The organism is Aeromonas rivuli (genome assembly GCF_000820045.1).
In the GTDB taxonomy this organism is placed as follows: Bacteria; Pseudomonadota; Gammaproteobacteria; order Enterobacterales; family Aeromonadaceae; genus Aeromonas; species Aeromonas rivuli.
Genome location: NZ_CDBJ01000027.1, coordinates 1 through 57,671, shown reverse-complemented (window position 1 = coordinate 57,671; position 57,671 = coordinate 1). Strand labels below are relative to the sequence as shown.

Annotated in this window: 48 protein-coding genes and 2 pseudogenes (1 of these 50 running past the window's edge); 37 read left to right on the top strand and 13 right to left on the bottom strand. The window is 57.4% G+C overall.

The window, feature by feature from the left end:
• The 5 genes and pseudogenes from BN1130_RS04510 to BN1130_RS04495 form a co-directional block, all read right to left on the bottom strand.
• On the bottom strand, nt 1-511 hold the start of the coding sequence (locus BN1130_RS04510; RefSeq protein ID WP_042040585.1) for a TolC family protein. 1,016 nt of this gene lie to the left of the window's left edge; the window shows 511 of its 1,527 coding nt (coding positions 1-511); its start codon is at nt 509-511; the stop codon falls past the left edge of the window.
• Between the two features lie 15 nt (nt 512-526).
• On the bottom strand, nt 527-6,334 hold the full coding sequence (locus BN1130_RS22585) for a cadherin-like domain-containing protein (protein WP_198135230.1): 5,808 nt from the start codon (nt 6,332-6,334) through the stop codon (nt 527-529).
• Nucleotides 6,292-11,658: pseudogene (locus tag BN1130_RS23100) on the bottom strand (DUF4347 domain-containing protein). Before BN1130_RS23100 ends, BN1130_RS22585 begins: the two are co-directional and overlap by 43 nt.
• Nucleotides 11,659-11,843: 185 nt before the next feature.
• A complete protein-coding gene (locus BN1130_RS04500; protein ID WP_042040584.1) occupies nt 11,844-13,205 on the bottom strand; it encodes an ATP-binding protein in 1,362 nt (453 codons plus the stop codon).
• 87 nt (nt 13,206-13,292) lie between these two features.
• Complete coding sequence (locus BN1130_RS04495; RefSeq protein WP_042040583.1) at nt 13,293-13,967, bottom strand: response regulator transcription factor; 675 nt, start codon at nt 13,965-13,967, stop codon at nt 13,293-13,295.
• A 548-nt stretch (nt 13,968-14,515) separates the two neighbouring features.
• Here BN1130_RS04495 and BN1130_RS04490 point away from each other — a divergent pair.
• The 5 genes from BN1130_RS04490 to BN1130_RS21515 all read left to right on the top strand — a co-directional run bounded on the left by BN1130_RS04490 (nt 14,516) and on the right by BN1130_RS21515 (nt 16,849).
• Nucleotides 14,516-15,055 carry an AAA family ATPase gene (locus BN1130_RS04490; RefSeq protein ID WP_042040582.1) on the top strand — a complete coding sequence of 180 codons (540 nt, stop codon included), beginning with the start codon at nt 14,516-14,518 and terminating at the stop codon, nt 15,053-15,055.
• 100 nt (nt 15,056-15,155) lie between these two features.
• The gene (locus BN1130_RS04485; RefSeq protein WP_042040581.1) at nt 15,156-15,374 is read left to right on the top strand and encodes a DUF6500 family protein; all 219 of its coding nucleotides are present in this window, start codon (nt 15,156-15,158) and stop codon (nt 15,372-15,374) included.
• Nucleotides 15,375-15,499: 125 nt separating this feature from the next.
• The gene (locus tag BN1130_RS04480) at nt 15,500-15,904 is read left to right on the top strand and encodes a DUF1801 domain-containing protein (protein ID WP_042040580.1); all 405 of its coding nucleotides are present in this window, start codon (nt 15,500-15,502) and stop codon (nt 15,902-15,904) included.
• Between the two features lie 48 nt (nt 15,905-15,952).
• Nucleotides 15,953-16,450: a DUF2867 domain-containing protein gene (locus tag BN1130_RS21520; protein ID WP_084218133.1), complete on the top strand. Its 498-nt coding sequence runs from the start codon at nt 15,953-15,955 to the stop codon at nt 16,448-16,450.
• Nucleotides 16,451-16,561: 111 nt separating this feature from the next.
• Nucleotides 16,562-16,849 (top strand): putative quinol monooxygenase, encoded by a 288-nt coding sequence (locus tag BN1130_RS21515; RefSeq protein ID WP_084218132.1) that lies wholly within the window; start codon nt 16,562-16,564, stop codon nt 16,847-16,849.
• A gap of 189 nt (nt 16,850-17,038) precedes the next feature.
• Here the strand turns inward: BN1130_RS21515 and rimO are convergent, their stop codons facing one another.
• Nucleotides 17,039-18,349: a 30S ribosomal protein S12 methylthiotransferase RimO gene (rimO, locus tag BN1130_RS04465; RefSeq protein ID WP_042040576.1), complete on the bottom strand. Its 1,311-nt coding sequence runs from the start codon at nt 18,347-18,349 to the stop codon at nt 17,039-17,041.
• A 43-nt stretch (nt 18,350-18,392) separates the two neighbouring features.
• On the opposite strand from rimO, the gene BN1130_RS04460 reads away from it, so the two are divergent.
• A complete protein-coding gene (locus BN1130_RS04460; protein WP_042040985.1) occupies nt 18,393-20,147 on the top strand; it encodes a recombinase family protein in 1,755 nt (584 codons plus the stop codon).
• Between the two features lie 641 nt (nt 20,148-20,788).
• On the opposite strand, the gene BN1130_RS04455 is transcribed toward BN1130_RS04460, so the two are convergent.
• Both BN1130_RS04455 and BN1130_RS04450 read right to left on the bottom strand, forming a co-directional pair.
• Nucleotides 20,789-22,333, bottom strand: a complete 1,545-nt coding sequence (locus tag BN1130_RS04455) for a hypothetical protein (RefSeq protein WP_042040574.1) — start codon at nt 22,331-22,333, stop codon at nt 20,789-20,791.
• Between the two features lie 502 nt (nt 22,334-22,835).
• On the bottom strand, nt 22,836-23,492 hold the full coding sequence (locus BN1130_RS04450; protein ID WP_052448195.1) for a DUF6988 family protein: 657 nt from the start codon (nt 23,490-23,492) through the stop codon (nt 22,836-22,838).
• 308 nt (nt 23,493-23,800) lie between these two features.
• Here BN1130_RS04450 and BN1130_RS04445 point away from each other — a divergent pair, with 308 nt between their 5' ends.
• Nucleotides 23,801-24,370 carry a recombinase family protein gene (locus tag BN1130_RS04445; RefSeq protein ID WP_042040983.1) on the top strand — a complete coding sequence of 190 codons (570 nt, stop codon included), beginning with the start codon at nt 23,801-23,803 and terminating at the stop codon, nt 24,368-24,370.
• A gap of 112 nt (nt 24,371-24,482) precedes the next feature.
• Here BN1130_RS04445 and BN1130_RS21510 read toward each other — a convergent pair whose 3' ends face one another.
• The 5 genes and pseudogenes from BN1130_RS21510 to BN1130_RS04430 all read right to left on the bottom strand — a co-directional run bounded on the left by BN1130_RS21510 (nt 24,483) and on the right by BN1130_RS04430 (nt 29,549).
• The gene (locus tag BN1130_RS21510; protein WP_198135227.1) at nt 24,483-25,463 is read right to left on the bottom strand and encodes a lysozyme inhibitor LprI family protein; all 981 of its coding nucleotides are present in this window, start codon (nt 25,461-25,463) and stop codon (nt 24,483-24,485) included.
• An 89-nt stretch (nt 25,464-25,552) separates the two neighbouring features.
• Nucleotides 25,553-26,578, bottom strand: a complete 1,026-nt coding sequence (locus BN1130_RS22115) for a hypothetical protein (protein WP_157013899.1) — start codon at nt 26,576-26,578, stop codon at nt 25,553-25,555.
• 41 nt (nt 26,579-26,619) lie between these two features.
• Nucleotides 26,620-26,703, bottom strand: a pseudogene (locus BN1130_RS23160) (hypothetical protein); the annotation flags it as partial.
• 500 nt (nt 26,704-27,203) lie between these two features.
• Nucleotides 27,204-28,049, bottom strand: coding sequence for a universal stress protein (locus BN1130_RS04435; protein WP_042040573.1), 846 nt, complete (start codon nt 28,047-28,049; stop codon nt 27,204-27,206).
• 9 nt (nt 28,050-28,058) lie between these two features.
• Nucleotides 28,059-29,549 carry a SulP family inorganic anion transporter gene (locus tag BN1130_RS04430; RefSeq protein WP_042040572.1) on the bottom strand — a complete coding sequence of 497 codons (1,491 nt, stop codon included), beginning with the start codon at nt 29,547-29,549 and terminating at the stop codon, nt 28,059-28,061.
• Nucleotides 29,550-29,817: 268 nt separating this feature from the next.
• On the opposite strand from BN1130_RS04430, the gene BN1130_RS04425 reads away from it, so the two are divergent.
• From BN1130_RS04425 to BN1130_RS04280, 30 genes are all read left to right on the top strand, one after another.
• Nucleotides 29,818-30,144 carry an ArsR/SmtB family transcription factor gene (locus BN1130_RS04425; protein ID WP_042040981.1) on the top strand — a complete coding sequence of 109 codons (327 nt, stop codon included), beginning with the start codon at nt 29,818-29,820 and terminating at the stop codon, nt 30,142-30,144.
• Nucleotides 30,145-30,304: 160 nt separating this feature from the next.
• Nucleotides 30,305-30,802, top strand: a complete 498-nt coding sequence (locus tag BN1130_RS04420; protein WP_232301925.1) for a phosphatase domain-containing protein — start codon at nt 30,305-30,307, stop codon at nt 30,800-30,802.
• 10 nt (nt 30,803-30,812) lie between these two features.
• Nucleotides 30,813-31,829: an ArsJ-associated glyceraldehyde-3-phosphate dehydrogenase gene (locus BN1130_RS04415; RefSeq protein ID WP_042040569.1), complete on the top strand. Its 1,017-nt coding sequence runs from the start codon at nt 30,813-30,815 to the stop codon at nt 31,827-31,829.
• A 7-nt stretch (nt 31,830-31,836) separates the two neighbouring features.
• Nucleotides 31,837-33,078, top strand: coding sequence for an organoarsenical effux MFS transporter ArsJ (gene arsJ / locus BN1130_RS04410; protein ID WP_042040568.1), 1,242 nt, complete (start codon nt 31,837-31,839; stop codon nt 33,076-33,078).
• On the top strand, nt 33,078-34,154 hold the full coding sequence (arsB, locus tag BN1130_RS04405) for an ACR3 family arsenite efflux transporter (RefSeq protein WP_042040566.1): 1,077 nt from the start codon (nt 33,078-33,080) through the stop codon (nt 34,152-34,154). Before arsJ ends, arsB begins: the two co-directional genes overlap by 1 nt.
• Nucleotides 34,151-34,591: a glutaredoxin-dependent arsenate reductase gene (gene arsC / locus BN1130_RS04400; protein ID WP_042040564.1), complete on the top strand. Its 441-nt coding sequence runs from the start codon at nt 34,151-34,153 to the stop codon at nt 34,589-34,591. Before arsB ends, arsC begins: the two co-directional genes overlap by 4 nt.
• A gap of 255 nt (nt 34,592-34,846) precedes the next feature.
• The gene (gene befA, locus BN1130_RS04395) at nt 34,847-35,623 is read left to right on the top strand and encodes a beta cell expansion factor BefA (protein ID WP_042040980.1); all 777 of its coding nucleotides are present in this window, start codon (nt 34,847-34,849) and stop codon (nt 35,621-35,623) included.
• 145 nt (nt 35,624-35,768) lie between these two features.
• The gene (locus BN1130_RS04390; protein ID WP_042040563.1) at nt 35,769-36,146 is read left to right on the top strand and encodes a hypothetical protein; all 378 of its coding nucleotides are present in this window, start codon (nt 35,769-35,771) and stop codon (nt 36,144-36,146) included.
• A 129-nt stretch (nt 36,147-36,275) separates the two neighbouring features.
• A complete protein-coding gene (gene fliE, locus BN1130_RS04385) occupies nt 36,276-36,593 on the top strand; it encodes a flagellar hook-basal body complex protein FliE (protein ID WP_042040562.1) in 318 nt (105 codons plus the stop codon).
• Between the two features lie 109 nt (nt 36,594-36,702).
• The gene (fliF, locus tag BN1130_RS04380) at nt 36,703-38,403 is read left to right on the top strand and encodes a flagellar basal-body MS-ring/collar protein FliF (RefSeq protein ID WP_042040561.1); all 1,701 of its coding nucleotides are present in this window, start codon (nt 36,703-36,705) and stop codon (nt 38,401-38,403) included.
• Complete coding sequence (gene fliG / locus BN1130_RS04375) at nt 38,396-39,457, top strand: flagellar motor switch protein FliG (RefSeq protein WP_005899616.1); 1,062 nt, start codon at nt 38,396-38,398, stop codon at nt 39,455-39,457. Before fliF ends, fliG begins: the two co-directional genes overlap by 8 nt.
• Nucleotides 39,458-39,519: 62 nt before the next feature.
• Entirely contained in the window at nt 39,520-40,314 is a 795-nt protein-coding gene (gene fliH / locus BN1130_RS04370; RefSeq protein ID WP_042040560.1) for a flagellar assembly protein FliH, read from the top strand.
• Nucleotides 40,315-40,357: 43 nt separating this feature from the next.
• Entirely contained in the window at nt 40,358-41,689 is a 1,332-nt protein-coding gene (fliI, locus tag BN1130_RS04365; RefSeq protein ID WP_042040559.1) for a flagellar protein export ATPase FliI, read from the top strand.
• A gap of 52 nt (nt 41,690-41,741) precedes the next feature.
• Nucleotides 41,742-42,182: a flagellar export protein FliJ gene (fliJ, locus tag BN1130_RS04360; RefSeq protein WP_042040558.1), complete on the top strand. Its 441-nt coding sequence runs from the start codon at nt 41,742-41,744 to the stop codon at nt 42,180-42,182.
• A gap of 84 nt (nt 42,183-42,266) precedes the next feature.
• Complete coding sequence (locus tag BN1130_RS04355; RefSeq protein ID WP_198135226.1) at nt 42,267-44,051, top strand: flagellar hook-length control protein FliK; 1,785 nt, start codon at nt 42,267-42,269, stop codon at nt 44,049-44,051.
• A gap of 57 nt (nt 44,052-44,108) precedes the next feature.
• The gene (gene fliL, locus BN1130_RS04350; protein ID WP_042040556.1) at nt 44,109-44,627 is read left to right on the top strand and encodes a flagellar basal body-associated protein FliL; all 519 of its coding nucleotides are present in this window, start codon (nt 44,109-44,111) and stop codon (nt 44,625-44,627) included.
• A 7-nt stretch (nt 44,628-44,634) separates the two neighbouring features.
• Nucleotides 44,635-45,705, top strand: coding sequence for a flagellar motor switch protein FliM (gene fliM / locus BN1130_RS04345; protein ID WP_042040555.1), 1,071 nt, complete (start codon nt 44,635-44,637; stop codon nt 45,703-45,705).
• Nucleotides 45,706-45,747: 42 nt separating this feature from the next.
• Entirely contained in the window at nt 45,748-46,143 is a 396-nt protein-coding gene (fliN, locus tag BN1130_RS04340) for a flagellar motor switch protein FliN (RefSeq protein WP_042040553.1), read from the top strand.
• Nucleotides 46,140-46,520: a flagellar biosynthetic protein FliO gene (gene fliO, locus BN1130_RS04335; RefSeq protein ID WP_370736599.1), complete on the top strand. Its 381-nt coding sequence runs from the start codon at nt 46,140-46,142 to the stop codon at nt 46,518-46,520. The genes fliN and fliO overlap by 4 nt, the downstream gene beginning before the upstream one ends.
• A complete protein-coding gene (gene fliP, locus BN1130_RS04330) occupies nt 46,507-47,286 on the top strand; it encodes a flagellar type III secretion system pore protein FliP (RefSeq protein WP_042040551.1) in 780 nt (259 codons plus the stop codon). Before fliO ends, fliP begins: the two co-directional genes overlap by 14 nt.
• Before the next feature lie 81 nt (nt 47,287-47,367).
• Complete coding sequence (gene fliQ, locus BN1130_RS04325; RefSeq protein ID WP_005899639.1) at nt 47,368-47,637, top strand: flagellar biosynthesis protein FliQ; 270 nt, start codon at nt 47,368-47,370, stop codon at nt 47,635-47,637.
• 25 nt (nt 47,638-47,662) lie between these two features.
• Nucleotides 47,663-48,460, top strand: coding sequence for a flagellar biosynthetic protein FliR (fliR, locus tag BN1130_RS04320; RefSeq protein WP_042040549.1), 798 nt, complete (start codon nt 47,663-47,665; stop codon nt 48,458-48,460).
• A gap of 56 nt (nt 48,461-48,516) precedes the next feature.
• Nucleotides 48,517-49,647, top strand: coding sequence for a flagellar biosynthesis protein FlhB (flhB, locus tag BN1130_RS04315; RefSeq protein ID WP_042040547.1), 1,131 nt, complete (start codon nt 48,517-48,519; stop codon nt 49,645-49,647).
• A gap of 183 nt (nt 49,648-49,830) precedes the next feature.
• Entirely contained in the window at nt 49,831-51,933 is a 2,103-nt protein-coding gene (flhA, locus tag BN1130_RS04310; protein ID WP_042040545.1) for a flagellar biosynthesis protein FlhA, read from the top strand.
• Nucleotides 51,934-51,949: 16 nt separating this feature from the next.
• Nucleotides 51,950-53,395: a flagellar biosynthesis GTPase FlhF gene (flhF, locus tag BN1130_RS04305; RefSeq protein ID WP_042040544.1), complete on the top strand. Its 1,446-nt coding sequence runs from the start codon at nt 51,950-51,952 to the stop codon at nt 53,393-53,395.
• Nucleotides 53,388-54,272, top strand: coding sequence for a MinD/ParA family protein (locus BN1130_RS04300; RefSeq protein ID WP_042040543.1), 885 nt, complete (start codon nt 53,388-53,390; stop codon nt 54,270-54,272). Before flhF ends, BN1130_RS04300 begins: the two co-directional genes overlap by 8 nt.
• Nucleotides 54,265-54,981 carry an RNA polymerase sigma factor FliA gene (locus BN1130_RS04295; RefSeq protein ID WP_042040542.1) on the top strand — a complete coding sequence of 239 codons (717 nt, stop codon included), beginning with the start codon at nt 54,265-54,267 and terminating at the stop codon, nt 54,979-54,981. The genes BN1130_RS04300 and BN1130_RS04295 overlap by 8 nt, the downstream gene beginning before the upstream one ends.
• Nucleotides 54,982-55,103: 122 nt before the next feature.
• On the top strand, nt 55,104-55,475 hold the full coding sequence (cheY, locus tag BN1130_RS04290) for a chemotaxis response regulator CheY (protein WP_436469337.1): 372 nt from the start codon (nt 55,104-55,106) through the stop codon (nt 55,473-55,475).
• 10 nt (nt 55,476-55,485) lie between these two features.
• The gene (locus BN1130_RS04285; protein ID WP_042040541.1) at nt 55,486-56,226 is read left to right on the top strand and encodes a protein phosphatase CheZ; all 741 of its coding nucleotides are present in this window, start codon (nt 55,486-55,488) and stop codon (nt 56,224-56,226) included.
• Between the two features lie 130 nt (nt 56,227-56,356).
• The coding region (locus BN1130_RS04280) for an Hpt domain-containing protein (protein WP_042040978.1) at nt 56,357-57,671 on the top strand (1,315 nt) is incomplete at its 3' end.

Here is a 57,671-nt window from a genome sequence, read left to right as displayed (position 1 = left end):
CCTTGCGACGACGCTCTTCGGCCATCATCACCTGATCCCCCTTCTGCTGACTGCGGTAGTAGGCCACGCCAAAATCGAGCAGGCTCCAGCTCAGCCCCAAACCACTCAGGTCGCGGTAGCGCTCCTGAGAGGTTGAGGCCCGCAGACTCTCTTCCCCGTCCTCGATGCCGATCGAGGTGCCGCCCGACTCATTGCTGCGGCTGGCGTAACCGGCCGAGGCGACCACTCGGGGCAGCATCTCATAGCTGGAGAGGTCATGGAGATCCGAGGCCAGCGCGCCTTCCATCAGCTTGAGGCGATAGTCCAGGTTGTATTTGAGCGCCCGGGCCGCCGCCTCGTAGAAGGTGATGGGATGAGTGACAGGTTCTTGCTGGCCATACATGAGTTTTCGGTCCAGGCGGATCCTGTCTTGTTTATCCTGCTGGGTATAAACCTCCGGCGGCAGGGCGCTACAAGCGCCCAGCAGCAGGGTGGAGGCGAGGGTAAGTGGTCGAAGAGCGTGTCTTGGCATCATCTGTCCTTAGAATCAAACGCCTGAATTGGTCACAAAGGGCTGATTGTCCCCTTTGGGCTGGGCGGAACGCCCGGCGGCTTCTTGTAGTTGTCTGGTAAAGCTGTTGGCTTTGGTCGGCCGCTCGCCCTGGGACGAGGGGGCCTTCATGTCTTGTGGCGTCAGGGCAAACACCGATTCGTCACTGAGCAAGCAATCGGCATTGAGATCGACCCGGCCATGGCGGCCGAGGAAGCTGGCCAGATCCAGCTCCTGTGCCATGGCGCTCTCCTGCACGCTCAGCCCGACGAAGGTGCCTTCTATCTGGCCAAGGCCCTGGCCGATGCTCTGGCTGCGGATCTCGGGGGGCATGCCGAAGAACAGCTGGCTGCCGTCGGAGCGATCGCCGCTGGCATCGAGCCCCAGTCCGACCCGTTGCACTTCTGGGGTGACGAAGATGGCTGGCGTGATATCGGGTAGCCCCGTCTGCCGATCATTGTCTATCTCCCTGTCGAGCCGATGAGGGCCAACCCCTCCTTTTTCGGGAGGCGGCACGTAGGGCGCGGAGATGTCCAGATGGATCACCCGCTGGGCCAGGTCTGTGGCATCGCTGCCATCAATCAGGGTGTAAGTGAACACATCCTGCAGCACCTGTCCCAAACCTGCGGCGGCCAGCACTTCCCTGTTGGTCAGGTCAATGGTGTAGCTGTAACTGCCATCCCCATTGAGGGTGAGCCAGCCGTAGCGACCGGCCAGGGGTTGGCCGAGTTGACCTGCCTGGCCACTGCCGCTCTCGGTGCCACTGCGCACCCCTGTGACCCGCAGGGGATCATTGGCATCGACATCGCTGTCGTTGGGCAGCACATTGCCCGAGGTATGAGGGGGTTGCACCTGATCATTGGCGAGCGAGCTGTCATCCTGGGCGACGGGATTGTCATTGGCACCCTGGATGACGACGGTCAGCCGCGCTTCCGAGAAGGCCCCTGCCTGGTCACGCATCCGGTAGCTGAACACTTCGGTGAGGGTCTGGTTGGCCGAGCGCAGCGCCTCGACCTCGGGATTATCATTGTCGACCAGATACTGATAGCTGCCGTCGCTATTGAGGATCAGCTGACCATAGCGCCCATGCAGAGTCTGGCCCGCATTGACGCTGACACCGGCGGCGCTGGTGACGGTGAGTACCGCCTTGGTTTCCCCATTGGCCTGGCTGTCCACATCGGTATCGTTGTCCAGCACATTGCCAGCGGGATCCAGACCGGCGCCTGTGTTGTGAACGCCACCGGTTTCAATGGCGGTGGTGGTGTCATTGACGGCGATGGGGGTGTCGTTGCTGCCGCGAATGGTCAGGGTCAGGGTGCTGGCGCTGCCGACCCCCCAGATATCTTCAATCTGATAGCTGAAGACCTCGACCAGGGTCTGATTGGGGCCGCGCAGAGCCTGCACCTCGGCCAGGCTGTTATCCAGGCTGTAGTGCCAGCTGCCATCGGCATTCATCACCAGATCCCCATAGCGGCCATGCAATACGGTGCCGAGACTTGCCCCCTGGCCACTGCTGTTCTGGACCCCGGTCACCGTCAGGGCATCCCCTTCCAGATCGGTATCGTTGCCAAGCACGTTGCCACTGGGATCAAGACCCGGCTGGCCGTTATTGAGCCCACCTGCCTCTATCACCTGAGCCTGATCCGGGTTGGCGACGGGGGCATCGTTGCGTCCCCGTATGATGATGCTGAGCTGGGCCAGGTCGACGCCGCCAGCGAGATCCTGTGCCTGATAGGTGAAGTTGTCTCTCAGGGTCTGCAGGGGGGCCAGGCCTTGCACATCGCCATTGTTGATATCCAGCACATATTGGTAGTGGCCGTCGAGGTAGAGCGTCAGGGTGCCGTACTGGCCGGTCAAGACCAGAGGGGTGCCTTGAGTGACGGAGGCCAGGCTGCCACCGGCCTGCTCTTCACCGGTGCGGCCTGCCGTCAGGGTAAGGCTGTCCCCCTGATCGACATCTCTGTCATTGGTGAGCAGATTGCCACTGGGGTTGCTGACATTGCCTGCGCCATTGTCGGCCACGGCGATACCGATATTGTTCTGGGCCAGGGGGGCATCGTTGGCCCCTTCGATGCGGATGGTCAGATTGGCCGCGCTGGTGACACCACTGGCATCGCCCATGCTGTAGCTGAAACGGTCTATCAGGATATCGGCGCTGGTACGCAGGGCTTGCACCGCCGCCAGGCTGTTGTCGATCACATAGGTGTAGCTGCCGTTGGCGTTGAGGGTGAGCCAGCCATAGGTGCCTCTGAGCTGGTTGCCCAGCGTTCCCGTGGTGCCCGCGCCCGTGGTGGTACCGGTACGTACTGTATTGACAGTTTTCGTCTCGCTGCTATTGGCCGAATCGGGGTCAGTGTCGTTGCTCAGCACATTGCCGATGGCATTGCTGCCTGGGGTGGTGTTGTTGACGCCCCCCGCCTCGACGGCTGTGCCGGTATCATTGGCTGCCACCGGTGTGTCGTTTCGGCCCTGAATGGTGATGGTCAGAGTCGACGCGCTGACCAAGCCAGCCAGATCCCTCATCTGATAGTCGAATACCTCGCTGAGCGTCTCCCCTGGCCGCAGCTTTTGCACATCGGCATTGCTGTTGTCGAGTACATAGCTGTAACTGCCATCCGCGTTGAGGGTAAGGGTGCCATAGAGCCCGTTGAGGGCCGTGCCGGGGGCGGCGTTGTTGCCAGTGAAACTGACGCCGGTGACGGTGGGTTGCTCACCGTAGCGATCCGGATCCGTGTCGTTGCTGAGCACATTGCCGGTTGGGTTGCTACCTGCGGTACCATTGTTGAGGCCACCTGCCTCGATGGCGGTGCCTGCATCGGCGACGGCAGTGGGGGCATCATTGGCCCCCTGAATGGTGATGGTGATGCTGGCCGAACTGCTGGCGCCATTGGCATCAACCATGGTGTAGCTAAAACCGTCACTCAGGGTATTGCCCGACAGGCGCAGGGCCTGCACCGTCGCCAGGCTGTTATCGACCTCATAGGTGTAGTTGCCATCACTGTTGAGGGTGAGCCAGCCGTAGGTGCCCCTGAGCGGACTGCCCAGGGTGCCCGCGGTGCCACTGCCGGTGCTCACTGTCGTGACACTCTGACGCTCATCGACGTTGGCGGACTCGGGGTCGGTGTCGTTGCCCAGCACATTGCCGGTGGCATTGCTGCCCAGGGTGGCGTTATTGATGCCTCCCGCCTCGACGGCTGTGCCGGTATCATTGACGGCTACCGGGCTGTCATTACGCCCTTCAATGGTGATGGTCAGGGTCGAGGCGCTGATCTGGCCGCCCAGATCCGTTATCTGGTAGTCGAACAGTTCGGTGAGGGTATCTCCGGGTAAGAGCTGCTGCACGGTCGCGTTGTTGTTGTCGAGCACATAGCGATAACTGCCATCCGCGTTGAGGGTGAGGGTGCCATAGAGCCCGTTGAGGGCTATGCCGGGGGCGACGTTGCTGGCACCGAAGCTGACGCCGGTCACGGTGAGCTGCTCGCCATTGAGATCCGGATCCGTGTCGTTGCCGAGCACATTGCCGACTGGATTGCTGCCAGCGGTACCATTGTTGAGGCCGCCCGCCTCGATGGCGGTGCCTGCATCGGCGATGGCGGTGGGGGCATCGTTGGCCCCCTGAAGGGTGATGGTGATGTTGGCCTGGCTGGTGGCGCCTGCGGCATCGATCAAGGTATAGGTAAAGCTGTCTGTCAGGGTATTGCCCAACAGGCGCAGAGCCTGCACCGCCGCCAGGCTGTTATCTATCTCATAGTCATAACTGCCGTTGGCATTGAGGGTGAGCCAGCCATAGGTGCCCTTGAGCGGGTTGCCCAGGGTGCCAGCGGTGCCCGTGCCGCTGGTGGTACCGGTGCGCACCGCGCTGACGGCTTGGGTCTCGTCGAGGTTGCTTGCATCCGGGTCTGTGTCATTGTCGAGCACGTTGCCGCTGGCATTGCTGCCCGGCGTGGCATTGTTGATCCCTCCCGCCTCGACGGCCGACCCCGTATCATCCACCGCCACGGGGGCATCGTTGGTGCCATTGATGGTGATGACCAGGGCGGCGATATCATTGAGGTTGCCACGATCCGTGGCTCTGTAGCTGAAGGTCTCGGTGAGGGTGTCTCCTGCCCGCAGTGCCTGGACGGTGGCATTGCTGTTGTCAATCACGTAGCGATAGCTGCCATCGGCACCCAGGGTCAGGGTGCCGTACAGACCGATGATCACGGCGCCATTGGCGCTGGTGCTGTCTGCGGGCACGTCGGTTATCTGGCTGAGATTGGTGTCCGGCCCCAGGGCCACCTTGCTGACGTGGCTGCTGTCCCCGCTATCGATGTCACTGTCGTTGCCCAGCACATTGCCGGTGGCATTGGTGCCTGCCTGGCCGACTCCCTGCTCGGTGGCACTGCCGATGTCATCGCTGGCCACAGGGGCATCGTTGGCCCCCTGGATGGTGATGATGAGACTGGCCTGGCTGCTGGCACCGTCGATATCCAGCAGTTGATAATCGAACTGCTCGGTCAGGGTGTCGCCACTGAGCCGCAGGGCCTCCACCTCTGGGTTGCTGTTGTCGACCACATAACGGTAACCGCCCCCGGTCAACAGATAGAGGGTGCCGTATTTGCCCTCAACAGTGACGGGATTATCGACCGAATTTGGGGTGGCACTGTTGCCGGTGGCCACACTGGCAACCAGTCCCAGGTGCAAGATGTCGCCATTGGTGGCGATATCCACATCGGTGTCATTGCTGATCAGATTTCCCTGAGGGTCATTGCCAGGCACTGTGTTGGCCGTACCACCGGCCTCGATGGCGGTGGCGCTGTCGTTGTTGGCAACGGGGGTGTCATTGACCGGATTGATGGTCATGAGGATGCTGGTGGTGGCAGTCAGGGCATCCTCGGCGTTGCCGGGAGTGCCGTCACCATCGAGCTTGTCACCAAACTGGCCATTGTCATTGACCAGGACAGAGAGGGTATCAGTGCCGTTGAAATCCTGATTGCCACGGTAGTTGAGGGTCAGCAGGGCGGCATTGAGGGCGGCCAAGTTACCGGTCAGCACCAGCTGGGCGCCGCCATTATTGGTGACGACACTCAGGCCAGTTGCACTGCCCAGAGAAAGCACCCCATGACCCACTGTCAGGGTGAGGGTCAGGGCGCCGCTGCCCGCATCTATGTCGGCGACCGAGAGGCCAACCAGCGCCAGGTCGAGATCCTCATCCACGCTCTGGGCAGGGGTGGTGTTGCCAAGGGTGGGGGCATCGTTGAGTTCCACATAACCGATATTGGCCCCATCTTCATACTGGCCAGTGTTTATCCCAGATTCGGTGAGCGCTATGCCAACCTGACCCAGGTCGCCACCATCGCTGTCGATGCGGACCTGCAAGGTGCCCGCGCTGGCATCGGTGATGGTGGTGCCAGCCGGTCCGTCGAGGCGATAGACGCCCGAAGGCAGTATGCCGAATGAGAAGTGGCCGCTGCCATCCGTAGTGGTGACAAAGCTCTGGTTATCACCAGTGGTGGTCAAGTCGTTATCCAAGCCGCCCCAGACCAGGGTCACCGTCTGATTGGCAAGCCCCGGGCCATCGGGGCTGGTGCTGCCGGTGGCGCTGGCGGTGTCATTCCAGAGGGTGCCGCTGATGATCCCTAGCCCGGCTGCGCTGGTGAGCACGTAGTTGTTGAGGGTATTGCCCTGACCATCCTGGCCGGTACGCTCGCCGCTGGCGGTACCATCAACGCCAACGTTGTCGCCACCCCAGGTTGTGAAGCTGTCCGGCAGGCTGGACCAGCTCAGGCTGGCATCGGTGCCGGCAATGGTCGCCCCGTTTGGCAAGTCGACCTGATAGACCAGGTCACCTTGGCCCCTGCATCCAACTGAGAGAAGTCGACGGCAAAACTGCCCCCTTGGGTGACACTGATGGTGACGCCGGGTGGCAGACCAAAGTTGTTGCCGCTGTCGCTGCTGTCATAGGTGTACGTTGTACCGCCCAGCTCAATGATCAGGCTGTTGAGGGCATAGTTGCTGCCACCGGGGAAGCCATCGGTCAGGCGAGGCTCGAAGGCGGTCATGCCCCCATTCTGCTCGAAGCTTATCTGCACCACGGCGCTGCCGGTATTGCCTGCCGGGTTGGGATTAAAGGCGATCACCTCTTTGTCGAGGTTGGCAAAACCAGGCTCAATGATGTCCTGATAGACCACTTGGCTGATACCGCGCTGCACCAGGTTGTCGGGATCGACACCAACATAATCCTTGGCGCTGACCTCAAGCTGGGTACCAGCCTGGTTGCCCAGGCTGTTATCGACCCGCACGTTGAACTCGATGGCGATCCCTTCCTGATCGAGATCGGCATCGAGGTTACTGATGTCGCCCAACCGGAAGATAATGGTCTGGTTGCCATCGGCATCGGTCACTATCTCTATCTGGCCTGCGGCCAGCAGCCCGGCTAACTCGTTGGCCAGGGTGGAGGAGATGGCCTGGGCGGCGCTGCTGGTCTCGTCGCCAGTGACATCGGCACCCGTGATGGCGGTGCCGCTCAAGCTGCTGGTCAGACCGCCATTGGAGATGAGGGCGAGGCGCACCTGATCCTTGTCGATGAAGCTGAGCCCCTTGGGCAGGCTTATCCGCAATTCATAGTTGTCATTTTCCCCTTGCGGGAGCAGGGCCACCACCTTGTAGCGGATGATCTCGCCGACCGTGACCTGTTCATGGCTGGCATTGGTGGCACCACCGCCGGTTTCGGTGACACCACCCACCCGGGAGATAAAGATGCCGCTGGCGATGGGGATCAGCCCCTGGCTGACGGCTCGATAGTCATTGAGCACGTCACTACCCGGTACACCATCGGCGCCGGTCCGCTCACCGGCGGGGTCGGCGCTGGTGCCGACACTGCCATCGAGGCTGGTCCATTGGACTTCGACCTGGTTGGGAAGCTGGGCCAAGTTGGTGGCGCTGGCATTGACTACCCCGTTGATCACCAGGGTCAGTTGCTTGCCCACGGCGATATCGAGATTGGCATTGGCCTTGGTCTGCAATTGGCCGCCCACTATCTCGAACTGGCTGCTGACATCGACGCCATCATAGATGACCGAGTCCAGGCTGTAGTTGCTGAGCTGGCTGGGCAGCAGATCGCTCAAGCGGATGTCGAAGGCATCCAGAGGCCCATTGTTGCTGATCACTATCTTGACACTGACGCCGTCCCCTTGCTGGAAGCCATAGGGCGGCGGCGTGATCAGCAGGTCCTGGCTGACGGTGAGCTTGGGTTCCTGAATAATGGCATTGGGGGCCGGGGTCGCAGTGATGTCTCGCACCAGTGCCGCACCACCGGCTAGGTCGCCATCGGGATCCTGATAGTGCAGGACGGCGCCATTGCTGAGGGTGGTGCCGTCCTGATTGCTGAGCACGTTATCGGCGATGAGCCTGACCCTGATGGTGAAGCTGTTGTTCCCTGCGTTGTCATCGGCATTGGCGCCGCTGACACTGAAGCTGAAACGGGCATCGACACCGTTACTGCCGATAGTCCCCCCTATTCCACTGAGGAGAGGGTCACTGACCGAGCCGCCAAATCCGGTGAGGATCAGGTCATAACCCTTGCCGCCGTTGTAGCTGGTATCGAGCTTGAAGCCGGGCGGAATGAGGTTGTCAATGTTGAGCTGCTGGGTGCTGCCTTCGGGCAGGGTCACCACTATGTCGTAGCCCATGCTCTCGCCAATCACCAGATTGGCGCCCGAGGTATGGCCCGCGCTGGAGGCGTTGCCTGCATTGCCGCCGGTGAAATCGATGCTGATGGTGGGGGCAGCGACTTGCTCGCTTGCCGTCTCCGTCAAGTCGGTGGGGGTGAAGTCATCACCGTTATCAATGCTGGCATAGTTGCTCAGCACAGCGCTGGTCTCCAGGGTGCTGCTGGCATTGATGTTGTCGGCAACCGTCACATCGTAAGTGATGATCACCAGGTTGCTGCCAGCCAGGTCGGCAGCGGTGCCATCGCGTCCTGCCAGCAAGGTGGCTTGCCCCCCCGCATCGAGGAAGCTGATGGTGTTGCCGTTCACCTGATAATCGGTACCCAGTACAAGCGGGGTGCCATCTCCACGGTAGATCTTCAGATTGGCATCGGCCAGGGTGCCATTCAGGAAGGAGAGGCCGGCGGGCAGATTGATGCTGGTGACGACATCGAAGGCGCCGCCACCACCGCGGTTTTCAATGGCGGTCGCCAGGCGCAGGGCATCACCGCCATCTATGCCACTGACATTGCCATTCACCGCATTGATATCGGTGACTGTGCCAGTGAAGGGCATGCCGCCACTGCCCGGTTGCTGCCAGCTACCCGTGGTACCGCTCACCGTGCCGTTGTTCGATGAGACGACACCGTGGCCGATGGCGAGATCCGGTTCGGCGATGGAGGTAATGACGGTGACGTCCGAACTGCTGAGCTGGGTCTTGTCGAGGGTGGTCACCTGACTCGACTGGGCCAGCACATCGAGCTCGCGCTGGTCGGCAAAGGGTTGATCGCCAACGGTGAGGGTGAACTGTATTTCGATGCGGGTGCCGTTCAGATCACTGGTGTCATAGCTACCGAAGTCGAAGATGAGTGAGTTGCCCGGCCCATTGGTGACACTGATGATATTGCCCAGGTTGGTGTCACCGCTGCCGAAGTGCCATTGGCCGACGCCGCTGCCTGCGGACCAGTTGATGCCGCTGAGATCGAACAGGGGCAGGGGCAGATAGGCGGTGAGTTTGAACTGTTCATAGTCCCCGGTCACCAGATCGTAACTGAGCTGGAAGGTGACATCGTCGCCGGGGTGCAGCTCGACGGCGCCTCCGGGATTCGCGCTCCCATTGATATCGACCAGATCGATGACAACCTGGCTGGTGGGGATGCGGGTGGTGGTCTGGGAGCTGTCGGACTCGCTACCGCCGGTCAGGTTGATGCTGCTTTCGACTATGGTGGCGGTGACGCTGGCGCTGTTGCCAATGGCATCCCCCTCATTGATCTCGCTCTGGGGATTACCGGCCGGGGGGGTATAGCTTTGGCTGATCAGGGCGCTGTAGCTCAGCAGCGCCAGGGTGGCACCCTGCTGCTGACTGTCATTCAGGGCAAGATCGCCGGCCAGCCAGCTGATGAGTTGATTGGCATTGGCCAGGGACTGGCCGATGTCGAAGGTGATGCTGGTGGTGCCATCGGCATTGAGGGTGGCAGTGTAGACCAGGGTGATGGTCTCACCTGTGGCGCTGCCATTGCGAAACAGGGTCAGGGTCGGGACACCGGTCAGGGTCTGACCATCACTCAGGGTGTCGGTCACCACAAACTGGCCTTCGCCGAAGGTGGTTTTGCCAAAGGCAAAGTAATCAGACAGCGCCATATTGACCCTGTAATCCAGGGTATCTCCCGGACTGATGCCCGCCTTGCCGCCATCGACGCTCAAGGTGACATCTTTTTGCAGGGTGATGGAGCGGGCAGTGAAGGTCACTGTGTCACCTTGGCCTGCAAAATCGATGCTGGTGGCCGGTGCCGTGACATCCCGGCCATCGAGAGGCACCCACTCACCCTTGCCAGTGGGGGCGTCGATCACTATCTGCACCGCATCGCCGCTGTTGGGGTCTATCACCTGCTCGCCATTGGCATCGGCATCGGGCACGTAGAACTTGACCTGCGTGTCGGTCGCCATTGTCAGCGTGCTGTATTCGACCGTGAAGGCGCTGATAAAGAGGCTGTCACTATTGATGGCGGCATCCATCAGCGCCGGGTTGGTGATGACGCGACCATCGGAGAGGGTGATGGAGGTCAGGGTGCCATTGGCACCAGGGATGATGGCAGTCACCTGCATATTAGGCGGCAGAGTCTGGCTGATAACCACATTGCTCAAGGGCTGGCCATCGGCCGGGATGGCGGTCAGGGTCAGGGTATGGTTGAAGTTGGGCCCGGTGGCGGTCTCTCCTTCGCGCATATCAAGGCTCTGCTCGAAGCTGATAACCGTCGGGTTGACCACAAAGGTATGAATGCTGCTCTCGACCAGGCTGGGGTCAGCCTGGGGGTTGTTGAGGGAGTCATTGCCGAACTGGAAGCCACTGCGCGTCCCTATGGTCAGGGCTGGCGAGCCATTGGAGTAGCTGGTATCGGCCAGATTGCTCAGACGCGCCGTGACATCGATGGCGATGTCCGGCTGCCCCTGGCTCAGGCTGCCAAAGGGGATCTCCAGCACTATCATGGTATCCCCGGCCCTGAGCCCGACATCGCTTGCCTTGATGATGAGCGGATTACCATTGTTGTCGACCGCGAGGGGATGAGTCGCGTTGCCCGAGGCATCGAAGGTGACCTGATGGAACTTCAGGGTCTGATCCAGGTAGGTTGCCTTGACGAAACTGATGCCATCGTCGCCATCCTTGCCGGTGCTGGGCAGATAGAGATCCACATAGGGGGCATAGCCTACCTGGCTGGATCCGTTGCTGAGGTTAACGGTGAATTCGAAGCTGTCACCGAGCAGCACATCCGAACTGCCCTGGCTCAGGCTGGTCTCGGGACTGGCATTGGCAAGCAGGCTGTCAAAAGCTTGTACGGCCTCCCGGCTGAGGGCCAGGGGTTGATCGATGAGGCCGCTACGCACCTCCAGATCCCAATCGCCACCCTTCTCCCTGGCGCCGGTATCATCGCTGGAGGCCGCTACATCGGCACCGGTCCACTTGGCCAGGGCGCTGACCAAGGCCTGACCCGCATCGCCCGCACCGACTCAGCAACCGTACAGCTGAATATCTGCATCATCGCTCAGATGGCTTTGCCAGCCTTGCAACTGTTGGGAGACGCTGGTCAGGCTATCGGCCGTGAGGGTGCGATCCCCCAGAGTGAACTGTCCGGCGGCGCCGTGGGAGAGGATCTGGATGGCATCGACCTGGCCCAGCTCGGCCAGTTTGGCCCCTATGGCACTCAGGGCGTCGGTGTTGCTGTCGATGACAAGCAGGCTGACGTTGCTGCCGAGGTGCTTGGTCAGCTCGCTGGCCTGCTCGATACGGGCATCGACGACCAGCAACTGGCGGGGTTGGCCGCTTTGATTCGGCTCGGCGTGATCAGGCGCTGTCTGGGATGCGTCCTGATTATCCTGGCTCTGATGGTCAACGGCGACGGCGGCTGCGCCATCGAACAGAATGCGTGGCTCCAGGGCCAGCATCTGTTGATGGGGTCTGAGCATTGCAGATGAAAAGGGCTTGGCCATGGCTATCGCTTCCGTGCGGCAGAGAATGGCTCTAGTTATGTCACATATAAGGCACATTTTCCACGCTCCACATGGAGCAATATTGCATAAGATTGTGGCTTAACGCCTTGTTTTCAGGTCATAAAATCTTCACATGTGAATCATTGAGGCAGTTTCAGCTGAAATCTGGCCCCGCCGAGGGGGGATTCATCCACCCGGATTTCGCCGCCATAGCTGTGCACTATCTCGGTGACCACGGCCAAGCCAATGCCCTGACCCGGCGAGGTGTCGGCGCGCACCCCTCGTTGGAATATCTGCTGCGACTTGCTCGGCTCTATGCCTGGGCCATCATCCTCGACCTCGATCAGCAAGCCATTGTCCTGACGGCGCACCTGGACCCGGATCTCGCTGATGGCGAACTTGCAGGCGTTATCGAGCAGGTTGCCCATCAGCTCCATCAGATCCCCCTGTTCCCCATGGAAGAAGACGTCGTCGTCAAACAGGAAACGGGTCTGCAGCTTCTTGTGGCGGTACACCTTGGCGAGGCTGGCCAGCAGTTTTTCGATGAGCGGCACGGGTTCTGTCCCCTTGCCGGCGAGGCGTTTTCGGCCAGTCACGGCTCGGCGCAACTGATACTGGACCATCTGATCCATGGTTAAAATTTGTTCATTGATGTTTTCGTGCAACTCCTTGCTCATTGCGACATCTTGCGTCGTCATCTGTATGAGCGCTAATCGGGTCTTCAAACTGTGGGCGAGATCATTGAGGGCATGCTGGTAGCGCAGGGTCTGCTGGCGTTCGTTCTCCAGCAGCTGATTGACGGAGCCGGTGAGGGGAGCCAGCTCGCGCTCGTAATCTTGTGACAGGGCATCCCGTTTGCCTGCGCGGATCTCATCGAGCTGGCGCGCCATGGCGCGCAGTGAGGAGAGGCTCCAGAAACTGGTGAGCAGCAGCAGGGCACCGAGCAGGGCATAGGCGAGCAGTGCCTGACGCATGCACTGGTAGAGGTAATCTTGTACCTGCTGTTGATACGAGGTGGCCGAATCAATCATCACCACGTAATAGGTGACGGGGCCCTGGCCATGGTTGCGCATGAAACGCAGGCTGTAGATGAAGTAGCTGTTGCCGCTCTTGATGGTGAGCAGCTTGAAGAAGTAGTCATGATCCATCTTGCCGAGGTAGTTCATCAGATCCTGGCACAGGGTCGGTTTGGCCTCGAGCACCTCGGGATTGTGCAGACTGGCCCAGCTTATCTGGCCATCTGCGCGGCAGATCATGGTGTCTAGTCTCGGATCGGCAGCATTCTTGTCCAGGGTATCGAACCCGGCCTGGCCCTGATTATCGGGCAGCTTGGAAGAGAACAGCTTGGAGAGGTTCTCCTGCATCTGGGTGCTGGTCTGTTTGACGAGCTCTTCCTGTTTGGCCAGGTAGAGGGCATAGACGGCAAAGGCCAGAATGAGCGCGATGACCAGCATGGTGCTCAACATCAGCTTGGCCAGCAGGGAGCGGCGGATCAACGGCATGGGCTGGCCTCGGTGAGAGTCTGGGGATGGGCTCGCGATGCCAGGGGCTCACCTGGTTGGAGAGTGAGAGACAAGGCGAGAGCCATCTTAGCTGCAGGAGAGATTGAAGATGTAACCCTGGCGACGGATGGTGGAGATGGGTTGTATCTCGCCATCAGGATCCAGCTTCTTGCGCAGTCGGCTCACCATCACCTCTATGGTATTGGGGTCACCTTCCCCATCGCCATAGAGCTGGTCGAGCAGCTGCTGCTTGGAGACCACCTGGCGGGCATTGCGCATCAGGTATTCCAGGATCAGATATTCAAAGCTGGTCAGCACCACCACCTCCCCGGCGATGGTCAGCTCCTTGCGCGACAGATCCAGTTCGTAATCCCCCCCTTGCACCTTGGGCGAGATAAAACCGGCGCTGCGCCGCACCAGGGCATTGAGCCGGGCCAGCAGTTCATCTTTCTGGAAGGGTTTGACCAGATAGTCGTCGGCCCCCGCTTCGAGCCCCTCGACCTTGTCTTGCCAGTTGCCGCGGGCGGTCAACACTATGATGGGGAAGGCGATCTGCCGCTCTCTGAGGGTGCGGATCAACTGCAGACCATCCATGTCCGGCAGGCCGAGATCGATGATGGCCACATCGATGGGGTAATCCTCGGCATAGTGCAACGCCACCTGGGCGCTGTCGGTGCCATGCACCTGATTCTGCGCCTCGCCGAGCAGGGTAGTGAGATGATGGTTGAGCAGCTTGTCGTCTTCGACTAACAGAATTTTCATAAGATGTTCGTGCATGAGATCCGAGACGCCAATTAGAGGGGTTTAAGCTGGGAGAGTCAATTCAGATGGTAGCGGATAGGGCCTGTATTGAGACTGAATCGGCACTAATTGTGAACTGGATAACAGGGACAGGGGGCTGTATTCAGACCCCTGAGCGCCCGGTCTGATTGCCCGGACTCCCGCCATCTGGCACGCCAGCGCCTTCGGTCGGCCAATCTGCTATTGATCCGGATCGGATTTTCGCCTCTCCCCGCTTCCCTCCGTCATGCAGACCGCTATGATAGCCATTTGGTGACCAATGTTCGGGCATGAGGTTGTCCGTTGGCATGGCCAATACGCATCATGACGCCAATCATGCAAAACGTGAGACAGGCCATAAACAAATCGACACGTGGTTATAAATAATGCCCACAACATGGTTCATGATATGTCCGGGGAATGTATTGCTAGACAGATCCTTGAAATATATGCACTGTTTTGTATGTAGATGAATGATATTTTATTTTCTCATGGTTACAGATATCTGATTGGCGTTCATGGAGGCATGATTGAAGCATTTAATCGTTTTTACCGGAGGGCCAGGGTCAGGAAAAACAACGACTATTGATTGCTTGAAGGCGCTCGGTTACCAGTGCGTGGATGAAGTTGGCCGCAAGGTCATTCTGCAACAACTTGCGATAGATGGCCGCGCGTTACCTTGGATGGATAAGGTCGCCTTTCGCGATGAGATGGTACGAGAAGAGTTGGAGTGTTTCAACCACCATCAAGGCAACCAAGGCCTGGTATTCTTTGATAGAGGTATTATCGACTCATATGCCTATTCAAAACTCGAAGGGCTGCCGATACCCAGTGTATTGTTGAACACATGCCATCTTGCTAGATATCACATTGATGTGTTTATCTTCCCGCCGTGGGAATCTATCTATTCTAATGATTCAGAGCGTAAGCAGAGTTATGCTGAAGCTGTTGATACTTACTTGGAAATGGTCGCTGCATACCAGACTTTTGGTTACTCGTTAATTGAAGTACCAAAGGCCTCGGTACCCGAGCGTGTGGAGTTTATTTTACGGTCACTGGCGGCAACCTAACGGTGATTAAGTCAAGACAGTATCATGCAGATGAACCATTGCATGGCTGTTAACGAAAAACCGTGGTGCAGGAATATAGAATGTAATAGCCGGAGACTGCATGCGAGAAAGCTTGAAAAGAAAATTCGTTGAGGTATGTGACAAGAAAATTGCCAGCAAGGGACCTGGGGTGGGTCTGTCCTTCTATGCCTTCTTCGCAAACAGGAATGACGATCCCGAATTACTCATGGAGGCGGCCACCTGGTGGATAATGACGCATAGGCTCGATCATTTTGAAAAGGCAACGAAGATAAAAGAGCTGGTTCTGTCCAGTGAATAGCGCCAATATCTCTGACCTGCTCTCAGGGACCCAAGGAAGAATATTTAAACTAAGCGTATGCTCAAAAGGCACTATACGCTATAAGCACACTATGACAGCTAGCTATTTGATGTGGCAGGATGCTTATGAATTCAGATATCCAGGAGAAGTTTGATGGCTACCCGACAGAGGCAAGGCAGCAGCTTGAGCGCGTTCGCCAGCTTATTCTGGACTCTGCGATTGAAAACCAGTTAGGGGAGGTTGAAGAGTGCCTCAAGTGGGGGGAAGCGAGTTACCTCGTCAGAGGGGGGACGACCATTCGAATCGACTGGCAGCCAAAGGATCCGCATGTCATCAAAGTATTTTTTCACTGCCAAACCCGGCTGATTGAAACCTTCAGAGAAATTTATCCAGGCATCTTCTGCTTTGAGGGAAAGAGAGCCATTATAGTGCCGCTGACTACCAATATTGAGCAGATACCATTAAGGCATTGTATTGTATTGGCGCTCAAGTATCACAGCCTTAAGGGGCTTCCTCTTCTGGGGGCCTGATCTGACTGTGCCTCTATTATATCAATGTCATTTAATATCGAGGTCTCAATGGATGTGCTAAAGCAGTCAATAATTCAGGGTTATATGGAAGGCGCATATTTTTGCGACACTCATACGACTGAAATAGATTATAAAAATCAATCGGCATTGGATATTTACCATGCTGTTGCAAAAGGCACCCCAGCCTGGATTGATTGGTTAATGTCATTGAGGAATGCGACGGTATCATTCTTTGGTTTGAAAGATCTTGGGGGCATGACGAGTGTCGACGCCGGTAAAGTCAGCAGCGAATACAAATATGGTGATGTTGTCGGGATTTTTAGTATCTTGCAAAACACTCAACATGAAGTCATTCTGGAAGACCGTGACAAACACCTGGATGTAAAGGTGTCGTTTCTTGTCACTCCAAATGGCGACAAGGCAACAGTACATGTGACTACGGTCGTTCATATAAACAATACCTTAGGTAAAGTTTATATGTTCTTTGTCACGCCCATGCATAAAATAATTGTGCCTCACTCATTGAAGAGTCTGTCGTTGGCTTAGTGATCCAGCTGTTTAAATTACATTAGCTGCTGTTATCGTAAAGTCATTCTTTGCTGTACGGTTCCTATGTGGCGCACTGATAATAGAGTCAATCCTGAGGTATTTGACACCATGTTGAAAGTGATTGCACAAGATTTTATACACCCGGACCACATCGATGATGTCATGCCACTCTATCGAGAGTTGGTAGAAAAAACGCGACAAGAACCGCGCTGTATTTCTTACGAGCTGTGTATTAACCAGAAGGATCCCGGACATTTTATCTTCATTGAGGAGTGGCCAGATAGAGCGGCCCTGGATGCTCATTGCAATACCGAGCACTTCAAGCGGTTGGTGCCGATGATCAATCAACATCAGCGACAGGCGGAAAGTTTCATTCTGATGGATCCATTCAAGTAAGAAGGCGCACTCTTGGGCCTGCTGCCGACTCAATCACTGTGTCGTCCATCTGGACAATTAACGGGGCACAACGTCGGGTGATGATCCTTCCCCTGTTCGAGGCGGCCATGCAGAGAGACAAAAGAGCCAGTCAGTGTTCACTGACTGGCTCTTGATTGACGCCTGGTTTACAGGTGTTTGGGGCTGGGATCAGCCTACCAGACTGGCCCAGAGGTCATATTCGTCCGCTTCATCGATGCGGACCTTGACCATGTCGCCCGCTTTGAGGCCGGTTTCACCATTGAGATAGACCAGGCCGTCGATCTCGGGGGCGTCGGCGAAGGAGCGGCCGGTGGCCCCCTCTTCGTCCACTTCGTCGATGAGCACCGTCATCTCCTGGCCGACCTTGCGGGCCAGCTTGCGGATGGAGACCTGCTGTTGCAGCTCCATGAAGCGCACGAAGCGCTCTTCCTGGATATCTTCCGGCACCGGATCCGGCAGCTCGTTGGCCTTGGCGCCATCAACCGGGCTGTATTTGAAGCAGCCGACCCGGTCCAGCTCCGCCTTGTCGATGAAGTCCAGCAGCATCTGGAACTCTTCTTCGGTCTCGCCGGGGAAGCCGACGATGAAGGTGGAGCGCAGGGTGATCTCGGGGCAGATCTCGCGCCACTTCTGGATACGCTCCAGGGTGCGCTCGACGGTACCCGGGCGCTTCATCAGCTTCAGGATGCGCGGGCTGGCGTGCTGCAGCGGGATGTCCAGGTAGGGCAGTACCTTGCCATCGCGCATCAGCGGGATGACGTCGTCCACGTGCGGGTAGGGGTAGACGTAGTGCAGGCGTACCCAGATGTCGAGCTTGGCCAGCTCTTCACACAGGGCCACCATGCTGGTCTTGACCGGCATGCCATCAAAGAAACCGGTGCGGTGCTTGACGTCCACGCCGTAGGCGGAGGTGTCCTGGGAGATCACCAGCAGCTCCTTGACGCCAGCCTCTTTCAGGCGCTTGGCCTCGGCCAGCACGTCGCCGATGGGACGGCTCACCAGATCCCCGCGCATGGAGGGGATGATGCAGAAGGTGCAGCGGTGGTTGCAGCCTTCGGAGATCTTGAGATAGGCGTAGTGACGGGGGGTCAGCTTGACGCCGTGGGCCGGCACCAGGCTGGTGAAGGGGTTGTGGGTCGGCTTGGCCACGTATTTGTGGACGTGACCGAGCACCTCTTCATAGGCATGAGGGCCGGTGATCTCGAGCACCTTGGGGTGGATCTCGCGGATCTGATCCACCTTGGCGCCGAGGCAACCGGTGACGATGACCTTGCCGTTCTCGGCCAGGGCCTCACCGATCGCTTCGAGGGATTCCTGTACCGCGCTGTCGATGAAACCGCAGGTGTTGACTACTACCAGCTCGGCATCGTCATAGCTGGGCACCACATCGTACCCTTCGGTACGCAGCTGGGTCAGGATGCGCTCGGAATCGACCAGGTTTTTGGGGCAACCCAATGATAAAAAACCAATCTTAGGCATTTTTTTGTACTATCACATTGCTGAAGGTCGCAGAGTATACAACATGACACAAATGTACAGCTATATCCGGTGGTCATCAGATCGCCAAGAATTGGGAACAACCCTGCAACGGCAGATTACAGGAGCTAAAGAATTTGCCATCCAGCAAGGCTTAGAGCTTGTCGAAGTCATTGATGCTGGGGTGAGTGCCTTCAAAGGCAAAAACACCACTGATGGCAAACTAGGGGACTTCATTGCGGCTGTTGAAGCCAAGGCGATCCCTTCTGATAGCTGGCTCTATGTTGAGAACCTTGACCGCCTCACAAGACAGGAAGTCACCACCGCCCAAGAACTGTTTTTGAAGTTGCTCCGGCTTGGCTTAACCGTCGTCACAGGTATGGATAAACGAGTGTACACAATTGAGTCTGTAAACCAAAATCCCACAGACTTAATGCTTAGTATCCTGTTGTTCAGTCGAGCGAATGAAGAGAGCAAGACCAAACAGGCCCGCACCATCGGAAATGTGGAAACCCTGATTGAACGCCATAAGAAGGGTGAACCTGTGAACATCAAGAGTGCAGGAAAACACCCCTTCTGGGTCGATGATAGCGGTTCCCAGTATGAGGCAATCAAACCCCATCCTAAGTATTGGCAGATTGCCCGTGAAGCATTGGATATGTTCTTAGAAGGGCATGGGATATACAAAGTAAAACGCTATCTTGATGATCAGTATCCAAATGAACTGAATGGAAAAGAATGGGACTATCAAGTAATCAAGCGTATGCGAGAAAGCAGAGCATTGATCGGGGAGCGAACGCTAAACGTCCAAAAAAGAACTTACATACTAGAAAACTACTATCCAGCACTGTGTAAAAGTGAAAGTGAATTCTTGAGACTACAGGAATTAAGAGTTCAAAATGGACACAAGTCTAAAAGGGACCCAAACAAAGACAACATAAAGTTAATGTCAGGTTTGAGTATCCTACGTTGTGCTAGGTGCAAGGGAACTATGCATGGATATCTCAACAAAGGAAAACCAAGATATATATGTGTTAACGGCAAACACAAACAAAAAGGTTGTTCGGCATGGTCGGTAACTGCACCACTAGTTGAACAATGTATAATCATATGTTTGCTTATGGAATACTTAGATTCTTCTAGGGATACATCACAAAATGTATCTGACATTGAAAGTGCAATAGCATCTAAACAGAACCTTTTAGAGACATGTTCCAATAAGGTAAAGAATCTAGTGTCTTTAGTTGAGAATGGTGTTGGTAACATATCAGAACTTTCTGACAGATTGATTGAGCTTGGAAAGGAAAGGGATGGTTTGATCAAACAGATATCAAACTTGAGTGATAAGAAGATTCTTATGGAAGGTAAGGGATCCTTTGAAGATACTATGATTGACTTCATTGGGATGATCCGTTGGGATACCTTCAATGATATTACTGATGAATCAAGAAATAAAATCAGAAATAACATAAGTTCCATAGTTGAAACTGTATTTCTTGATAAGATTGATGGTTGTCTAAGTATCAAAGTGAAATGCATAGGTTCAGATATTATTTATGTGTTTACTGGGGATATGATGAAACCTCAATGGAAGTTCTACACAGAACATTATGTTGATGGTGAAAGTTATTTGGTTAGTACTAATGATGATTTACTTAGTCATGAAAAAATGAAAACTATCATTAAGACAGAAAAAGAAATTCAAAACACCTATCAAAAATACTTAAAAACAGTAATGGGATTACTTTCTACAGTTGGGTATCCTGAAATAAATGGTTCTGCATTTTGGCCTAACAGATAGGACATGTAAATATCATTCATTTTTATGCCAAAACCAATGGAAATATAAATCCAAGCTTGATTCATATGAAAATATAGATGAAGTTGGTGAAGTAAACTAACATATAAAAGAACCCTTTTGGATCCTTCTGTGCGGGTGTTCTTCTTGGTCGTAGAGTATGCACTCCGTGGAGCCTTCCTAATTGAAGCCGTTATTATGTTGATCCTGAGCCTCTGATGGGCTTGATCGCCCATTTGTCGTATGCAGTAGCACTAACAACACCAAAGGCATTTTTGGATCTAGTTATTAAGTATTTGTCATTAAATAACAATGGCTTATGAATACATAAAAAGAGAATAAAAAGCCGTAACTGCTTGCAGTGCGGCTTTTACCACGTAGTCACGAGCCCACGAGTGACTACTGGTGTACACATGTATAAGTAGGTATCTGTAGAATTTTCGTATAAAAAATGAACTGTTACAGAAAATCGGCAGTAGTCAATCGAACTCGCTGCACTCGCTACTCATGACTACATGGGAAGAACTCCTAACCGCAAGCGGTAGCGGCGTTCTTCATTGCCTTTTGATTGTTCAGAACTGAAAAGGTGGGAATAACCCCCTATAAAATATAAGGTATTAAATCCCACTTTTCCCTTGAATCCATTAGGCAGCCTTCCTCAGTCCGGCTGTAGACTGGTGCTTCTCGTACCTCTCCATGAAGATCTCCCGTTCCCAGTCAGTACAGCCCTCATTGGATCCTTTGAACATCCACTCCCTGAACTCTTCCAAAGTTGGGTTCTTTTGGAGCTTTCTTCTACAGCGTTCAGAAGCGGCGGAATCCAGCTTGAACTGCTTAACAGGTGCACCGACAGGTTTCTTGATGGGGTTATCTGATTGAAGCTTTAGGTCAATGTGCTTGATGTTTGTCCCTAGTGCTTCTGCTTGCTCGCGGTCGAGAACATAGACGCGTTGGATTTGGGTTGAACTGTAATCCCTACTACACCCCCTCAGTACGAATTGGTGCATAGCTTCATGTTCCCTAGAGCTAATGAACTCGCTATAGATAATGCCGAATAAATGTTCAATATGTGCAGCCTCGCTGGGGCTTGGTTTGAGCGTGGCTAACCAAACACAAGTCTCGTACGCCCTGAAATCGTTCAAGCCACGGGCTTCTACACTGATTTTGTGTCCTGGCAACTCATATGCCTCCCCATGAGCGTTCTTACGTCTGTCGTCAGAGTTGTTATGGGTGTAGTAGTAATCAGCACCAAGATTGTCGATTAAATAGTCATAAATTTTGGTCAAGCACTCATTGCTATCATTCTTCCAGGTCGTTGATGCTCGCGTGTGCTCCAGAAAGTAGAAGATTTCTAGGCGATCATCCAAAGGGACAGATCTTTCCTGTATGTTGGGCAGTGTAATTGGTCTGAATAAGTGATTATGTGCTTTATATATCATGGAGTTAGTGAAGTTAGCTCCAATGAAGGTCATGTCTAGCCCTGCGTCTATATACTTCTGCAAATCTCGCCAAGCTGTGATGTTCAATTGGGACTTTGAACTGTCATAAAACCAGCTCGAATCCATGAAGAACTGGTCATTATCCTGAATAATGTCGAGAGTTTTGCTCACTGTTGTGGTTATGTCCCCCGAAAAATCACGCTTTGTTCCTATGCAGTACTGCTCGCTGGATTGTCGCTTCTTCGCTTTCTTACTGGAGGACATGTCATAGGGGGTCAGCTTCAACAAATCATCTTGGACTAGTCGCTTTGCTGCTGGTGTGGCGTCGTTGAGAGTGATATGAGAACTGAAAGTTACAACGTCATCCAAGTATATTGTAAATTCTTTCAGTAGGTTAGGATCGAGTTTAAAGAATATTTTATCGCTAATGATCAGTGCTTTGTGGCTGACCTGGGGGGCTCGTAGGTAGTCCAGAACCGCTTGTAGAATGTCACAACAGTAGTTCTGCGAGTTCTTGTCACTGACCCACACCAGAGAACCATTGATCTGTGATGCCACATACTCCTGCATCTTGTTAGTGCCGAAAGCCAAGATGAAGAATTGATCGGATATTGAGCTGTTTATCTCTTCGATCAGGGCGGTAGTTTTGCCAGCTCCACAACCATAAGCGGCAAACTTAAGCTTATGAAGTTTTGGAAACAGTAGGTTGTGATCGATCAAAGTAGGGTAGATTATTGTTTTTATTTTCATATACTTCCTTTTTATATATCCCAGTAACTCGTTGTTTACTGGCGATTTTCCAAATAAAATGCATACAAAAAAGCCCTAGGGCCAGGGGCGTCTAGAGTCTGGGGCTGCATAATTTTGGATGTATCTATTATAGCACGAATGGTGCTGTTTTTTCAGAAATTGAGGTGAAATTCAATATGTCAATTTTTATTTTATAAAAGTATCAAGTGTTACTTTTTTAGCCTAGCTGACTGGCCTTCAAACCCGAAAATTATCAGAACCCAGTACCGTCATCGTTCTTTGAGGAAATTGAAGGAATCTCATACTCAGAACAGAAATAAGCCTGTTTTTATCTGCACGAGTCAAAAATCATCTGAGCCACCGGAATAATATTTAATGTGGCATTATCGAAAAATGTCAAGATATATTTTATCTTTTCGTGATTACCCACGAGCCTCAGCTTATTGGGTGTATACGTGCCAACGGACATTCCGCAGGGGTATTCACTCGCCTCAGATGTTAATTAGTAAGATGGCTCAGTGGTTCGTGGGTAAGGTGAATCGGCCGGGGGAAAGCAGTCTTGAAACTCAGCATATATGCCAGCCATTTTACCGGCCTCTGCTGGTACGCCAGCCAGGATCAAAAGCAGATTACCTGCAATCCCCAGCAGCCCATTCGAGTGTCGGATTTGCATCAGAACCAGCTCCGGCGGGAAGCCTCTGCCATGACGATTCACTGCATGGATGCCACCGTGCACAAAAGAGCTCAGAGGCCGCCACGAGTAATGTTTGAACTCCTTGAGATGAACCACTGGTGCATGTGGTGCCTTCTCCTCGATTGCTTCTAGCATTTGGCTGAGCATCGGAATTTTGTTGGCTTGCTTAGCAGTATCCTGCGTGAGCTCAGCAAGCATCAATTCAGCTTGGCTGTCCGTCGCAACGTAAAGCACCCAAAGGGAACGAACCAGCGACTCATACTGCACGCGAAGTAGGGCTGCGGCAGATGTATGTAGGCCTGCTGCCACTAGATACTTCAAGCTTTGAGCATGTTCAAAGCTAAGGCTAGCAAGTGCCCTCGTAGCCTGTAGACGACAGGAATCATTTACCAGCGGTAACGAAAAGAAGTCAGCTAGTCGCTCCTCCAATACCGCAGAACGTGCAAGCAACTGATTAAAGAGCATATGGGCCTACCTAAAACAACTTTTAACAGGGCATTCACAGATTTAAGGCTATCCCAACTCTCAACAGCAGAAAAGCGTTTCGTGATAACCCATCAAACTCAACCATCCTGAGTAAACGGCAATTACTGATTCGATAGAGTGCGATCCGGGTTGAAAAAGACACTAGAGGAAAATCTCTTTTGAGTACTCCCTAGTGATACCGATCTGCTGAGTCTCGTTTAGTATCGTTTAGATATTGAAATAATCTATATGATACAGTATCATTGATCCAATTTAAACGATACTTGATGGCAGACAGGGGTAAACGGATGATTTTTGGATATGCGAGAGTCTCGACAAAAGATCAAAGCCTTGAACGCCAGTTAGCGGTACTGGAACCTGTCTGCGATAAGATCATTTCTGAGAAGGAATCAGGGAAGTCCACCAGTGACAGGCCAGAACTGCTGAACCTGCTTTCACACCTCCGCGAAGGCGATACCCTTGTAGCCCATTCTATTGACCGTCTTGCACGTAACACCCGCGACTTACTCGAAATGATAGATGGCCTTGTTGAGCGGGGTATTGTTGTTCGCTTCCTGGCTAACGGTATGAGCTTTGACAACTCCCCGCAAAGTCGTTTGATTCTGACCATGATGGGGGCTGTTGCAGAGTTTGAGAGAGGCATGATCGCATCAAGACGTAATGAAGGCATAGCCATTGCGAAAAATGCGGGCCGATACAAGGGGAAGCAGAAGAACAAGGAACTTCATAGCAAGATCACTGAAATGCTTTTGGCTGGGAAGAACACGCCGGATGAGATCGCGAAGCTGTGCGATTGCGGTAGGGCAACAGTATTTCGTGTCAAAAAGGAAATGATGAGTGCTGAATTGATTGCTTAATGAAGAAAAGATGCAGTAGGAGTTAATATTACAGGCATAATTGCTTGTTAAAGCTGCCGCTATTAGCATTGAAAAATAGCTCCGTTATTATGGAGCTATTTTAAACTGTCAGTTAGTCTAGTTGGTTTTCATGGAATAAAGAGTCTAAATCTAGAGTGATATTTTTCTTATTTAATTCTTTCTCGATACATATCCAGCGATTACGCTCGGAATTCTTGATTTCTTTAACTGCTTGCTCACTATTAATTTTAGCTTGGTTATTGAAATTAAATTTCAACTCATCAAGTATATGATGTTCAGTATAACATGCCCCGCCTTTATTGATCGCCGTATCTATATGTTTGGCATCTCTATTTGGATCAAACTGAATGTACGTTTTATTAGATTTTTGCCCCTCAGCTATGCTGCATCCATATAACGTAAATTTAAATTTAATTTTATTATTGATGTGATTTGTAAGTTGGTAAGACGGATAACTACTTTCTTGTTTCAAGTAGTAGCTGATACTACCGTCAGTTTCCTTTTTAATGTTTAAAAATTGCCTCTCCTTTAAGAGGCTAATTTTGCCACTATCAAAATCACCCATATTATAATGGTTGTTGAAGTGTATAATAAATTTATCACCATAGTCACTAACCATCATTACACCGTTCCAATTTCGATCTTCAGATGTTTCCATTACTGTACCATCCGTTTGCATCGCTGTGTTACAGTAGTATTCATTACTGAGCTTGTCTGGGTGTTTATCTTTCTTTTTTGTTGATACGACAGCTAATGCTAGTGGTTTTTTTTCATCGAGCATCATATTAAGAAGATTAATCCTCTGAACATACGAATCTTTAATCTCTTGAGCACTTTTTGCTTTATTACGTTCATTTTTCAACCATAGCAGTTGCGATTTCTTCAGAGAATCTAAATTTTCTGGTTTGGAACTATTCACTTTTTTGTAAACAACACTTAATTGCTCATCTAATGTAGATAGCTCAGAAGTTGAGCAAATGGTTTGTTCGATAAAGCTGCGAGCCTTATCACAATCAAATGAGGCTGCCATTGCAGTTGAGCTTAATGGCATAAGTGAAGTTATAGCAACCATATAATATCGGATAAGCATATATAACCTTTTAAAGTATTTTTGACAAAAGCGGCCCATTGAAAACATTTAGTGTCTTATATTCTGATTAATTAATAACATACATTATAATTACCGCCATTTTTTTGCACGCATTGTAGACGTTCAGGGAAGTACTCTATGTTCCTAATTTTAGGTTTTGCATCAACTCTAGAAAGGTGAGGGATATTTTGTATAAGGGGGAAAATACATTGCATAAAGATATTCTCCACTTCAGTCTTGTTTCTAAGAAACTCAACATTAGCTAGATCCCTCTGATACATTTCTTGCTTCACCATATAATCAGGGTATTCAGCTAATGGTCTCCAATTTTGAGATTGGGTATCAAATAATGCTTTATATGGAGCTAGGTTTGATTTCATCTCTTGTCTGCAGTTGGAACCGTCAATTGCTCTCATATATGCTTTATCACTGACGCCTTCGTCTATATATGCCATTTCAGCACTAGTTCGCTCTACAGAGAGCTTATCATACGCAGCTATTTCACTAAGTATTTGCTGTGTTAACTCTGGATGTTCTTTAAAATCGGTACTAATTAAGTGTCTAAGTTGTTCTCTTTTTTCGGCATCAAATAATAGTACAGCTGTTTCAACTGCTGCGGCTCTATCTTCCTCAGCTTTCACTACAATCCTTCTTTCTTCATCCGCCTTATCTTTTGCTTCTTTTTCTAACAAGTACTTTGAATATTCATTTGTATCAAAGATGTTATTTCTCTTAGCATCCGAAAACTCTGCTTCAGATAGGAATCCTAACTCTTTACCCTGCATTGCACTTGCAGAAGATCCCAGTGTATTAGAAATACTGACAGAGAGAATTAATAAACAAGGTACTGTGTAGTTGTTTACGAACTTGTACTTTGGGTGTGGTAACAGTCTATTCCTAATTCGCTCCATGGAAAGTAGTGCCCAGGACAAAGCTAACAAAGCGACTAATGTCATAAATGTGGCAGATATAATAGTAAGCGTGCTTGACCAGAAACCCATTCCGGGCTCATATATTTCTTTATAAGTACCTAGCCCAAAGATTAGAGTTACTAATCCCCATAGACTATATACTAACGCTTGCATTCTGTTTTTCATGATATTTGTAGTTCCATTACGGTTAAAAAATAAGATGAGATTCATTCGTTACTAACGGTCGATGATACATATCTTTCCGGCCAAATGGTATGGGTAGCAACGCCTATATAGTCAGCAATGGATTGTTTACTTTTAGGCCGTAGGCCGCCAGCAGAGCTTAGTACCCGGTTATTGTGTTGATATCTCTAAGGCTTGGCATCTGTACGGGATTTTAATTTACTTATTGATTGTTAGGGCAACCCAAGGAGACGAATCCTACTTTGGGGGCCTGTTTTGTGTTGGACATCGCTCAATCGCTCTTAGGTGGCTCTCTTATAAGGGCGCGGATTTTACCGGAATGGCTAACCAAAAACTATACAGCTGGACGCGTTGACGGGAACAATTTATGTCAAATGCCTGGGCCGCGGGTGCCAGATACACGAGGAGGCGGACATTACCAGCCGGGAGAGCCGCACCAGTACTGGCTTTTGGAGGATGGACAGCGGTAACGGGGCGGATGCCAGGGGTGAGCAGAACGCTCAGATGGGGGCAGATGGCGTCTCAGCGCAACGGCATATCAAGGGCAGGGCCGAGGGGGGAGTCTATCAGGGCAAGATGAGAGAGCCGCGCGGGGCGGCTCTGATGGTCAGCGCAGCAGCAACAGCGTGCAGGGCAGGGCGCGCAGCATGGCGCTGGTGTGGCTGCCGAGCACGAACTGGCGCATGCGGGAGTGGCCGTAGGCCCCCATCACCAGCAGGGCTATCTGCTGCTGTGCCAGATATTGAGTCAGGGTGGGGAGGAGTTCCCCCTGGCGCAGACTGGGGATCACCTGCCAACCCCCCTGGCGCAGCATGGCGGCGGCATCCTCGAGCTGAGCGCTGTGCTCGGCGCTGGGGTCGGCCACCATCACCAGATGACAGGGCAAGCCCTTGAGCAAGGTACTGCCTGCCAGCTGCAGCAACGCCCGCTGCGCCGTCTCGCTGCCATCAAAGGCAAACAGCAGGCTGGTGGGGGCGGTGAAGTGGCGCTGCACGACCAGCGCCGGGGTGCGCTGGGTGCGCAGCAAGCTCTCGAGCTGGCTGCCGACCACGGCATCTTCCCCCTCGTGCCGGGCGCCGCATTTGCCGAGTACCAGCAAGCGAGTCTGCTCGGCAAACTCGCTCAGGGTCTCGAGCAAGTCGCCATGGCGCTGCAGACGATTGGCCTGGATGCCGTGCTCCGCCAGCTGATGGACGGCGGCGTCCAGCTGCAACTTGCCTTGCTGGCGAGCCAGCTGGCTGCGCTGCTGGTCGAGTTCGGCCAGCTCGACCTGCAAGGTCTCCCGGCTCCCCAGACCAATGGTGCCGCTCAAGTCGGGCAGCACGTTCTGGTGGCGCTCCAGCACATGCAGCAGGGTGACAGCATCACCGGTGATGGCAGCGGCCCAGGCGGAGGCATCGCAGATGGCCCCTTGGCTGGCTACCCCATCGAGGCAGGCGAGGATATGGGTCATGGTCGCTCCTTAGTGGTTGGCCAGCAGCTTCTCTATCTCTTCGGGCTTGTCCTGTACTCCGAACCGGTCGACCAGGGTCGCGCTCGCCTCGTTCAAACCGATCACGTCGACCTGGGTCCCCTCGCGGAGGAACTTGAGCACCACCTTGTCCAGGGCGGTCACCGCCGTGATGTCCCAGAAGTGGGCCTGGCTAAGATCTATGGTCACCCGGCCGAGCACCTCTTTGAAGTCGAAGGCGGCGATGAACTGTTCGGCAGAGGCGAAGAACACCTGGCCTCGTACCTGATAATGGCGCTCATCACCCGCTTTGCTGCTCTCGCTCTTGACCAGCATGAAGCGGGCCACCTTGGCGGCGAAGAAGAGGGAGGCGAGCAGTACTCCGACAAATACCCCAAGGGCAAGGTTATGGGTAGCGACCACGACGGCAACCGTGGCCACCATCACGATATTGGTGGAGAGCGGGTGGCTGCGCAGGTTGCGGATAGAGTCCCAGGAGAAGGTACCGATAGATACCATGATCATCACGGCGACCAGGGCGGCCATGGGGATCTGGCGGATCCACTCATCCATGAAGACCACCATCAGGATCAACAGGGTGCCTGCCACAAAGGTGGAGAGACGGCCACGGCCGCCAGATTTGATGTTGATGATCGACTGGCCAATCATGGCGCAACCCGCCATGCCGCCCATCAGGCCAGCCCCTATGTTGGCCAGACCCTGCCCCTTGCACTCGCGGTTGCGATCGCTCTTGGTGTCGGTCAGATCGTCGACGATGGCCGCCGTCATCAGCGACTCAAGCAGACCGACCACGGCCAGCGCCGCAGAGTAGGGGAAGATGATGACCAGTGTCTCCAGATTGAGCGGCACGTCTGGCCAGAGGAAGATGGGCAGGGTATCGGGCAGCTCGCCCATGTCGCCCACGGTACGAATATCGATGCCCATGGTGATTGCAATCGCCGTCAGGATGACGATGCACAGCAGCGGGGAGGGCACCAGCTTGCCCACCACGGGAATGAGCGGGAACAGATAGATGATGGCAAGGCCGGCGGCCGTCATGGCATAGACCTGCCAGGTGACGTTGGTGAGCTCGGGCAACTGGGCCATGAAGATCAAGATGGCCAGGGCGTTGACGAAGCCAGTCACCACCGAGCGGGAGACAAAGCGCATCAGGCTGCCGAGCTTGAGATAGCCAGCCCCTATCTGCAAGATCCCGGTGAGCAGGGTCGCCGCCAGCAGGTATTGCAGGCCGTGATCCTTGACCAGGGTGACCATCAGCAGCGCCATGGCACCGGTGGCGGCGGAGATCATGCCGGGGCGGCCGCCGACGAAGGCGATGATGACGGCGATGCAGAAGGAGGCATAGAGACCCACCTTGGGATCGACGCCAGCGATGATGGAGAAGGCGATCGCCTCAGGGATCAGGGCCAGGGCGACCACTGTGCCGGCTAGCAGGTCACCACGCACATTGGCGAACCACTCTTGTTGTATGCGTTGACGCATGTCGATTCTCTCGCTCGTTATCGCTCACCGCCTTGTCCCTTGGCGGGATCGAGGGGGAGTCATTGTGATGGGGGTCGGTGATAGCCGGTCTCGCTGGAGGCTTGGCTGCATCCTGCTGCTGCGACATCCGGGCCGTGCCGCTGATTATTTGGCCGCGCAGGGTAGCAAAGCAGGGGCGGGAGGAAAAGTCATCTGGCTGGATTGATCATTTCAATAATTCTTGTATAGTTGAACTAACTGAGTGAATAAGGTGTGGATCATGGTCGAAATGAACAAGACAGTCGCCAGCAAGTTGTTCGAGTCTCTCGCCTCCGGGGTGCGACTCGATGTGTGGCGGCTACTGGTCAAGGCGGGTCTGGAGGGACGGGTGGCGGGTCAGCTCGCCAGCGAGCTGGACATCGCCCCCAACGCCCTGTCGTTTCATCTGAAGGCCATGCTGCATGCGGGTCTGCTCTCGGTGGAACAAGAGGGGCGCTACCTGCGTTATCGCGCCAACATCGCGCTGATGCAGAGCCTGATTGGCTACCTGACCGAGGAGTGCTGCGCCGGTCACCCGGAGGCCTGCGGCATTGTGCCTGCACGGTCCAAGTGCTGATCTCATGGGTTGCCAGCGCGGCCCCATGGCAACAATACAGTGATTGCGCTGCGAGTGGTTGTACCCGTGGCCAAGAGCCGCGGGTCGCCAAGGCTGCGTAGCATTGGCTTCTCTTCAATCCATCAGACATTTTCAACGTAATATGGAGTCGCTGTTTATCATGCACCCCTTTGACATCCTGAATCTGGATAATGGCGCCCGCCTTATCTTCACCCCCTGCCCTGGCACCAAGGAGGCTTCCCTGCAAGCCTCCCTCAAGACCCTGCAAGCCGCCGGGGCCGATGCGGTAGTCACCATGATGCCCGATGCCGAGCTTAGCGAGTTCAAGGCCGATGCCTTGCCCGCCGAGTGCGCCGCGCTGGGGCTGGCCTGGTTCCAGCTGCCGGTGGAGGACGATTGCGCCCCCGAGGCGCCCTTTGCCGCCGCCTTTGCCAGCCACAAGACGGCGCTGCTGGCTCGCCTGGCGGCGGGCCAGACCCTGGCCATTCATTGCCGTGGTGGCTCGGGTCGTACCGGGCTGATGGCGGCCATATTGCTGCTGGAATCGGGCTATGCCCCCACACAGGTCAAGACGCTGGTGCAAGGGCTGCGTCCCAAGGCGCTGACCCTGGCGCCCCACGTTGACTACCTCAACACCCACTACTCATTCGCCGGTTAAGGAAAACAGCATGACTATCAAAGTTGGTATCAACGGGTTTGGCCGCATGGGCCGTCTCTCATTTCGCGCCGCCTTCGACTGGGCGGATGTGGAGTTTGTGCGCATCAATGACCCGGCTGGGGATGCCGCCTCGCTGGCACACCTCATCACCTTCGATTCCGTCCATGGCCGCTGGCATCATGAAGCCAGAAGCCATGGAGACCAGATGGTGATAGGCAACCATCGCATCCTCTGCACTCGCAACAAAGAGATCGGTCAGACTGACTGGTCTGACTGTGATGTGGTGATCGAGGCTTCCGGCAAGATGAAAACCAAGGCCCTGCTCAATGCTTATCTGGCGCAGGGGGTGAAGCGTGTCGTGGTGACAGCTCCGGTCAAGGAAGAAGGTGTCCTGAACGTCGTCATGGGGGTCAACCACCAGCTCTACGACAAGGCGCAGCACCCCATAGTGACGGCGGCCTCCTGTACCACCAACTGCCTGGCGCCCGTGGTGAAGGTGATCCACGAGCAGCTCGGCATCAAGCACGGCTCCATGACCACCATCCACGACATCACCAACACCCAGACCATTCTGGATGCCCCCCATAGCGATCTGCGCCGCGCCCGCGCCTGCGGCCTGAGCCTGATCCCCACCACCACGGGGTCTGCCACCGCCATCACCCACATCTTCCCCGAACTCAAGGGCAAGCTGAACGGTCATGCGGTGCGGGTACCGCTCGCCAACGCCTCCCTCACCGATTGCGTGTTCGAGGTGAGCCGCCCCACCACAGAAGCCGAGGTCAATGGCTTGCTCAAGGCCGCCGCCATGAGTGAGCTCAAGGGGATCATGGGCTATGAGGAGCGCCCCCTGGTGTCGGTGGATTACAAGACGGATCCGCGCTCCTGCACCATAGATGCGCTCTCCACCATGGTGATCAATGGCACCCAGGTGAAGATTTACGCCTGGTATGACAACGAGTGGGGCTATGCCAACCGCACCGCCGAGCTGATGCGCATGGTTGGCCGGATGGACAAGGCGCAAGGATAACCCGGCCATGGCACTGACCCGACTCTCCCCCGAGGCTCGCCAGTATCTGCTGGTGACCGGCAACTACTGGGCCTTCACCCTGACCGATGGCGCTCTGCGCATGTTGGTGGTGCTCTACTTCCATGGGCTGGGTTACAGCCCGCTGGCCATCGCCTCCCTGTTTCTCTTCTACGAGATCTTCGGGGTGGTGACCAATCTGGTGGGGGGCTGGCTCGGCGCTCGCCTCGGGCTCAACCGCACCATGAACATCGGGCTGGCCCTCCAGGTGCTGGCGCTCGGCATGTTGCTGGTGCCGCCGCTCTGGCTGACGGTGCCCTGGGTGATGGGGGCGCAGGCGCTCTCGGGGATAGCCAAAGACCTCAACAAGATGAGCGCCAAAAGCTCCATCAAGTTGCTGGTGCCGGGAGAAGCGCAGGGTCAGCTCTATAAGTGGGTGGCACTCTTGACCGGTTCGAAGAATGCCCTGAAAGGGATGGGCTTTTTCCTCGGCGGCGCCCTGCTGACCCTGCTCGGGTTTCAGGGGGCCGTGCTGGTCATGGCCCTGGCCTTGGCGCTGGTGTGGTGCGTCAGCATGCTGACCCTGAAACGGGATCTCGGCAAGGCCAGGAACAAGCCCAAGTTCAGGGAGATCTTCTCCAAGAGCCGCGCCATCAACACCCTGTCGGCGGCCCGCCTGTTCCTGTTCGGTGCCCGGGATGTCTGGTTTGTGGTGGCGCTGCCTGTCTACCTTGCCTCCAGCTTTGGCTGGGATCATTGGTATGTGGGGGGCTTCCTGGCGCTCTGGATCATCGCCTACGGTGTGGTTCAGACCCAGGCGCCCCGCTTTACTGGCAAGCGAGAGGGGCGGGTGCCCGATGGCAAGGCGGCGATGCGTTGGGCGCTAGTGCTGGCTTTGATCCCTGCCCTGATTGCCCTGGCGCTCCACTATGAGGTGCATCCGGCCATCAGTCTGGTGGGCGGCTTGATGGTGTTTGGCGCCCTGTTTGCCATCAACTCCTCCCTGCACAGCTACCTCATCGTCAGTTATGCCGGCTCTGACGGGGTATCGCTGGATGTGGGTTTCTACTACATGGCCAATGCTCTGGGGCGTCTGCTCGGCACCCTGCTCTCCGGGCTGGTGTTCCAGCTCTATGGTCTCGAGGCCTGCCTCTGGATCTCCACCCTCTTTATCCTGTTGGCGGCGTTTATATCCATTGGTTTGCCACGCCATCAGCCTTCCACTTCATCCAACCCTCATGGAGTCTCGTGATGAGTACAACAGCCTGCTGCGATCTGCCCGTCAGCAAAAAAATGAGTTTCCTCGACCGCAATCTGACCCTCTGGATCTTCGTCGCCATGGGCATAGGGGTGGGGATTGGCTATCTCTTCCCCCAGGTGGCCCAGTGGAATGAGGCGATGTCGGTCGGCACCACCAATATCCCGCTGGCCATCGGCCTCATCCTGATGATGTACCCGCCGCTGGCCAAGGTGAACTACGCCACCATGGGCACCATGACCCGGGATCGCCGCGCCATCACCCTCTCCCTGGTGATGAACTGGCTGGTGGGCCCCATCCTGATGTTCGTCATCGCCCTGGTGTTTTTGCATGATCAGCCGGGCTACATGGTCGGCCTCATCCTGATAGGCCTGGCGCGCTGCATCGCCATGGTGCTGGTATGGAACGATCTCGGCGGCGGCAACAAGGAGTACGGTGCGGGTCTGGTGGCCCTCAACAGCGGTTTCCAGATCCTCACCTACAGCTTCATGGCCTGGCTGTTCATTACCGTGCTGCCGCCCCTGTTCGGTTTAGAGGGTTTCGCGGTGGATATCACCATGCTGGATATCGCCGAGAGCGTGCTCATCTATCTCGGCATCCCCTTCCTGGCAGGCTTTCTGAGCCGCCATTACCTGGTCAAGGCCAAGGGGGAGAAGTGGTACACCGAGCGCTTCATCCCGGCCATCTCCCCCATCACCCTCATCGCCCTGTTGGCCACCATAGTGCTGATGTTCAGCCTCAAGGGGGAGATGATAGTCGAGCTGCCCATGGATGTGCTGCGGGTCGCCATCCCGCTGGTGATCTACTTTGTGCTGATGTTCTTCACCAGCTTCCTGGTGGGCAAGAAGCTGGGTATCCCCTATGACAAGAACGCCTCCATCGCCTTTACCGCCACCGGCAATAACTTCGAGCTGGCCATCGCGGTCTCCATCGCCGTGTTTGGGCTGAGCTCGGATCAGGCCTTCGCCGGCGTCATAGGCCCACTGGTTGAAGTGCCAGTGCTGATCGCCCTGGTCAATGTGGCCCTGCGCATGAAGCGCCACTATGGCAAAGCGGAGGCGCAAGCATGAGTGGCCCCGCTATCACCATCTACCACAACCCGGCCTGTGGCACCTCGCGCAATACCCTGGCACTTATCCGCAACTCAGGTGTGGAGCCGACCGTCATCCACTATCTGGAGACGCCGCCGAGCCGCAAGACCCTGGTCGCCCTGATTGCCGCCATGGGAATACCGGTACGTGACCTGCTGCGCCAGAACGTGCCGCCTTTTGAGGCGCTGGGGCTGGCCGGGGAGGGATTCAGCGATGATGAGTTGATTGACGCCATGCTGTCCCATCCCATCCTGATCAACCGCCCCATAGTGGTCACCCCGCTGGGCACCAGGCTGTGCCGTCCGTCAGAGGTGGTGCTGGATATTCTGCCGAACCCCCAGCAAGGAGCCTTCAGCAAGGAAGACGGGGAGCAGGTGGTGGATGCACAGGGACGACGTTTCAGTTCATCGCCATGATGGATATTGGTCCACACAGGGGGAGCCTTGGCTCCCTCTTCTTATCCCCATGACCATGTCTGCATCCCGGCTGACGAGCCCCTCCAGGTTGGGATACCATTGCGGATCCTGCTTCTCTTCTCAACAGGGTGCCCTGCTAACTGCCCGGATAACAGACACTTGCTACTCTCCAGGGCTGTGGCGACGCCCCTGGCGGTGTATGCTAAAGGAAACGCAGTTTCTCGCTCCTGGTGGGCATTTGATATGGAGATAGTCATGAAGATGCGAACTCTGCCCCTGCTCATGGTAGCGCTGGTGGCCATGCCCGGTCATGCGGATTGGGACAAGCTCAAGAGTGCAGCCTCCGACCTCGGTGACGCGGTGAGTGAGACCAGCAAAGAGGCGTGGCGTGATGTCAGCGATTTCTCCAAACAGACTTGGGATTCAGCCTCCCAGTGGGGAGAAGAGGCATTCAACACTGCGGGGGAGTGGACCGACAAGAGCATGGCGACCAGCAAGGAGTGGTTGACGGTTGCAGACAAGAAGCTCGATGAGATGGTCGAGCCCAAGACGGCCGAGCAGGCACGTACCGCCCTCGATACCATGGCCGATACCGCCCTGGTGCGGCTATTCAACGAGCAACCCTCCGCCAAGTTGCTGTTTGATAAGGCTTATGGCTATGCGGTCTTTGACTCGCGCAAGTTCTCCCTGATGATCCACACCAATCAGGGATCCGGGGTCGCGGTCAACCGTCAGGACGATAGCCATACTTACATGAAGATGTTTGGCGCAGGCCTGGCCGCCGGCCTTGGGGGCAAGTTCTACCAGCAGGTGATCCTGTTCGAGGACAAGGCCCGATTCGATGCCTTTGTCAATCAGGGTTGGGAGGCGACCTCCGAAGTGGGGGCCGTGGCTGGCAAAGAGAGTGCCGAACTGACCGCCAAATACAATGGCGGCATGGCTATCTACCAGATCGGTGAGAAAGGGCTCTTGCTCGATGCCAATATTTCGGGTTCCAAGTATTGGCTGGATGACGATCTGAACAAGTCATGATCACCCGCTGTTCAGCAAGGCATTTTTCTGGTTTTGTGTTGAAATTCTGGCTGTTTAAATAGCGAGTTTTCCAGTAAAAAGAGGGCCTTGTGCCCTCTTTTTCTATGGGCATCCCAAAATAGCATCGCGAGACAAGGAGTGCAGTATGGCGCAGGAACCGGATCAGGCAGCACGGGATGCGACTCAGGGCCAACAACGGGAGTGGGACAGACAGAGTATCTATCTGCGCCTGCCCCAAGAGAGGCCCATGGCCTTCTGGGTCTGGGGGGGGGGTCGGGTGGATCCTCTCTCGCCTCGTCCTGAACTGTTTGATTATGATGGCGATTTCAGTTGGGGCCAGGAGAGTGACGGCTGCATGGCGCTGGCGGTTGCCATCGTCGCCAAGCTGGTCGAGGTGGGTCTGGTGGCCCCCGAGCTGGCCACTGCCAAGAGCCGCTATCTCCATGATGAGGTCTTGGTCAAATTGCCCGCCGATGAGCACAGGGATCTGCACCTGAGTTATCTCCGATTGTTGCTGGGCTAAGGTAGCCCGGGCTCGGGCGCCGGCGCTTACCCGTCGGTGCCCGCTTGCCCATTTCTCCCTCGATATCCCGGATTGGCACCCTAATTGCTTATCTTCTGCCAGCGTCAATGATTTGTCTGGGGAAGAGTGATGGAAATAAGTGCAAGCAGCCTGATGCAAGAGATGCAGGCCCTCAAGGTGGAAGCGGGTATTCCTGCCGTCAGCCAGCCAAGCGGCCACGTCAGCTCGGATTTCGGCCAGCTGCTGCAGCAGGCCCTCGGCAATGTGAACGGTTTGCAGGGCACTGCCAACGATCTGCGTACCCGGCTCGACATGGGTGATAAGTCGGTGGATCTCTCCGATGTGATGATCGCCGGTCAGAAAGCCTCCATCGCCTTCGAGGCGACGGTGCAGGTGCGTAACAAGATGGTCGATGCCTACAAGACCATCATGAACATGCCGGTGTAAGGGGTTGATTTTGCTATTTGGCCAGGTACCGGAGAGCGCATTTTCCCTCCTCGCTATCCCCCTCTTTCATGAACCTCATGAACCAGACCAGAAGATAAGGATCTGACCCGTGGCGAACGATCAAAATGGCGATCTGCTGATCAACCATGAAGGGGCGAGTGCCCTCGACGAGAATGAACAGAAGAGCTCGGCGCTGGGGTTTCTCTCCAACAGCGATGTGCTGCGCCAGATCACCCTGATCCTGGGGCTGGCCATCTGTCTGGCCATCGCCGTCTTCATCTTGCTGTGGGGCAAGGAGCCGGAGATGCGGCCCCTTGGCACCTATAGCACCGAGGAGCTGGTCTCCACCCTGGATTATCTGGATCAGCAGAAGATCCCCTATCAGGTCGATGGCAAGAGCGTGCTGGTCAGCGCCGAGAACTATGGGGATATCCGACTGCGATTGACCCGGGCAGGGCTCGGCACCAACAGCGTCAGCAGCAACGATGGCGAGGCCATCTTGCTCAAGGACTCCAGCTTCGGGGTGAGCCAGCGCATGGAAGCCGAGCGCCTCAAGCTCAGCCGCGAGCGCCAGCTCGCCAGCGCCATCGAACAGTTCCAGAACGTGGCCAAGGCCCAGGTGCTGCTGGCCATTCCCAAAGACAACGTGTTCGCCCGCAACGAGCGCAAACCGAGCGCCACCGTGGTACTGAGCCTCAAGGGCTCGGCCCTGGGTCAGGGGGAGGTGGACTCCATCGTCGACATGGTTGCCTCCGCGGTCCATGGCCTGGAACCGACCCGGGTCACTGTCACCGATCAGAGTGGTCGCCTGCTCAACTCCGGCTCCCAGGATCCGGTCTCCGCCCAGACCCGCAAAGAATTTGCCATGCAGCAGAAGCAGGAGCTGGAGTACAAACAGAAAATTGACGCCATCCTGATCCCCGTGCTTGGCATGGACAACTACACCGCCGAAGTGGACTTGGCCCTGGACTTCTCCCAGCAGGAGCAGACCCGCAAGACCTACAACCCGGACCTGCCTGCGGTGCGCTCGGAGATGACCCTGGAAGAGAACAGTGCCAGCGGGGCCAATGGCGGTGTGCCTGGCGCCCTCTCCAACCAGCCACCCGCCGCCTCGGGGATCCCGGAGAAGGTGGAAGGGGGCGAGAGCAGCACCAGCGCCGGTCGCTCGCGCAAGGAGGCCACCCGCAACTATGAACTCGATACCACCGTCAGTCATACCCGGCGTCAGATGGGCGGCATTCGCCGCATGACGGTCTCGGTGGCGGTGGATTACAAGTCGATCACCGGGGCCGATGGCGCCGTTACCCGCGAGCCGCGCAGCCAGACCGAGATTGATACCCTGCGTCGCCTCATCAGCGGCGGCCTGGGGTTCGATGTGACCCGGGGCGACAGCCTGGAAGTGGTCGCCATCCCCTTCAACCGTCCCGAGCTGGATGTGATGCCGGACCTGCCCATCTACGAGCAGCCCTGGTTCTGGCGCGCGGTGCGCATCGCCGCCTCTGTGCTGGTCATCATAGTGCTGATCGTGACTGTGGTGCGGCCCATGCTCAAGCGTCTGCTCTACCCGGATGTCAGACCCGATGGCGAACTGGATCTGGACAACAGCATAGTGCTGGGCGGCGACGACGAACTGAGTCTGCTGGCGGCCCAGGCCGAGGCAGAACCCATCTTCGGGGTGCGCGATGGCCACCTCAAGCTGCCGGATCTCCATCGTGATGAAGACTTGCTCAAGGCGGTGCGTGCCCTGGTGGCGAATGAACCGGACTTGGCCGCGCAGGTCATTAAAGAGTGGGTAACCAAAGATGCCTGAAGAAAATAAGAATCAAGTGACCGGCAACGACATCAGCGATGGTCAGCGCCAGATCCTCGAGCAGATGACGGGGATAGAGATGGCCGCGGTGCTGATGCTCAGCCTCAACGAAGAGGATGCGGCCCAGATCTTCCGCCACCTCGAGCCCAAGCAGGTGCAGCGGCTCGGCATGTCCATGGCCTCCATGTCCGATTTCAGTCACGACCGGGTGGCGGCGGTGCATCGTCAATTTATCGACGATATCCAGAAGTACACCAACATCGGCATCGGCAGCGAAGATTTCGTGCGCAAAGCCTTGGTGGCGGCCCTGGGTGAAGACAAGGCCAGCAACCTGGTGGATCAGATCATCCTGGGATCCGGCGCCCGGGGTCTGGATTCCCTCAAGTGGATGGATGCCCGCCAGGTGGCCAGCATCATCCAGAACGAACACCCGCAGATCCAGACCATAGTGCTCTCCTACCTGGAGCCGGAGCAGTCTGCCGAGATCCTGAGCCAGTTCCCGGAGCAGGTACGCCTGGATCTGGTGATGCGCATCGCCAACCTCGAAGAGGTGCAACCGGCGGCGCTGCAAGAGCTCAACGACATCATGGAGAAGCAGTTTGCCGGTGCGGCAGGTGCTCAGGCAGCCAAGATGGGCGGCATGAAGGCGGCGGCCAACATCATGAACTACCTGGACACCAACGTCGAAGGTCAGCTGATGGACGCCATCCGCGACTCCGACGAGGAGATGAGCCAGCAGATCCAGGACTTGATGTTCGTGTTCGAGAACCTGATCGACGTGGACGATCGCGGCATCCAGACCATGTTGCGGGAAGTGCCGGGGGATCTGCTGCAACGGGCCCTCAAGGGGTCGGACGATCAGATGCGCGAGAAGATTTTCAAGAACATGTCCAAGCGCGCCGCCGAGATGCTGGCGGACGATCTGGAGGCCATGGGGCCGATCCGGGTCTCAGAGGTGGAGGCGGCCCAGAAGGAGATCCTCTCCATCGCCCGTCGCCTGGCCGATGCCGGCGAGATCATGCTGGGCGCCGGTGGCGGCGACGAGTTCCTCTAAACCATGCATCATAAGCGGCGCGGCGGCGCCGGGCCGCTCGTGACGAGGAGTGCCTCTCAACCATGAACAACAGCAAGCTGCGCGGATATGTGAGACCCGACACGACCGGTACCCAGATAGAGACCTGGGGCTGGCCGGAGATGGAAGTCGAGTCCGAGATAGAGACCAATGCCCTGGGCCTGCCCCAGGATTGGTATAGTCAGTCGGAACTACCACCTGAGCCGGAACCGGCCGAGGAACCCGCCCCCAGCATCACGGCCGAGGAGCTGGAAGCCATTCGTCAGGCTGCCTGGGAAGAGGGCATGGCCGAGGGGCAGGCCGCAGGTTTTGCCAAGGGGCTGGAGGAGGGCAAGCTAGAGGGTCTCAAGCAGGGGCACGATGCCGGTCTTAGCCAAGGCAAGGAGGAGGGTTTGGCCCTCGGGCGCGAGTTGGTCGAGCAGGAGCAGGGCCATTGGCGCCTGCTGGCCTCCCGCCTGGCCGACCCCCTGGCCGAGCAGGATGCCGACGTGGAGCAACAGCTCATCGCCCTGGTGATGCAGCTGACCCGGGCCCTGATCAAGCAGGAGGCCGTGACCTCACCCGCCTTGCTGCTCGGTGCCTTGAAGGAGGGGTTGGCCCTGCTGCCCGCGTCCAATCAAGGGGTGACGCTCTCCCTGCATCCGGATGATATTGCCCGGGTGGTGGCGGCATTCGGGGAGGAGGAGTGCGAGCGGCGCCACTGGCGGCTAGAGAGCGATCCGACCCTGTTGCCCGGCGATATTCAGCTGGCCACCGAACTCTCCAGTGTGGACTTGACCCTCTCGGGGCGCATCGACCAGCTGTTGCGCAACTTCTTGCGCGACAACCAGCGCGATTGACGCCAGGGTTTCCCTTCTCAATTCCCAGCCTCAGGATCCCATTATGAGCAACAGCCTTTGCCAGCGACTGCAACGTTACCGGGTCGGGGAGATAGCCCCCAAGACCCCGGTCGCCGGAAAGTTGACGCGGGTGGTGGGATTGACCCTGGAGGCCGTGGGGTGCCGGGCCGCCATCGGCGCCCTGTGCCGCATCGATACCCAGGATGGCACCCTGGAGGCAGAGGTGGTCGGCTTTAGCGGTGATCGCCTGTTCCTGATGCCGAGTGAACAGCTCAAGGGGGTGATCCCCGGCGCCCGCGTGGTGCCCATTACCGAGGCCTATGGCATACCGGTCGGCATGAATCTGCTCGGCCGTGTCATCGATGGCATCGGCCAGCCCCTGGATGGACTCGGCCCCATTATCGCGGCCCAGACGGTGCAATTTGCCCAGACCCGCATCAACCCGCTCGCCCGTCGTCCCATCCACAAGCCGATGGACGTAGGGGTGCGTGCCATCAATGCGGTGCTCACCGTCGGTCAGGGTCAGCGGATGGGGCTCTTTGCTGGCTCCGGGGTCGGCAAGTCCGTGTTGCTGGGCATGATGACCCGGGGCTCGGTGGCGGATGTGGTGGTGGTCGGCCTCATCGGCGAGCGGGGCCGGGAGGTCAAAGAGTTTATCGAAGATATTCTGGGGGCAGAGGGGCGCGAGCGGGCCGTGGTGGTGGCCGCCCCGGCGGATGCCTCGCCGCTGATGCGGCTCAAGGGTTGCGAAACGGCGCTGGCCATCGCCGAGTATTTTCGCGATCAGGGCCTCAATGTGCTGCTGCTGATGGATTCCCTCACCCGCTATGCCCAGGCCCAGCGGGAAATTGCCCTGGCCGTGGGAGAGCCGCCCGCGACCAAGGGCTACCCGCCGTCGGTGTTCGCCAAGCTGCCAGCCCTGGTGGAGCGAGCGGGCAATGGCAGCGATGGTCAGGGGTCGATCACCGCCTTTTTCACGGTACTGACCGAAGGGGATGACCTGCAAGACCCCATCGCCGATGCGGCCCGGGCCATTCTCGATGGCCACATAGTGTTGTCCCGCGAACTCGCGGATTCGGGTCACTACCCGGCCATCGACATCGAAAAATCCATCAGCCGGGTCATGCCTCAGGTCACCTCGGCCGAGCATCAGGGGCTGGCACGGGCCCTCAAGCAGTATTACTCCCTCTATCAGCAGAACCGGGATCTGATCACCATAGGCGCCTACAGCCAGGGGGCGGATCCGCGCATCGACAGGGCCATCAGCCAAAAGCCGTATCTGGATCGCTTCTTGCAGCAAAAAATGCGTGAGGTCGTCCACTATGATGATGGCCTGCAGGCACTGCAACTGGTGGCCATGCCCCTGATGCAGTGATCCCGCGTGCGGGGCGAACATCCCCCTTCATCCAGCCAGCGAGAGGTAGTCAATGAGCAAGGGACTGGTGTTATTAGCGGAAAGGTTGCTGGTGGCTGAGCAGCAGGCTGCCCTGGCGCTCGCCAAGGCGCAGCAGGACTTGAAGCTGTACCAGCAGCAGCAAGATGCCCTCAACCAATATCGTCAGGTCTATCACCAGCAGTGGACAGACCGGGGCCTGCAGGGCATACCCGCGCAGCAGAACGCCCAGTATCACGCCTTCATCAGCAAGTTGGAGCAGGCTGCGACCCAGCAGTTTGAGGGGGTGTTGCAGATCCGCGAGGTGCTCAGCCAGCGCCGGGAAGAGTGGCTGGGCGCCCAGCAACGGCGCAAGGCGGTGGCACTGCTGCTCGACAAGCAGGCCGTTCGCGCCCAGCAGCAAGCCCAGCGGCAAGAGCAGAAGATGTTGGATGAATTCTCCCTGCGTAGCCGAACTCAACATTCTGGCCTGTAACTTGCTTTCTAATTGCTCATGACGCACCAAGAGGTGCCCCTATTCCAATTCAGGCCTTATCGGCGCCCAGACCCGGAATCCAGGATGATGCAGACATTGTTGACCCCCATTACGCCACCCGTTAGCGGTGAGACGAGCGTCCTGACAAGCCAGGCTCGGCGCGATGATGCCCCTGTGCCTGGGGAGGAGAAGGCTGGGTTTGCCGATCTGATGACCCAGTACCAGCAAGGGGAGCAGGTTGCGCCGTCCAGGGGAGACCGGGCTGAGGGCGTGGCCAGGACGGATGGCGCTGATAAGGGCTTGCAGCCGCAGATGGAACAGGCCGGGGCAGAGATGGCCGCCGGTTTGGCATCTGCAGGGCGTCAAGAGAGTGACGCCAAGCCAGGCAAAGCCGTCGCTCAGGGGCAAGATGGCGAGGAGGCTGTCAAGGGGGAGGCCATTGACGATGGTGCCCTGGCGCTCAACGCCCTTGCCGGTCACCCCTTCCTCGCCCATCTGCAAGATTCCCTCAAACAAGATACCCGCCTGGTTTCGCCATCAGGCAGCAGCGCGCCTGGGGAAGGCAATATGTTGCCGCCTGCTCCCGGCCTTGAAGAGACGAGCACAGCATCGGCATCCGACACGCCGGGCGCGCCACTTGCGGCCCACAGGGGTCAGCATGATGCCGCCGATGAGGCACAGGCAGAGGCGGGAGAGGGCGACAGCAAGCTGGTTGCGGCCCTGATGGAGAGAGGTGCCGAGCAGGGCCGCAAGATATTGCCCGCGACCTTGCCCAGTATGGATGAGGCCCTGCAAGGGGATGAGGGCACCACGCCGGTCACCGAGCCTGCGCGCAAGCCCGATGCCAGCACGTCGGCCCAGGCCTTTGCGGTCGGCAGCCAGCTCGCCCAGCAAGGGGGGCCGCTGCCGCGCAGCGCGCCGCCAGATGTATCAGACCGTGGCCAGCCGGCTGACAAGCCGCAAGACCGGACGCCATCAGCGGTGGACGCAGACGGGAGCATCAGTCAGGGCGCTGCGGCCAAGGCTGGTGGTGACTCGCAGACTCCCCTAACCCAGAGCGCGCCAGGACAGGCTGCGAGCAGCCCGCCAGTGGCGCCGACCTTGGTGGTGCCTCAGCAAGTGCTGGCTCAGGCGCAATCTCAGGGGAGTCAGGCACCGGTCACCAGTTTGCCTCAAGGGGCCTCTGCCGCGACCATCGAGGGGGCCGCCGCGTCAGTGAAAAATGAGCCTGTCACCAAGGGTAAACTGGCGGCTCTTGAGCGCAATGAATCTCTGGTCACCAGCGGTCAGAAGGGGGAGAGCGACCCTGCGCCTCCCAACCTGCATCAGGGCCCGCAAGCACTGGCCGAGGCCAGGGGCAGCCAGACTGCCCTGAGCCAGCCCCGCGCCGATGCCCCCGCTTTACCCCATTTGAAATTGGCCGGTCAGGATGCCCCGGCCGAATTGCAGCAACGGGTCAATGTCATGCTGGCAGACAAGCTGCAACAGGCGGAGATCCAGCTCGACCCTCTGGGCCTTGGCAAGATGAAAATCCAGATCCAGCTGGGCCAGGACAGCCAGGCCAGCGTCAGTTTCGTGGTGCAGCATGGCCAGACCCGGGAGATGCTGGAGCAGGCCATGCCCAGGCTCAGGGAGATGTTGGCGGGGCAGGGGATCCAGCTTGGCCAGACGTCCGTGCAACAGCAGACCCAACAGCAGGCTCAGCAGCAGTCGCAACAGCAGGCCCAGGGTTTCGCGGGACAGGGAGGCCATGGTCAGCCTGGTCGGGAGGGCGGTCATGGTGCTCAACATGAGGCCGAAAACGGCGTCACTCGACTCAGTTTGTCCATGGATGCGGCAAACGAGAGCGGAATTGATTTCTATGCTTGATGCGCCCCAAGTTAAGTTTATGATAACGAACAAGTTTGATACCAGGGTGGACAAGGGATGGCAGACGATAGCGAACTGACGCTCAAAGACCCGGCGACGGCCAGCAAAAAAAAGCTGATCATCATGGCCGTCATAGTGCTGCTTGTGTTGATGGGGGGCGGCGTTGCCGCCTGGTTGCTGCTCTCGGGGAGTGACGAGGCCGCCAAGGCCGAGGCTAGCGCCCAGGCGGATGGTCAGGCTCAAGACCCCGCGACCCTGCCGGCGCTCTATGTCGGCATGCCGCGTCCCTTCGTATTCAACGTGGCGGGCCAGAGCCGGGACAGGTTGGTGCAGATCAAGGTGCAGCTGATGGTGCGCGGCGCCCCGAGCGAGGCCCTTGCCAAGCAGCATGTACCGCTCATCGAGGGGACGCTGCTGCGGGTCTTCAGCGCCGCCAGCGCCGAGCAGCTGGTCACCTTCGAGGGCAAGGAAAAGTTGCGAAATGACTCACTGGAAGAGTGCCGTCGGGTCCTGAAAGACCTGACCTCTTCCCCCGTAATCGAACAAGTGCTGTTTACCGGCTTTGTAATGCAGTAGGTGAAGCGTGAGCGATCTGTTAAGTCAGGACGAAATTGATGCCCTCTTGCACGGGGTCGACGATGTCGAAGAGGAGGAGTTAGGGGCGGCCGGCGATCCCGGCATAGCCCAGTTTGATTTTTCCTCCCAGGATCGCATCGTCCGTGGGCGCATGCCCACCCTGGAGCTGGTGAACGAGCGTTTTGCCCGTCACATGCGCATCAGCCTGTTCAACATGATGCGGCGCACCGCCGAGGTGTCGATCAACGGTGTGCAGATGCTCAAATTTGGCGAATATGTGCATACCCTGTTCGTGCCAACCAGCCTGAACATGGTGCGTTTTCGTCCCCTCAAGGGGACGGCGCTGATCACCATGGAGGCGCGTCTGGTCTTCATCCTGGTGGAGAACTTCTTCGGTGGCGACGGCCGTTACCATGCCAAGATCGAGGGACGGGAATTCACCCCCACCGAGCGGCGCATCATCCAGATGCTGCTCAAGCTGGTGTTCGAGGATTACAAGGATGCTTGGGCGCCGGTGATGGATGTGGGCTTCGAGTACCTCGACTCCGAGGTGAACCCGGCCATGGCCAACATCGTCAGCCCGACCGAGGTGATAGTGGTCAGCTCCTTCCACATCGAACTCGATGGCGGCGGCGGCGACTTCCACGTGGCCATGCCTTACTCCATGCTCGAACCCATCCGCGAGTTGCTCGATGCCGGGGTGCAGAGCGACAAGGGGGACACCGACGTGCGCTGGAGCAAGGCGCTGCGCGACGAGATCATGGACGTCAAGGTGGAGCTCAAGGCGAAATTGCTGGAGACCGAGCTCACCCTGCGCGACCTCATGGAGCTCAAACCCGGCGACATCATCCCGGTGGAGATGCCGGAGAACCTGCTGGTCTATGTGGAGGACTTGCCGACCTTCCACGCCAAGATGGGCCGCACAAAAGAGAACGTGGCGCTCAAGATTGTCGACAAACTCAAGCGTCCGGACGGGGTCAAGACCGAGATGCACCTGGTCACCCGGGGCGGCGTGCGTATCGATGGCGAAGCCGAGCTGGAAGAGCTCGAGCGCAGCATCGAAAATCCCCACCGATAACAGGCCCGGAACCCGCCTAATCATGAACAGTAAGGAAGTAAGATGAGCACACCCGAAGACGAGCAGGATCTGATGGCCGATGCCTGGGCTGCAGCCCTCGAAGAGCAGGTCACGACGGAAGTCAAACCGGCTCCCCTCGAAGAGCTGAAGGACGATGCGCCCATCAGTGCCGAGGAGCGCCGCAAGCTTGACACCATACTCGACATCCCGGTGACCATCGCCATGGAAGTGGGCCGCAGCCAGATCAGCATCCGCAACCTGCTGCAGCTCAACCAGGGATCTGTGGTGGAGCTGGACAGGGTGGCCGGTGAGCCCCTGGATGTATTGGTCAACGGCACCCTGATCGCCCACGGCGAGGTGGTGGTGGTCAATGACAAGTTCGGGATCCGCCTGACCGATGTGATCAGCCAGATTGAACGGATCAAGAAACTCAAATGATGCGGGCCGCCCTCCTGTTGCTGCTGTTGCCGCTGCCTGCCTTGGCACAGACAACCGCCACGCTGCCGAGCCTCACCTCTTGGCTGCTGTCGAGCCTGATGGTCATCGGCCTCATCCTGGTGCTGGGGTTTCTGCTCAAGAAGAGCAAGCTCACTCAGGCGATAGGGGGGGGCCAGATGAAGGTGATCGCCAGTCTGCCCCTCGGCTACAAGGAAAAACTGCTGGTGGTCAAGGTGGGGGAGCAGCAGTTCTTGCTCGGCGTCACCCCCCAGCAGGTCACCTTTCTCCATCGGCTTGAGCAGCCCCTGGATGAGCGTCAACCCCAGGCCTTCGCCCAGCAGCTCAGCAAGCTGATGGCACGCAATGACAAAGAATAACGGGATGAGAAATCTATTGATGAAGCGTCACTGGGGCTGGCTGTTGCTGTTGCTCTGCTCGCCGCTGGTACTGGCCCAGGATGGCATGTCGGCGGTGACCATCAAGACCATGGCGGATGGCAGTCAGGAGTACAGCCTGACCCTGCAGGTGCTGGCGCTGATGACGGCCCTCTCCTTCCTGCCGGCCGTGGTCATCATGATGACCTCCTTCACCCGCATCATAGTGGTGCTCGGCATCCTGCGTCAGGCCATCGGTCTGCAGCAGAGCCCCTCAAACCAGGTGCTGGTCGGCATCGCCCTGTTCATGTCCTTCTTCATCATGTCCCCGGTGCTGGATCGCATCAATGAGGAGGCCTTGCAGCCCTATCTGGCCGAAACCATCACCACCCAGGAGGCGCTGGAGAAGGCCCAGCTGCCCCTGCACCAGTTCATGCTGGCCCAGACCCGGATCAAGGATCTCAATACCTTCATGGAGATCGCCAACGTACAGGTGGACAAGCCCGCCGATGTGCCGTTGCGGGTGCTGATCCCGGCCTTCGTCACCAGTGAGCTCAAGACCGCCTTCCAGATAGGTTTCATGCTGTTTCTGCCCTTCCTGGTCATCGATCTGGTGGTCGCCAGCATCCTGATGGCCATGGGGATGATGATGCTCTCTCCCATGCTGGTATCGCTGCCCTTCAAGCTGATGCTGTTTGTCATGGTCGATGGCTGGAACCTCATTCTGGGCTCCCTGGCGACCAGCTTTGGTTTGGGGAGCGGGGGATGATGCTGGGCGCTTCCTGCCTCGGTCATGTGGGTCACCCGCGTCGGCCCGGATGCCGGTGGCCAATGGAAAGGAGTCGGTAACATGAGTCCGGAAACCTTTGTCGACGTATTTCGCGAGGCGCTCTGGCTGGTCACCATCATGGTGTGTGCCGTCATACTGCCGAGCCTGTTCGTCGGTCTGCTGGTGGCCATCTTCCAGGCGGCCACCTCCATCAACGAACAGACCTTGAGCTTCCTGCCCCGGCTGGTGGTGACCCTGCTGGCCCTGGGGGCCGGTGCACATTGGGGCCTGCAGAGCCTGATGGACTTCTTCCAGCTGATGGTGAGCCAGATCCCCGAGGTGGTGGGGTGAGTCGCACAACCCCGGGGCGAGCAGCGTGACCTTCTCCAGCCAGCTGATTCTGGAGTGGCTCGCCGCCGTGCTCTGGCCCCTGGCCCGGGTCAGCAGCCTGTTGATGGTGATGGCGGTGTTTGGCAGCAAGCTGGCCCCCATGAATGTGCGCATGGGGCTCTCGTTGGCCATCACCTTCCTGATCGTCCCTCTGTTGCCCCCCATGCCCTCGGTGGAGCTCTTCTCCCTCGGCAGCTTTCTTATTCTCGGTCAGCAGATCCTGATAGGTGCCGCCCTCGGCCTGATGACCCAGTTTCTGATGGAGAGCTTCGTGCTGGCCGGTCAGGTCATCTCGATGCAGACCAGCCTGGGTTTTGCCTCTCTGGTGGATCCCATGAACGGTCAATCCGCCCCCGTGGTGGGCCAGTTCTACCTGATGCTGGCGACCCTGGTATTCCTCGCCCTCGACGGTCACCTCATCATGCTGCGCATGGTTATCTTGAGTTTCGATACTTTGCCGGTGGGCACAGTGGGCCTCTCGGTTGGGTCCTTGCGCACCCTGGCAGGCTTTATCGGGGTCATGTTCCAGGCCGCTCTGGTGATGTCTCTCTCCGCCATCGTCGCCCTGCTGCTCATCAACTTCGCGTTCGGGGTCATGACCCGGGCGGCCCCCCAGCTCAACATCTTCAGCATCGGGTTTGCGGTCAGCATGATGTCGGGGCTCTTCATTCTCTGGCTCACCATCGGCGGCTTCATGGGGCACTTCGATGCCCTCTGGGAGCGGGTGCAGGAGACGAGCTGCCAGCTGATCGATACCCAGTGTCTGGGAGGTGCCCATGGTTGATGGGGGTTGGCTGAGTTGGGGCAGTCTGCCCCCGGGTTTCTGCGGAGCTGGCCCCCATGGCTGATTCCGATCAGGAACGCAGTGAACAGGCGACCGGCAAGCGACTGCAACAGGCCCGTGAGAAGGGGCAGATCGCCCGGTCCAAGGAGCTGGGTACCGCCAGCGTGCTGTTGGCCGCCGTGTTCGGGCTGCTGATGATCAAGGGACAGCTGGCCACCGCCATGATCAAGGTGATGACCATGGGATTCACCCTGGAGCGGGAGCAGGCATTCGATCCCAATGCCATGGGGGCCATGGTGCCGACCCTGCTCGGCGAGGTGCTGGCCCCGCTGGGGTTGCTGTTCGCCCTGGTGGCGCTGGCGGCCTTTGTCGGTAATACCCTGCTCGGTGGCCTCAACTTTTCTACCCAGGCCATGATGCCCAAGTGGAGCAAGCTCAGCCCGCTCGCCGGTCTCAAGCGCATGTTCGGGGTGCAATCCTGGGTGGAGCTTGTCAAGTCCATCGCCAAGGTGGTCTTCATCAGCCTGTTCGCCTGGTGGACCCTTTCGAGTCAGTTCAACCACCTGCTCAATCTCTCCCTTGAGGCCTTTCCGGGGGGCATCATCGACGCCCTAGAGCTGTTTCTGTGGATGTTGATCATCCTGTGCTGCGCCTTGCTGCCCATCGTTGCCATCGATATTCCCTTCCAGAGCTGGAACCATGCTCGTCAGCTCAAGATGACCAAGCAGGAGGTCAAGGACGAGTACAAGGATTCCGAGGGCAAGCCCGAGGTCAAGGGGCGGATCCGCCGTTTGCAGATGGAGATGGCTGCGCGGCGCATGATGGGAGATGTGCCCAAGGCGGACGTCATCATCACCAACCCGACCCACTACTCGGTGGCGCTGCAATATGATCAGAGCAAGCCGGGGGCCGCGCCCAAGGTACTGGCCAAGGGGGTGGACGAGATAGCGCTAAAAATTCGCGAGATAGGCCGCGAGTACGAGATCCCCATACTGCCATCCCCAGGGCTGACCCGCGCCATCTACCACAGCGCCGAGATTGGCCAGGAGATCCCCGAAGGGCTGTTCGCCGCCGTGGCCCAGGTGCTGGCCTACGTCTATCAGCTCAAGAAATTCCGCCGTGGCCGGGGTCGCCGCCCTCAGCCCCTTGGCAAGGATCTGCCCATTCCCCCGGAATACCGCAAATAAGCAAATAACGCTGGGCACCGGAGGCCAAGGATCTGGTCATTCCCCGCGTAATGCCGCAAATACCGCCGACGATGACAAACTTCTGACGCAGTCAAATTAAAATCATTTAAAATCAACGAATTGCTTTGTTGGCTCGATGTTTGCTTTAATCTGCCCATCTGGGGTTAAGAACTGAGAGTCGTCATGACAGTGCGGGCATCATTGGGCCGGTTGAAAGAGTACCGTGGACTGCTGGGCAAGGGGTTGGGTACACCGCTACTGGTGCTGGCCTCCCTCGGCATGGTGGTGCTGCCCATACCGCCGCTGATGCTGGACACCCTGTTCTCCTTCAACATCGCCCTCTCCATCGTGGTCTTGCTGGTGGCCGTCTACACCCGCCGCCCCCTCGAATTTGCCGCCTTCCCGACCGTGCTCTTGATAGCGACCCTGCTGCGTCTGGCGCTCAACGTCGCCTCGACCCGGGTGGTACTGCTCGAGGGCCACAATGGTGGCGCCGCCGCGGGTCATGTGATCGAAGCCTTCGGCAACGTGGTGATCGGCGGCAACTATGCGGTGGGCATCATCGTCTTCCTCATCCTGGTCATCATCAACTTCGTGGTGGTCACCAAGGGTGCGGGGCGGATCTCGGAAGTCAGCGCCCGCTTCACCCTCGATGCCATGCCCGGCAAGCAGATGGCGATAGATGCCGATCTCAATGCGGGTCTCATCAATCAGGAAGATGCGCGCACGCGCCGCGCCGAGGTGACCCAGGAGGCTGACTTCTACGGCTCGATGGACGGTGCCTCCAAATTCGTCAAGGGGGATGCCATCGCGGGCATCATGATCCTCTTCATCAACATCATCGGCGGCTTCATCATCGGCATGATGCAGCACGATCTCAGCTTCGGCGAGGCGGCCGAGATCTATACCCTGCTTGCCATAGGTGACGGCCTGGTTGCCCAGATCCCCTCGCTGCTGCTCTCCATCGCCGCCGCCATCATAGTGACGCGCCAGAACACGGATCAGGACATGGGCACCGCCATGCTGAGCCAGTTGTTCGACAACCCCAAGGCCCTGGTCATCTCCGCCACTATTTTGCTGATGATGGGGCTGGTACCGGGCATGCCGCATCTTGCCTTCCTCAGTCTCGGAGCCGCTGCGGCACTCGGTGCCTGGTGGTTGCTGCGCCGCGAGAAACAGAACAAGGCCAAGGTGGCGAGCGGTGAACTTTTGCCGGCCAATGGCGATGCACCGGTCGAGCAGAAAGACCTGAGCTGGGATGACGTCATGCCGGTGGACATCATCGGCCTCGAGGTCGGCTACCAGCTGATCCCCCTGGTGGACAAGAGCCAGGGGGGGGAGCTGCTCAACCGCATCAAGGGGGTGCGCAAGAAACTCTCCCAGGAGCTCGGTTTTCTGGTGCCGGCGGTACACATCCGCGACAACCTGGATCTGGCGCCGAACCAGTACCGCATCACCCTGATGGGGGTGAGCACGGGGGAGGCGAACGTCTATCACGACAAGGAGATGGCCATCAACCCGGGCCAGGTGTTTGGCCAGATCCAGGGTATTCCGACCCAGGATCCCGCCTTCGGGCTGGAGGCGGTCTGGGTCGCCAAGGATCAGGTCTCCCAGGCGCAGACCCTGGGGTATACGGTGGTGGATGCCGCGACGGTAGTGGCAACTCACATGAGCCAGATCCTCTCCAATCAGGCGGCGCTGCTGCTCGGTCACGATGAAGTGCAACAGCTGCTCGACATGATAGGAAGGCATCAGAGCAAGCTGGTGGAAGGGCTGGTTCCCGAGGTGATCAGCATGGGTAACCTGGTCAAGGTGTTGCAGAATCTCCTCAATGAAGGCGTGCCTATTCGCGACATGCGCACCATACTGCAGACCCTGGTGGAATATGGCCCCCGCAGCCCGGATCCCGAGGTGCTGACCGCGGCCTGCCGTATCGCCCTGCGCCGTTTGATCGTGCAGGAGATAGCGGGCCCGGATCCCGAGTTGCCTGTCATCACCTTGGCGCCAGAGTTGGAACGCATATTGCATCAGTCTTTGCAGGCGGGTGGGGGCGAAGGAGCCGGTATCGAGCCGGGCCTGGCGGAGCGGATGCAACGCTCCCTGCTCGAGGCCACCCAGCGACAAGAATTGGAAGGTCAACCGGCGGTGCTTCTGACATCGGGGATTTTACGCAATACCCTGGCCAAGTTTGTCAAAAATGCCATTCCAGGATTGCGCGTCCTGTCCTATCAGGAAGTACCGGATGACAAGCAGATCCGTATTGTCAGCGCGGTAGGACAGAACTAGTTAACGGAGATGACGGGTGAAGATTAAGCGGTTTTTTGCCAAGGATATGCGCACGGCCCTGGCCGAAGTCAAAGAGACTCTCGGGCCGGACGCCGTCATCATGTCCAACAAAAAGGTCACCGGCGGCGTCGAGATCGTCGCCGCGATCGACTATCAGTCCCAGGTCGTTGTGCCCAGGGATGTGCCGGTTCGCCGTCAGTTAAACGAAGAGAGCGTCAATATTTCGTCTGCGGCGCGTCAGGCCGTGCGTCCGACCAGCCAGCTTTCCGGCGCGGGTCTGGCCCAGGAGCCGGCCAGGGGCGGGCAGAGCAGGAACGAGCAGTATGCCGATACCCTGGCCGCCCTGCTGGCGCGTCAACAGCAGCTGACTCCCAGCCAGAGCGGATTGGGCGGGGGACGCGCGGCCTCCCAGCCAGCGCAGGCGCCCCGAACCCTGGCCGAACAGAGCAACTGGGCAGCCCCGGAAGCACCCAAGCCCAAGCCGCGCCCCGCCGCCCAGCGTGCGCCGCAACCGGCTCAGCGCGATCAGGAGATGGAGGGCATGCGCCATGAGATGGCCTCCATTCGCAAGCTGCTCGAGCACCAGATCTCCGGTCTGATGTGGCAGGAGGTGGAGCGCCGCGAGCCGATGCGAGCCCTGCTTATCAAGGAGCTCAAGAAGATTGGTTTCGATGATGCGTTCGCCGATCAGTTGGCGGGCCTCATACCGGAAGATGTGTCCGTCCATCAGGCGTTGGCCCAGTTGGCCGAGGTGCTGACGGCGCAGCTCAAGGTGAGCGAGGACGATATCTTGCGTCAGGGTGGTGCCGTGGCGCTGCTCGGACCGACCGGGGTGGGCAAGACCACCACCATCGCCAAGCTGGCGGCCCGTTTTGCCATGAAATATGGCGCCGAGCAGGTGGCCTTGATCACCACAGACAATTATCGGATAGGTGCCCACGAGCAGTTGCAGACCTATGGGCGTATCATGGGCTGCCCGGTGCGCCAGGTGCGGGATGCCGAGGAGCTGTCGGCCGCCCTCTATCAGTTCCGCCACCGTCGGCTGGTGTTGATTGACACTGCCGGCATGGGGCAACGGGATATCAGGCTGACCGAACAACTCGATACCCTGGTCAAGAGTTCCAAGGTGCAGATCCGCAGTTATCTGGTGATGTCCGCGACCTCCCAGCGCCGGGTCATGCAAGAGGCCATGGATCACTTTCGCCGCATACCGCTCTCCGGCTGCATTCTTACCAAGCTGGATGAGAGCCTCAATCTGGGGGAAGTGATCAACGTGTGCATCCAGAATGCACTGCCCATCAGCTACATCACCGATGGTCAGCGGGTTCCGGAAGATATTCAGATTGCCAACGCAGCCCAGCTCGTCGGCGCGGCCATGGGGTCGCTGGACCGAGGGAGTGAAGCGCCCTATTTCTGGGGTGCGGGGTTTGGTGAGGGCGAGGATTCAGAATCTTATGAGTAACATACCTATGGATCAGGCGAGTGGTCTGCGCAAAATGCGTACAAATAATCGAGTAAAAGTGATCGCTGTCTCCGGTGGTAAGGGGGGCGTCGGCAAGACCAACGTCACCCTGAACGTGGCCGGTGCCATGGCGGCGCAAGGCAAGCGGGTCATGGTGCTGGATGCCGACTTGGGGCTGGCCAACGTTGACGTCATGCTGGGCCTGCGGGTACACCGCAATCTCTCCCATGTGTTGGCGGGGGAGTGCACCCTGGACGACATCATCGTCGAGGGACCCTACGGCATGATGATAGTGCCGGCCACCTCGGGCACCCAGTCCATGGTCGAGCTCTCACCTGCCCAGCATGTGGGGCTGATCCGCGCCTTCAGCGAGATGAAGACCCAGGTCGACATCCTGCTGGTGGACACCGCCGCCGGTATCTCCGACATGGTGTTGAGCTTCACCCGCGCCGCGCAAGACATCATGGTGGTGGTGTGCGACGAGCCGACCTCCATCACGGATGCCTATGCCCTGATCAAGATCTTGTCCAAGGATCACGGGGTGTTCCGCTTCAAGGTGGTGGCGAACATGGTGCGCTCCCTGCGCGAAGGCCAGGAGCTCTATGCAAAATTGACCCGGGTGACCGATCGTTTCCTCGATACATCCCTGGAATTGGTCGCCTGTATTCCTTATGACACCAACTTGCGGGCCGCGGTGCGCAAGCAGAAGTTGATCATCGAAGCCTTCCCCAAGTCGCCGGCCGCGTTGGCGTTCCGTGCCCTGGGCAACAAGGCCGCCAGTTGGCCCATCCCGCATCAGCCCGGTGGTCACCTGGAGTTCTTCCTGGAAAATCTGTTGCAAAAAACGGCAATCACAGAGGAAGGTACTCGTGAATAAAGCCCAAGCGTACTTGCGTCATCAGGATTCCTATGTGCTGGTGGAGCGCCACGCTCCGTTGGTGAAACGGATCGCCCAGCATCTGTTGGCTCGTCTGCCGAGCAGTGTCTTGCTGGATGACCTGATCCAGGCAGGTATGATTGGGCTGCTCGAAGCCTCCCGCAACTTTGACGGTAGCAAGGGCGCCAGTTTCGAGACCTATGCCGGCATCCGTATTCGCGGATCCATGCTCGACGAGATCCGCCGTGGTGACTGGGTGCCCCGTTCGGTGCACCGCAACAGCCGCACCATCGCCGATGCCATCGAGAATGTGGAGCAGGCCCATGGCCGTGATGCGCGCGATACCGAGGTGGCCGCCTATATGGGGGTGGGCCTCGGGGAGTATCACACCATGTTGCAGGATGTCTCCTGCGGCAAGATCATCGGCATCGAGGATCTGGGGATCAGCGAGGATGTGATAGGCGGGCCCGATACGGGCAATAACCTGGGCTTCGACGAACTGGCGGCCGAGCGCTTCCAGAGCGCCCTGGCCGAGCACATAGGCCGCTTGCCGGAGCGTGAAGCCCTGGTGCTTTCCCTCTATTACGACGAAGAGTTGAACTTGCGCGAGATTGGCGAAGTATTGAACGTAAGTGAGTCTCGGGTGAGCCAGATCCACAGTCAGGCGATGCACAGATTGCGTGCCCGCCTGCGAGATTGGCACGCATAAGCGTGTCATGGCTACACTGGCCCCCGACTCTCAGGCATAATCCGCACCCTGAAACCTGCGCTATCGCATCATGTAAGCAAGCCGCCACGACGGCTCTCTAGGAGGAAAATTTGGACAAGAACATGAAAATCCTCATCGTCGACGACTTCTCGACGATGCGCCGGATTATCAAGAACTTGCTGCGCGATCTCGGCTTCAATAACACCCATGAAGCGGACGATGGCAATACGGCACTGCCCATGCTCAAGAATGGCGACTACCAGTTTGTGGTCACCGACTGGAACATGCCCGGTATGCAAGGCATCGACCTGCTCAGGGCCATTCGCCTCGACGACAAACTCAAGCACCTGCCGGTGTTGATGGTGACCGCCGAAGCCAAGCGCGAACAGATCATCGAAGCGGCCCAGGCCGGCGTCAACGGTTACATCGTCAAGCCGTTCACCGCCGCCACTCTCAAAGAGAAACTCGACAAGATCTTCGAGCGGATCGGCTAAGGGGCCCGCCATGACGGCCAAAACGAGTGCCATGATCTCCCTCGAGCAGGCGAGAATGCTGGTCACCCATCTGGAGCAGCAGGAGTTTGAGTCGGCTGACTCACTGCTCGCCGATGTCTGCGCCCCCAATGCGGCCATGCTGTTTGACAAGGTTGGCCAGCTGACTCGCCAACTGCACGATTCACTGCGCGATTTCCAACTCGACCCCAGACTGCCCTCCCTCGCCAATGAGGAGATCCCGGATGCGCGCGAGCGGCTCAGTTATGTCATCGACATGACCGACAAGGCCGCCAACCGCACCATGGATGCCGTCGAGGCCAGTCTGCCCATTGCCGATCGCCTCAATGACAATATCCAGTTGGTGCTGCCGAACTGGCAGGCGCTGATGTCCCGGGAGCTCAGCCTGGGCCAATTCAAGGCGTTGTGTCATCAACTGGATGATTTTATTAAGGCTTCGGAATCCGATGCCGATAAATTACGACAATTGCTGACAGATATCCTGATGGCTCAGGATTTCCAGGACCTGACCGGACAAATGATCCGGCGGGTGATCACCCTGGTGCAGGAAGTTGAAACCAAATTGATCGACATGCTGACCATGTTTGGCGACGCACCGACTGAGCCTGTCCCTCCCAAACCCCCCGTGAGCGGGATAGAGGCGGAAGGGCCCATCATGAACCCTCATACCCGAAGTGACGTGGTGAACGGTCAGGATGATGTGGACGATCTGCTGTCCAGCCTCGGATTCTAGATGATCTGCCGGACGGTCTGCTGTCCTGCCTCGGATGCCGAATGAGACTTGGGTTATCCCCTGTCCTGTCTCGGGTGCCAGATGATGTGGACGATCTGTTGTTCAACCCCGGATTCTAATGGAGTGACGAATGGCCTTCGAAGTTGATGAAGACATACTGCAAGACTTTCTGGTCGAAGCATCCGAAATATTGGAGCAGTTGTCTGAACAACTGGTCGAACTCGAGAAGCGCCCAGACGACAAGAACCTGCTCAACGCCATCTTTCGCGGTTTTCATACCGTCAAGGGGGGCGCCGGCTTCCTGTCGCTGACCGAATTGGTCGATGTCTGCCATGGGGCCGAGAACCTGTTCGACATGCTGCGCAATGGCAAGCGGACCCTCAGTGCCGAGCTGATGGACGTGATCCTGCAGGCCCTCGACGCCATCAATGTCATGTTCGCTCAGGTGCAAAACCGTGAGCCGACCAGCGCCGCCGCCCCCGAGCTGCTGCACAATCTCCATGAGCTGTGCAAGCCGCAAGGGGAAGAGCGACTGCTGAATGCGGCCATGGCTCCGGCACCCGTTACCCTGCCCGAGCCTGCCCCTGACGCGGCCCCTGTCCTGGCCGGACAGGGTGGCGGTTCCATCGACGAGATCTCCGACGACGAGTTTGAGCGTCTGCTCGATGAGTTGCACGGGGCGGGAGCCTCACCGACGGCCCAGATTGCCCCCTCAGTGGCACCCTCCGCGGCCCCTTCCGCCAGCGGTGATATCACCGACGACGAATTCGAAGCCCTGCTCGATCAACTCCATGGTCATGGCCAGCATCTGGGCGCCCCGGCCCCCAATCCGTTGCAATCGGTACAGAGCGAAGTGGATGCCCTGATCGATGACGACGAGTTCGAACGCCTGCTCGATGAGCTCCATGGCCGTGGTCAGGGCCCCGCCGTCACCATGAAATCGGCCGCGCCAGTGGCTGCCACACCCAGCACGCCAGTGGTGCCAGCAACTCCGCCAGCCCCCGTCGTGGCCAAGGCCGCGACTCCGCTTGCCCCTAACGCGGCAGTGGGCAACAGCGCCACACCTGCGCCCGTCGCCGCAGCCCCCAAGGCTCCGGCCAAGCCTGCGGCTCCCGAGAGCAATGGGGTACAAAACGACAGCACGGTGCGGGTCGATACCAAGACCCTGGATGTCATCATGAACATGGTGGGTGAGCTGGTGCTGGTGCGTAACCGCCTGGTGAGCCTTGGCATCAACAGCAATGACGAAGAGATGTCCAAGGCGGTTGCCAACCTGGATGTGGTCACCGCGGATCTGCAAGGGGCGGTGATGAAGACCCGCATGCAGCCAATCAAGAAGGTGTTTGGCCGCTTCCCGCGGGTGGTGCGCGACTTGGCCCGCAGCCTGAAGAAAGAGATTGAACTCATCATGGTCGGGGAAGAGACCGACCTTGATAAAAACCTGG

Excerpts from the sequence above, each read along its gene's own strand:
- BN1130_RS04415 (WP_042040569.1), top strand. The coding sequence starts at position 30,813 with ATGACTATCAAAGTTGGTATCAACGGGTTTGGCCGCATGGGCCGTCTC.
- BN1130_RS04300 (WP_042040543.1), top strand. The coding sequence starts at position 53,388 with ATGAGTAACATACCTATGGATCAGGCGAGTGGTCTGCGCAAAATGCGT.
- BN1130_RS21515 (WP_084218132.1), top strand. The coding sequence starts at position 16,562 with ATGTTGAAAGTGATTGCACAAGATTTTATACACCCGGACCACATCGAT.
- fliI (WP_042040559.1), top strand. The coding sequence starts at position 40,358 with ATGAGCAACAGCCTTTGCCAGCGACTGCAACGTTACCGGGTCGGGGAG.
- BN1130_RS22115 (WP_157013899.1), bottom strand. The coding sequence starts at position 26,578 with ATGAAAAACAGAATGCAAGCGTTAGTATATAGTCTATGGGGATTAGTA.
- fliP (WP_042040551.1), top strand. The coding sequence starts at position 46,507 with ATGACAAAGAATAACGGGATGAGAAATCTATTGATGAAGCGTCACTGG.
- BN1130_RS04500 (WP_042040584.1), bottom strand. The coding sequence starts at position 13,205 with ATGCCGTTGATCCGCCGCTCCCTGCTGGCCAAGCTGATGTTGAGCACC.
- BN1130_RS04435 (WP_042040573.1), bottom strand. The coding sequence starts at position 28,049 with ATGACCCATATCCTCGCCTGCCTCGATGGGGTAGCCAGCCAAGGGGCC.
- BN1130_RS04430 (WP_042040572.1), bottom strand. The coding sequence starts at position 29,549 with ATGCGTCAACGCATACAACAAGAGTGGTTCGCCAATGTGCGTGGTGAC.
- BN1130_RS04455 (WP_042040574.1), bottom strand. The coding sequence starts at position 22,333 with ATGAAAATAAAAACAATAATCTACCCTACTTTGATCGATCACAACCTA.
- flhA (WP_042040545.1), top strand. The coding sequence starts at position 49,831 with ATGACAGTGCGGGCATCATTGGGCCGGTTGAAAGAGTACCGTGGACTG.
- flhB (WP_042040547.1), top strand. The coding sequence starts at position 48,517 with ATGGCTGATTCCGATCAGGAACGCAGTGAACAGGCGACCGGCAAGCGA.
- BN1130_RS04425 (WP_042040981.1), top strand. The coding sequence starts at position 29,818 with ATGAACAAGACAGTCGCCAGCAAGTTGTTCGAGTCTCTCGCCTCCGGG.
- fliJ (WP_042040558.1), top strand. The coding sequence starts at position 41,742 with ATGAGCAAGGGACTGGTGTTATTAGCGGAAAGGTTGCTGGTGGCTGAG.
- BN1130_RS04450 (WP_052448195.1), bottom strand. The coding sequence starts at position 23,492 with ATGCTCTTTAATCAGTTGCTTGCACGTTCTGCGGTATTGGAGGAGCGA.
- BN1130_RS04485 (WP_042040581.1), top strand. The coding sequence starts at position 15,156 with ATGCGAGAAAGCTTGAAAAGAAAATTCGTTGAGGTATGTGACAAGAAA.
- BN1130_RS04460 (WP_042040985.1), top strand. The coding sequence starts at position 18,393 with ATGACACAAATGTACAGCTATATCCGGTGGTCATCAGATCGCCAAGAA.
- BN1130_RS04420 (WP_232301925.1), top strand. The coding sequence starts at position 30,305 with ATGCACCCCTTTGACATCCTGAATCTGGATAATGGCGCCCGCCTTATC.
- BN1130_RS04355 (WP_198135226.1), top strand. The coding sequence starts at position 42,267 with ATGATGCAGACATTGTTGACCCCCATTACGCCACCCGTTAGCGGTGAG.
- fliH (WP_042040560.1), top strand. The coding sequence starts at position 39,520 with ATGAACAACAGCAAGCTGCGCGGATATGTGAGACCCGACACGACCGGT.
- befA (WP_042040980.1), top strand. The coding sequence starts at position 34,847 with ATGAAGATGCGAACTCTGCCCCTGCTCATGGTAGCGCTGGTGGCCATG.
- arsC (WP_042040564.1), top strand. The coding sequence starts at position 34,151 with ATGAGTGGCCCCGCTATCACCATCTACCACAACCCGGCCTGTGGCACC.
- BN1130_RS21510 (WP_198135227.1), bottom strand. The coding sequence starts at position 25,463 with ATGGTTGCTATAACTTCACTTATGCCATTAAGCTCAACTGCAATGGCA.
- fliN (WP_042040553.1), top strand. The coding sequence starts at position 45,748 with ATGAGCACACCCGAAGACGAGCAGGATCTGATGGCCGATGCCTGGGCT.
- arsJ (WP_042040568.1), top strand. The coding sequence starts at position 31,837 with ATGGCACTGACCCGACTCTCCCCCGAGGCTCGCCAGTATCTGCTGGTG.
- BN1130_RS04480 (WP_042040580.1), top strand. The coding sequence starts at position 15,500 with ATGAATTCAGATATCCAGGAGAAGTTTGATGGCTACCCGACAGAGGCA.
- arsB (WP_042040566.1), top strand. The coding sequence starts at position 33,078 with ATGAGTACAACAGCCTGCTGCGATCTGCCCGTCAGCAAAAAAATGAGT.
- BN1130_RS21520 (WP_084218133.1), top strand. The coding sequence starts at position 15,953 with ATGGATGTGCTAAAGCAGTCAATAATTCAGGGTTATATGGAAGGCGCA.
- fliG (WP_005899616.1), top strand. The coding sequence starts at position 38,396 with ATGCCTGAAGAAAATAAGAATCAAGTGACCGGCAACGACATCAGCGAT.
- fliL (WP_042040556.1), top strand. The coding sequence starts at position 44,109 with ATGGCAGACGATAGCGAACTGACGCTCAAAGACCCGGCGACGGCCAGC.
- fliO (WP_370736599.1), top strand. The coding sequence starts at position 46,140 with ATGATGCGGGCCGCCCTCCTGTTGCTGCTGTTGCCGCTGCCTGCCTTG.
- cheY (WP_436469337.1), top strand. The coding sequence starts at position 55,104 with ATGAAAATCCTCATCGTCGACGACTTCTCGACGATGCGCCGGATTATC.
- BN1130_RS04390 (WP_042040563.1), top strand. The coding sequence starts at position 35,769 with ATGGCGCAGGAACCGGATCAGGCAGCACGGGATGCGACTCAGGGCCAA.
- BN1130_RS04285 (WP_042040541.1), top strand. The coding sequence starts at position 55,486 with ATGACGGCCAAAACGAGTGCCATGATCTCCCTCGAGCAGGCGAGAATG.
- BN1130_RS04445 (WP_042040983.1), top strand. The coding sequence starts at position 23,801 with ATGATTTTTGGATATGCGAGAGTCTCGACAAAAGATCAAAGCCTTGAA.
- fliQ (WP_005899639.1), top strand. The coding sequence starts at position 47,368 with ATGAGTCCGGAAACCTTTGTCGACGTATTTCGCGAGGCGCTCTGGCTG.
- BN1130_RS04495 (WP_042040583.1), bottom strand. The coding sequence starts at position 13,967 with ATGAAAATTCTGTTAGTCGAAGACGACAAGCTGCTCAACCATCATCTC.
- fliE (WP_042040562.1), top strand. The coding sequence starts at position 36,276 with ATGGAAATAAGTGCAAGCAGCCTGATGCAAGAGATGCAGGCCCTCAAG.
- rimO (WP_042040576.1), bottom strand. The coding sequence starts at position 18,349 with ATGCCTAAGATTGGTTTTTTATCATTGGGTTGCCCCAAAAACCTGGTC.